The following is a 57,671-nucleotide window of genomic DNA, read 5'->3' as shown; positions in this document are numbered from 1 at the left end:
ATTAAACTTACCGTATTTTGCTGCAACAGCGTGGTATCACAATGTATTACCCGCAGAATTACAGCAAAAAGATTTATTAGATGTACTTCCTGAAGTCGAAAACTATGCCATTAACAACCTTATGCCTGCCATCGCAAAAGGTGGTTTTATTTCGGAAACTGAAAAACAAGAAGTCGCAAAAAAAGTAGCCTATTTTTCTGGATTAACAGAACAAGAGGTTTTACAATATAATTTAGATGTACCAAATAGTTATTTCTGGAAATCATTACTACGTGATGAAACCGGACAAACTATTGGGCGTTTAGATTCTAGATATTTAGGAATTGATAAAACAGATGCAGGAATTTCTCCAGATTATAATGCAGAAATTACGTCTTGGGCGCATTCCTTTACACCTGCTATTAACTATTATATAAGGGAAGAACTAAATTTTAAAACCGATGTAAAGTATAATATGTTTGGTGATGTAAATCCTTGGAACAAAGAAGGCAATAACGTAAGAGAGGGATTAAGACAAGCCATGGCAGAAAACCCATATTTAAAAGTACTTATACAATCTGGATATTATGATGGCGCCACTACTTATTTTGGAGCTAAATACACGATGTGGCAAGTAGACCCGAGTGGAAAAATGAACGACCGTTTTACCTTTAAAGGCTATAGAAGCGGACATATGATGTACTTGAGAAAAGACAATTTAATCTCTGCAAATGATGATATTCGTGAGTTTATAAAGAATGCTTCCAGTAACGGTAAAGCTGCAAAATATACGAAGAAATAAGACTTCCTATTTCTAATAAAAGAACACAATACGCTTGGTTGGCTTTAAGTTTAACCAATCGTTTTTTTATTTTGATTCAGTCGCGTCCTAAATAATATTATATGTTCATTTTTTTCATCGATAAAAAGATCCTTAAACTTCGCTCTGGATAAACCAAGCCAAAAAAATCTAGGCTTACGAACTTTTATCTAAATTTTTCGTTCACCATCTAAATTTAAAGAACTCGCTACTAAAATTCAACAAAATAGAGACATTCGTTTAACTCAAACAACTTTAAATTTTACGATACTTTCACTTCAAATTTTACGATAAATTTTCGATAGGCCAACCAAAAAAACAAAATGCAACTTATATAGAAAAAGTACCTCCCTCAGCACAACTAGTTCCATAAAGACAGCAGTGGCAAATCTTTTTAAAAAAAAGAGAGTAATCGTTTAAGACGTTATTGATTTTGATTATTAACTATTCTACTATGTTTATGTTTAACGAATTACATTCAACAATTTTTCATAAGCTTCCCTAGGCTGTCCTCTGAAATAGACTTTCCCACAATACATATAATTGAATTTTTCAAAGATGTTAAGCATCGCTAAATTATCAAAATTAGTATCTGCTTTTATGCTGTAAATCTTATTCTCCAGAGCATAATCTTCAATGTGTTCCATTATTATTTTAGCTAGACCTTTACCGACATAACGTTCTGAAACAGCTATGCGATGGAACACCACAAAATCTGAATGGCTTAACCAAGTGCCTTCAATGTTTTCATATTCAGGTTCATCATTAATTAAAATCGCAGTATATCCAACAATAGTTCCATGATCAGTTAAAACAAAACCAACGCGGTTCTCAATATCCTTTTTTATAACATCAAGGTTGGGATAACCATCTTGCCATTGATTACTTCCGTCTTGCTTTCTTCTTTCGATGGCGTGTTTTAAAATATCCCAAATCAACTGTTTCTCGGAGATTTCTGCTTTTCTAAATTGATAACTCATGGTTTATTATTGTGTTCTTTATATAATGAATGCTAACGCTTAGTTATAAGTATAATTGAAGATTTATATGTAAGGATTTTTCAAAAAAAATCAGGAATAAATTTTAAATTGATTTTACCACAGTACATTATTAGTTTTTCAATCTTGATGTTCGTAGCCTAGTTCTTCATTTTTATCCCAAAAAGACATAAACAATTCGGAAGGTGAACCTTTTTTAGAAACCCAATCAGCAACAATTTGGATTGCAATTTCTAAATCTTCCATATAAGCCATTCTTCCATCGCTACCTCTAATTCCTTTTTCATCTTTTTTAGCGCCTCTATTAATCAAAACATTTTTTTCATCATAGATTATTCTTCTTACTTGTTCGTTCTCTTTACCTTTTGGTAAACTATCCTTAAGAAGTTTTGTCAGACCGTGATAATAAAGTTGAAATTTCTCAACTGGGTCATCAATAGTTTGTCCAAGTAATTTTACAGCTTGATTTTCTATAGTTAATTCTGAATCTATATTAATTGTAAGCTGTTCTCCTTTTATTTCTTCAGACTTTTGAAGAATTTCTAATCTTTCTATATCTGCTTTTGATAGTTCTCTTTTTTTCTTTTCTATGTTTTTGTTCTCTTCTTTTTTCATATTATACTTCTAAAAGTTCTCTTATTTTATCTGCGGCGATTCCTAAAGATTCAGCATCCCAATTTGAAACATTTAAATTCTTAGTTGCTAAATTGATATCAGGAAAATATTCCTTATAATATCCCCAATAATTATTTCCTAATTCTGATTGTCTCCATTGGTATTGCGAATAAATTACACAAGGATGTATTTGACATTCTTTTGCAAATCTCTTCACAATTAATGGGTTATCTATTAATTTCTCTATATACCTCATTTTTTCTGAAGATAATAGATACTCTGAAGCAAATTCGTTTGCTTTATCTTCTTGTAAAAGGAATAAATCAGGTTCTCCTGATAAATGAAATTTTGTGTTTTCAATCGTTTCTAAATCGAATAGAACGTGATTTAACTCGTGTATAAGAGCGAACCATATAGTTGCATAATTTTTATTGAAATCAGTGATAACAATACAAGGTTTATTATTTATAAAAAACGTTGCTCCTCGAATTTGAGTTTTAGGTAAAGAAGGTTGAAATACTACTGTAACTCCTATATTAAATAATGCTTGAAAAATAGTTAATAATCCTTTTTCGACATTTTGAGTGTAAGGTTTTATTTTTGGAATTAAATCTATTAAATTTTCTCGCGAATATTCATTTGGATTATCTATTAATTCAAAATACTTGTATGAAGATTTAATCCAAAAGTCTTTCATTTTATCACTATACGACCTTTTTGTTCTACTATATAAAGCATCGTTTAGTTCTTTTTCATAATCATAGATTGAATCAAGTTCGAAAAATTTGCATATTCTTATTGTTAGGTTTTCTACTGAATCATCAATTTTAATAAAGCCTAGACTAGCCAAAGTTTTTAAATCAAAATTCTTATTAATATAAGTTATATCCATCGAGTTTTGCAATTCTTTTATTTCCTCTCTAGGTCTATCTTTAAAATGTAGAACTAATAAATCTTCTAGACTTAACTCTAAAAACTCTCCAAGTTTTAGTAAGTTTAATATATCAGTTTGTTTTGAAGATTTTTTTAATATAGCATCTAAGCTTTTTCTTTGAATTCCAGAAAGTCTTTCAAAATGAGTTTTGCTTAAGCCACTAGATTTAAGTTTGTCTTTTAGTAATTTTTCAAAGTCTTTATTTGCTGTAAAACTTTTATCTAATATTTCGCTAATCATATAATTGCGGTAAATTTACCTCAAATATAATTAAAATACCGAAACAAACAACGGTAAAAAGGTAAAATTACCTCGATTATTTTATTTTAGAAAACTTACTTATAACATAAATATACTAAACACATGCTCTATAAACTTTTTTCAAGCCAATTATAAATATCAAATCCATTCTCAAAGTTATATGAATGTCCGCTTTCTGTTATGATGTAGTGTTTTAATTAACTTAATGTCAAATCGAGCCGAGTCGAGATCGTATATAATGGTTTTCGACTCCGCTCTAACTGACAATAACAAGTATTATGTGTTAACAGACATATACCCTAATGGAATTATAACTGTTAAATCACAAGAGATAAACATAATAAAACAAAAAAATCCAGCTAAACAGCTGGATTTTTTATAATCTATAAAATGTAACTCTAAATATTACTTCGCAATATTTACAGCTCTTGTTTCTCTAATAACCGTCACTTTTACTTGACCTGGATAAGTCATATCCGTTTGAATTTTCTGTGAGATCGTAAATGATAAATCAGATGCATTTTGATCTGTTACTTTTTCACTTTCAACAATCACACGTAATTCTCTACCCGCTTGAATAGCATATGCTTTTTTAACACCTGGGAAACCGAATGCGATATCCTCAAGATCTTTTAAACGTTGGATATAACTATCTAAAACTTGACGTCTTGCTCCCGGTCTTGCTCCTGAAATAGCATCACAAACCTGAACGATTGGCGCTAATAACGATTTCATTTCGATTTCGTCGTGGTGAGCTCCAATAGCGTTTATAACATCGTCTTTCTCTCCAAATTTCTCAGCCCATTGCATACCTAAAATAGCGTGAGGTGTTTCCATATCTGCTTCTGCATCTGGCACCTTTCCGATATCGTGAAGTAATCCGGCACGTTTCGCTAATTTCGGATTCAATCCTAATTCTGCTGCCATAATTCCACAAAGCTTAGCTACTTCACGCGAGTGTTGTAGTAAGTTTTGACCGTAAGACGAACGGTATTTCATACGTCCTACCATTTTAATAAGCTCTGGATGTAAATTATGAATTCCAAGATCGATTACCGTACGTTTTCCAACTTCAATAATTTCTTGTTCAATTTGCTTTCTTGTCTTCTTAACAACTTCTTCGATACGTGCTGGGTGAATACGTCCGTCTGTTACTAATTTGTGTAACGATAAACGCGCGACTTCACGTCTTACAGAATCGAAACAAGATAAGATAATAGCTTCTGGCGTATCATCAACAATAATTTCTACACCTGTGGCAGCTTCAATAGCGCGAATATTTCGACCTTCACGACCAATAATTCTACCTTTAACATCATCACTTTCAATATTAAATACAGACACACAGTTATCTACCGCTTCTTCCGTACCAATACGCTGAATAGTATTTATAATAATTTTTCTTGCTTCTTGTTGTGCAGTAAGTTTTGCTTCTTCTAACGTGCTTTGAATGTAAGATAATGCATCATTTTTAGCTTCTCCTTTTAAAGATTCTACTAATTGTGATTTTGCTTCTTCTGCAGATAAACTAGAAATAACTTCTAATTGGTCAATCTGGCTTTTATGAAGACGTTCAATCTCATCTTCCTTTTTATCTAAAAAGTCTAGTTTATAGTTATAGTCTTTTACTTTAGCATCAATCTCAGAATTTAATTTTTTATTTTTAGAAAGCTCATTAGATAATTGAGACTCTTTATCTCTAGTACGTTTTTCGGCATCAGCCATTTTTTTGTCGCGACTTAAAATCACTTTTTCGTGCTCAGATTTAAGTTCTATAAACTTTTCTTTAGCTTGTAATATTTTATCTTTTTTAATAGATTCACCATCATTATTGGCGTCTTTTATAATTTTTTGAGCTTCCGATTTTGCATCAGAAACAACTTTCGATGCATTGCTTTTCTCTAAAGCTTTGGCTATTACAAAGCCGATTATTACGCCTAGTAGCGCTCCTCCTGCAATTAATATAATTGAGTTCTCCATGGGTTCAGTTAGTAGTATTATTTATATATAAAAAAAGCCTGTACCGGTTCTATAGTTTTGTATAAACTCCTTATATACAAGTTTAGGGTTAACAAGCTGATCAAGGATCTGCCCAAAAACCAAAAATAAATTTGGTGATAGCAGCATGCTTTTACAACTTAAACTCACCCTTTTTAAAGAATTAACGTTGAGTTTATCAAAAAAAATGACCAATACAGGCAGTAACTTTGTTTCTTTTAAAGACCGTTAAGAATTCAGTTGTTCGTTTAATAAGCGATTTAAAGCTGTTAACTTCTCCTCGACATGTTCACTAACCGATTCCGTATCTATTTGTTTTTGTTCTACTTGAGATGCAAATTGTAAAGCACACATGGCTAAAACATCTTGTTTATCTCTCACAGAATAACTTTGCTCAAATTGCGTAATCATAGCTTCAATTTGCTTTGCTGCCTTACGTAATCCTTCTTCTTGCTCTGGAGCAATAGTTAACGGATATACTCTATTAGCAATAGAAAGTTTAATTTTCAGCATTTCTGACATAAAATCAATTTATGATTTCATTATTCCGAGAGTTGTGAAATACAATAATCTATCTCTCTTACTAATGAATTTATTTTAAGCTTTGTTTCCTTTTTGTTATCGTCACTGCCAAGCATGCTTTTTGCAATTTTGAGTGCATCATATTTTTCAGCCCAAGCTTCAATTTCTTGTTTTTGGGATTGAAGGTTATGCTGAGATTGATTTAAATCCTCTTGTAGTTTGGCATTAGATTGCTGTAACGCATCAACTTTGCGCAGCATCTTGCCAATTTTATCTTCTAGAGCATCTACAATTTCTTCAATATTACTCATTTACAAATACCATACTTATCTCACAAAGTTAACATACCTAGGTAAAAATAACAATTGTTTTGCCTATAAAATTAAAAATACTTTGTTGTATCTCATTTTCAATATGATGAGAGGCTAATGTGAGATTATACTTTGCATATTGGCTTCAAATAATTACATTAGTGCCTCAATTTTAATATATGCGAATTCCTTTATTATTATTTCTTTTAATTCCTTTTGTACTTTTTTCACAAAACCCTTATCCTCAAGATTATTTTAGTAATCCGTTGGACATTCCTATTGTTTTGGCTGGAACTTTTGCCGAATTAAGATCGAATCATTTTCATTCAGGAATGGATATTAAAACACAACAGCGCGAAGGTTTAAAAGTTTTAGCTGCTGCTGATGGTTTTGTAAGCCGAATTAAAATTTCTCCTTTTGGTTATGGTAAAGCACTTTACATTACACATCCTAACGGTTATACCACCGTATATGCGCATTTATCTAAATTATCGCCAAAGATTGAAGCTTATTTAAAAGAACACCAATACGAAGCAGAATCTTATGCTATAGAATTGTTCCCTCCTATTAAAGCATTATTAGTTAATAAAGGCGAACTTATTGCATATAGCGGAAATACGGGAAGTTCTGGTGGACCGCATTTGCATTTTGAAATTCGCGATAAAAACGAGCATCCTATAAATCCTATGCTATTTGGAATTAATACGAAAGATTCTACTAGACCTGTAATTAGTAGTTTATACGCCTACCCTATTGGTGAAGATTCTCAGATAAATAAATCGGATAGTAAACAGAAAATTAGAATAACAAAACAGGCCGATGGTAATTTTATTGCAGAATCTATAGAAGCCGTTGGAAAAATAGGTTTCGGAATTGAAACTGTAGATCGTCAAGATTTAGCGCCTAATAATAATGGCGTGTATAACATACAAACGCAATTTAATGGCACCCCAAATTTTGAAATCGATTTTACCACATTCTCTTTTCTAGAAACTAACGATATTAACCGTCTTATAGATTACGATGTTTATAAAAATGAAAAAGACCGTATTCAGAAATTATTTATAGACACCAATAACGAATTAAGTTTATATAAAAACACTGTAGATTATGGTTATTTAACTATTGCAGATAGCACTTCGGGAGTTTATAAAATAAAAGTAAGCGATTTTGAAGGCAACGATACTTGGGTTACCGTTTCTATAGACGGCAAATACAATGCAGATATTTTAAAGAAATCGCCAGAAGTTACTCCATATTATATATACGAAAATCAAGCGGCTACTTTATCGGAAGAAAACGTAACTGTAAACATTTATAAAAACACCTTTTACGACGATTTCTTTATCGATTTTAAAGTCTCTAACGACATTTTGCAATTGCTTCCTATTGGTCATGCCGCACGCAAAAAATTCAGTATAACTTTCGACATTTCGAAATATAACGATGCCGATAAATCAAAATTATATATTGCAGAACTCGTGGGTTACAATAAATGGCCAAGCTATTCTACAACTACACGAAAGGACAATACTTTAACCACATTTACTAAATATTTAGGGTATTACACTTTGGTTTCCGATACTATAGCGCCAACCATAGTGCCTTTAAATTTTAAAGATGAACAGTGGATTAGTAGCTCAAAAACACTAAAAGTTAAAATTACAGATGACAAGTCTGGTATTTCGGATTACAGAGCAACTATTAACGGAAAATGGATTTTAATGGAATATGAGTATAAAACAAATTCCTTAACTTACGATTTTAACGACCAGATAAGCACAGAAGCTCACAACGATTTTAAACTAATAGTAACCGATAATGTAGGAAATAGTTCTACTTTTGAAGCTAGGTTTCACAGAAAATAATGAACATAACTATCAACCACAGGCGTTTCCTTTTAAACGTATTCTATTTTTTAATCCCTTTGTTTTCCTTTGCGCAAAATGGAACTTTACATGGTATTATATTAGACGAATTAAACCAACCTATTACTAACGTAAGTATTAAGGCTGGCAATCTCGGAACTCAGACTAATGCGAATGGTTTTTACGCTATTAAAATACCTGATAGTAAAAACATAACAGTAGTTTACTCACATATTTCTTTTAAATCTGTAACTGCGAATTTTAATTTAAAAGATGGCGAGACTTTCGAGTTTAATCCTGTAATGAATACTAATGTTGAACAAATTGAAACAGTAGTACTTTCAGGATCTACACGAAAAGATGTACGAGGAATTGTTACCATAAACCCTGCCGTTATTAGACAAATCCCAGGAGCAAATGCAGGAATAGAAAACTTATTAAAAACACTTCCAGGCGTAAGTAGTAATAATGAATTAAGTACCCAATATTCTGTGCGTGGTGGAAATTACGATGAAAACTTAGTATATGTAAACGGTATAGAAGTTTACCGTCCGTTTTTAGTCCGTTCTGGACAACAAGAAGGATTGAGTTTTGTTAATACTTATATGGTTCAGAATGTAGATTTCTCTGCTGGTGGTTTTCAAGCTAAATATGGCGACAAATTATCTTCGGTTTTAGATATTACATATCGCAAGCCTACACATTTTGCTATAAATGCCGATTTAAGCTTACTTGGCGGAAGTCTTACTATAGAAGGGGTTAGTAAAGATTCTAAATTAACGGGGCTTATTGGTATGCGTTACCGAGACAACAGTTTATTGGTAAATGCTAAAGAAACAGTTACCAATTACGATCCTAAATTTGCAGATATTCAGACGTATTTCACATATCAATTTACAGATAAATTTAGTGTAAACTTTTTAGGAACAGCTTCTATAAATAAGTACAATTACGAGCCTGAAACACGCCAAACTAATTTTGGTACGTTAAACGACCCTATGGCATTGTTGGTGTATTACGACGGAGAAGAAAAAGATGCATACAATATGCTTTTTGGTGCCTTACATGCCTCTTATAGCGTTAACGACGATTTAAATATAGATTTAATAGCCTCTACTTACCATACTACAGAAGAAGAATATTTCGATATTTCGGCTCAATATAGATTAGGTGAAGTAAATAGTAATATCGGAGATGAAGATTTAGGTGAAGTTGAATATAGTGAAGGTATTGGAGGACAACTTAACCACGGTAGAAACGATTTAGACGCCCTAATTTCAACAGTACAACTAAAAGGGAACTATGCACTTAATGAAAATAATTTCGATTTTTCTGCAAAATTCACCAACGAAAATATTCGTGACAGAATAGTTGAATGGGAAATTATAGATTCCGCAGGTTTTTCTATAAATCCACCAAAATTAAGAGACCCCAACAATCAGCCTTACGAACCTTATGAAGGTCCTTTGGTTGCTTTTCAAAATGTAAGAGCCACTAATAACACCACAATTAATAGATTCCAAGCCTATGGACAATGGAGTCGAAGATTTGATTTGGGTGATCATGAAATTTGGGCAAATGCCGGAGTACGTTCCCATACCTGGACCGTAAGTGGTGATGGTATAGAAAGTACAACACAAACGGTTGTGAGTCCACGTGCACAATTTGCTATAAAACCAGATTGGAAACACGATATGCTTTTTAGAGTGTCTGGAGGTTTATATTATCAGCCACCATTTTACAGAGAGTTAAGAGACTCTACAGGAACTGTAAATCCGAATGTGAAAGCTCAAAAATCGATTCAATTTGTATTAGGAAACGATTATAGTTTTGAAATTTGGGAACGTCCATTTAAATTAACAACAGAAGCTTATTATAAAAAAATGACGGATGTTAACGCCTATACCGTAGAAAACGTTCGTATTCGTTACCAAGCCGATAACAATGCTGAAGCGTATGCTTACGGATTAGATTTACGTATAAATGGTGAGTTTGTTCCAGGAACAGAATCTTGGTTTAGTTTCGGGTATTTAAAAACGGAAGAGAATATAGACGATCGTGGTTATATTGCAAGACCAACAGACCAACGATTAAAATTTGGAGCACTGTTTCAGGATTACGTTCCGAAGTTACCGGCTATGAAAATGTATTTAAATTTGGTATATAATACAGGTTTACCAGGAGGTTCGCCTAGCTATGCAGACCCTTACGATTACCAAAGCAGATTACCCGATTATAAACGTGTAGATTTAGGATTGCAATATGTGATTGTGGGTGAAGACAAAGTGTTTGATAATGGTTGGAAGAAGCCTTTTAAATATCTGTCTGTTGGTTTCGAGATTTTTAATGTCTTCGATGTTCAAAACTCTATAACCAATACTTGGGTTCGCGATGTATACAGTAAACGCCAATATGCAATCCCTAATTACTTAACTCCAAGAGTTTTTAATGTAAGAACGACCATGACGTTTTAAATTAAGCATTAGAATTCTGAATAATTACACCTCATATAAAACACCCTGTTTTATCTTATTAATAGAGGGTGTTTGGATGAAGGTACTTAAATTTTTAAGCTAGATTTACAATGTATATCCAAATATAACTGACAATGTTTTGTAGTCTGAGTACCATAAATCATAACTATTAAGAACATCTCTAGAGAATAAATATCGAACTTCTAAACTATATTTTTTATTGAATTTGTATCCTCCACCAAAAGCAAAATCATTAGTCGTATTTATTTCTAACTCTCTCCCTGAATCAAAATTAATGACGGAATTTCCGCTAAAATCGAAAACATAGGATACATTTACAAAAAGCTGTGAGTTTTCATTTAAATTAAAATAGTGTCTCACTCCTACTGGTAATTCAATTGATGAATAATCTACATCAACTTTATAGTCTTCTATTTCCATATCAGATTTAAAATATTGATAGGTCGGCTCCACAATTATTGCCCATTTATTTCGGTTCATTGGCAAAAAATTTTCTACTTCTACTCCAAATCGAAACGAAACCGTGTTACCAAAATCTGTATCTAGATATTCAAAACTATTATTTTGAATAGAAAGTGAAGAACTGTTAATTCCTGGTCTAATTGTAAAATTAAATATATCTTTTTTTTGTTTCTCTACGTAATTAACAAAGTCTTGATTTTCACACGTATTATATTTAACAAAAAACTTGACTAAATCCTCTCTCTCATACTCTACGTATTGCATTTTGTCTTTTTTAATTGTAGAACATTTTAAATTATCCCACAATTGTTGTCTATACATATTGTTTTCACCAAGTTTACTGTTTGGTAATTCATAATTCTTAAATACTAACTGTTCAATTTTAGAATCATTTAAGCTGTAAAAGTATCTTTTTAGCTTTCCGTCTTCAATATATTCATACAAAGTTGCATTACCCTTAACTAACACTCTTAATAATAAATATTCAGATTTAAAAGTAGGGTTCCTATCTGAAGTTAAATCTGTAAGACTTGATGTCGATCTATCAATATCTACAGTCTCCTTCTGATATTCTGAAACGTTATAAATTCCAAACTCTTGAATATCTTCAATGCTTATATCTTGAGTTTCGCCATGATCTGAAAGCATATATTTTATTTCAGTTGGATTGTTTAACCAATCTACATTTTTAATTAAACATTCCGTTTTCTGATTGGCGTTATTAATAAAATATCCTTTTTCGAAAGCGATTTGGGAAAAACAATTAATACTCAGGATTGTGGTAAAAAATAATAGTAAGTAGGTTTTCATTTGTTTAAGTTAATTTTTATTTTAAAGATACAAGTCTCTATAAACTTGATGAGTTAGGCTCTAAATATATATAATTTCCTACATTTTATTGTGATTTAAAAATAAAAGTCTGAATCTAAAAATCATAAAATCTTTTATTTATACATTTAAATTAACATATTAAACAGAATTACCATGAAAAGGTTTAGCCCTGATTGAAGCGGCATCCTTTTTTATTGTTTTATAAAAAAGATATAGTGTAAAGCAGGAAATAGCTCCTAAAAGCTTTCAAATACATGGCTGTTTAACCAATTAAAGGATAGAATTGAGGTTTTAAATTATAGTTTCATAATGTTCAACTGTAGGGAATGGCTCATAATAATGATGTAATAAGGCTTTCCATTTTAGATATTCTTCAGATGTTCTAAAACCAATGTTGTGGTCGTCTATAGATTCCCAATTTACAAGTAAAATGTATTTATTTTCTTGTTCAACACATTTTTTTAAGGTGTGATTTTTATACCCTTTTATTGCGCTAATATATTTACCAGCGTGTATAAAATCCGTTTCAAACTGCTGATTTTTTCCTTCTTTAATGTTTAAAATTGCGACTTCAAGTATCATAGTATTCAGGTTTAATACATTTTATTTGGGTTGGCTGATGTTTTTGGTATTTGTTGGATGGAATCCCAATGTTCCACAATTTTTCCATCAGTATCAAATCTAAAAAAATCCATGGTAACATATTCATCATTATCTGGCCAAGATTGAAATGTATGAAGCGCCACTAAATCGTGCTCTGAGATCACTCTTACAAACTCAATAGATTTATTTGGAAACTCCGTCTGCATACGTTCAAAGTATGTTATAAAACCTTCTGTTCCGTTTTCTACTGCTGGATTATGTTGTATATATTCGGAACCCACATATAATTCTATTGCCTTTCTGGGGTTACCTTCATATGCCATTTTATAGAATTCCTCGGCATTCTTTTTCATGTTTTCGTTCATAATAATATTTTCTACTTTACTTATTTATCCTTTAATTGCTAATCATAGTTTAGTTTAAATCGTATAACTTATTCCTAATTAATGACATATCTGATTTGGTTTTCGAAATGAGATTTTTACTGACTGTAATTTCAAAAAAAACTTTTATTGGATTTAATCTTTAGTTTCAATTTATTAGATAGTCCATTCCCTTTTACCCAATCTAAAATACAAATATAAATGGTAATCTATAATCGATTTAATTTCATTAATTATGATAAACCAGTTATTAATTATGTTTTTAGATAAATTATGTACGTAAATTTTAATCTTATATTTGAATATAAATTTCGCCTGTATTCATGAATAAAAAAACAACTATAACAAAAGCACCTTGGCCAACTAAAGCCGCCATGGAACAGGTTTACAACTTAAACCTTTGGGGACAAAACAAATCTGATTTTTATTCTGGTAATGGTTCTCATCAGCCAGAACTTGTAAATCCATATATTGAGGTCGTAACTTCATTTTTAAACACTTTTACGTCCCCATTAGTAGTTTGTGATTTAGGTTGTGGCGATTTTAATATTGGGAAAAATTTGATGCCATTTACCAAAAAATATATAGCTGTAGATATTGTAACAGATCTTATAACACGTAATAAAGACATATTTAAAAATGATAATTTAGAATTCTACTGTTTAGATCTTGCTAAAGATGATTTACCTGCTGGAGATTGTGCCATTTTAAGACAAGTACTGCAACACATCTCGAATGTTGAAATACAAAATATTCTGAATAAGTTAATCGACTATAAATATGTTATTATAACCGAACATTTACCTGTTGGCGATTTTATTCCTAATAAAGATATTATATCAGGACAAGGTATAAGACTAAAAAAACAAAGTGGTGTAAACGTATTGGCTCCACCTTTTAATTTTAAGATAAAAGCAGAAACACAATTATTATCTATAGTCTTAAATGATGGAAAAGGCGTTATTGTAACGACCTGTTATCAGCTAAATTAATATAATATTTAAAGAACTCAGAAAACTAATAAGTTTAATAATCGTTATTCTGTTTTAAACACGCTACTAATTGCTGTTTCTACTCTAACAATAAGTACAATCACGGATAGTATAATTAATATAGCGCATATAATTTTAGCCGTTATTATAGTTGGCTGATAAACAAATCCCATCAAACCCATCAGCGCTAAAACTAAACCTAATTTCATAAACTCTTTAGAAGAATACTGCTGTGCAAAATCCCATCTCGCTTGATTTTTCATAGAACTTCGTGTACGATAACCATAAAAGCTATTTATGTTACGAGGAGGAAATTTAAAGAGAATAAAGCCAACGACTAAAAAAATTAGACCTGTAGTAGTTGGAAGTAAAAACATTAAATTAGTAGACATATTTAATTCTATCAGTTAGAGTTATCATTCTAAAGATATTAAATTATTATTATCTAACGTGCAAGCTTTCACTTTAAAAGCCTATGCACTACATCTCCGCTGAAAACATAAATGTAGCCAAGGCCCATATTATCGCAGATAATATACCTCCTATAATTGCAAAATGACGGAAAGAATAAATACCCAACCCATAAATAATAGTATTGGTTTGGTAACCCATGGGTGTAAAGAAACTGAAATTAGCAGCAAATAAGATAGACAAAATAAAGAACTTGGGATCTAAGTTTAAACCTGCCGCAACAGATAGTGCTATTGGCATCATGATAATAGCAGTTGCATTATTAGAAATAACGCCACTAAAGAGCATGGTAATCCCAAACAATGAAGCGATGACTAGCATAGGACTTTCACCTTGAAGCAAACCAATTAAATTTTCTGACAGCCAAGCTTCTGCTCCAGTGTTTTTCATGGCAATACCTATGGGAATTAGGCCTGCAAGCAAGAAAATGACTTCCCAATTTACTTCCTTATAAACTGTATTTAATTTTAAGCAATTAAAAACCAGTAAGAGAAAAACGCCAACAATTGTACTTTTTACAATCGGAAATAAGCCGCTCGCTGCTAGTCCTATAGTAATAAGTAAAATAGCTAATGAGATATATTTTTTACGTGTATTAGGAAACGTACTGCTCGATAATTGCTGCATCACAACAACGTGATCGATACTTTCCAATTTATCTACTTCATCGTCGTTTATTTGAATTAGCAGTCTATCACTTACCTTTAGCCTAATTTTATCTTCACGCTTTCTTATTAATCGCTCTTTTGTATTACGGATATTAATACGCTTTTTAATAGCTAGCGGAATAGCCTCCATAATCATTGCTGGTTTTATATCGCCAAGGCGCTTGCCTAATAACTCAGAATTTGGTAAAATTAAAAGCTCTACAATATGAGTTTCTTTCTTTGAAGATTGTTTTACTTTTTCCTCATTATCTAGATTTTCTTCAATATCACTTTCCTCTGTTTTAGATTCATTAAATAAAGTGATTCCTTCTGTTTCCTTCGCTTTTAGAAGATTGTCCATGCTAGAATTAACAAGAAGAATATCCCCTTCTTTTAGGGTTATATATTTTCCAGGCGCATTCGTTGTCATACCATCACGCGTCATTTTAAGCAATTGAATATCAGGATTAGTAAATAAAAAAGTTTCCCCAATAGTCTTACCTATTAAAGTCGACTCCTTATTAATACAGAGTTTAGTAATAAAATCTTGAAGCTCCTTTTCGAATTCTTTAGTGTTCTTAGAATCGTAAGGCAGTAAAAATGACAATGCCGTAACTACCACTACTCCTACTCCAAGGAAAATAAGTCCGTAGTTTGTAAATTCGAAAAAAGATAGTTTAGAAACGCCACTTTGTTCTGCAATTGCATTTACAATCAAGTTGGTCGATGTGCCCATTAACGTACAACTCCCTCCTAAAATACCAGCAAAAGAGATAGGTAATAAAAGTTTCGATTGAGAAATCCCAAAGCGTTGATGCAGCTCGTTAGTAAGTTTCACAAAAACAATTACCACTGCGGTAGTACTAATAAATGCAGATATACTTGCCACAACAAGCATAATTACAGGAGTGAGTATCAAAAGAGGTAAACCCTTGAGTACAGTCATTGATTCGGACAACATATTAATTACTCCATTTTGCTCCATGGCCGTAGCAATAATCATGAGCATAAGAATGGTAATGGTGGCGGTATTACTAAAGCCTGTAAGTGCCTCTTCGGGAGATAGAAAACCACATATAAGAAGCGAAGCCAAAACGAAAATGGAAATTTTATCAATAGAGAAAAGCTCGAGCGCAAAAAAAACGAGGCTCAATCCCAATATACCAAATATGATAATGATCTCGGTGGTCATAAGTGCAATAGCATTTGTTTTAAAACTTAGCTAAAGAGTTCTTTTAAATTTATTTCTAAGCAGTTATGCTCCTATTTAGTAATTCAAAGTCAGTTTTTAATCAAGCCTTTTCTGTTTTTACTAAAATCTAAATTAAGAAAAATTCATGTACACAAATTAGTTTTTATTAACTCAAATGAGATTATTAATGGTCTAAACACAGTCCATTATACAATTTACTATACTTTATTTAGTACTAGTTGAAGTTCGGTTTGGATTTTATTCTTATTAGAAAATAAACCTAACACTTAATAAATTTAGTATTCTGTTTATTACTCATATAATCGGACTTAAAAGTTAAGGTTTCGTTTATTCCAAGTTTGACAACTAACTCCAATTGTAGCAACAGTCTAAAATGTTCTATAAACCCAAGTGTTAAATTGAAAAAGGAAGCTTGTAACACCTGGATAAAACCAAGAACTGAATATCATATTTTGCTTTTATTTATTATTAAAATTCAATTACAAAATCTCCCAGACCGTATTAAACAAATATATTATGGTTACGTTTAAACACCACCTTATGTTTCCTACATATAATTATAATCAGGCTTATTTTTATGCAAAAAAAACAATTTCCCTTCTCAGATAGTTTCTGTTTACAAGGTTTTCAAGTAGAGTTTTATCTTACTACCAATCTGTGAATCTCAATTAATTTCTTTACTCTTTTTCCAATTAAATACTTAAATAACCTACTTCTTGGGCAACATCACCTGCATATATTTCCTTCTAGTTTTAATCAGTTTATATCTAAAATCGTCAAAATACAGGCTTAAAATCAAAATAAGAGCTGCAAAAATTAAGGTATTCAGTTTTAAATTCAATTCAGAGTACAAGAATCCACCTATAAATCCACCAGTAAAAAAGAATAGAATAATAAAAACTCGTAATTTAATATTCGATTTTAATTTTTCTCTATTAGGATGTAGTTTAGGAAACAATAAATGAGACAAGTCTATACCTAAATCTGTAAATAGTCCTGTTAAGTGGGTTGTTCTTACTACAGCGTTCGAAATTTTTGTTACAAAAGAGTTTTGAAGTCCCATCGCAAAAAGCAATAAACAGATAATTAAATCTGGATATTTAATTTCAACAATATTACTGAACAGTCCGATAGATATTAGAATTATAGCTTCTATAAGTGATGGTAATACAAAAACATTAAGCTTTTTATTCTCTTTAAATTTATCGATTAAAAAACTAGACAGAAAGGAACCAAATAGGAAAGCGAAAATATAAAGAAAATATATGGTGCCTTTCCAAAAATCTAAATTGGCAACATCATATATAAACAACGCAAAATGCCCTGTTACGTTGGTTGTTAATTGTTTAAAAGCTAAAAAACCCGTTACATTTACAATTCCCGCCACAAAAGATAAGACCGTTGCTATACGTAGGTTATGTTTTAAAGTACGACTTTTGCCTTGATGTCTAAACATGTATTTTTGTTATGTTTAATTAGTATTGTGCTATAATTTTAGAGTAATTTTGAATTAAGAAACTAAGGTAATATAGTTGAAAATGTAATTTATTACACTTTAAGGATAATGCAAAAAAAAATCTCTATATGAGATTTTTTTTAAGTATTATAAAGCTTTGATAAGTAATTCTGCTGTTGCTGGATTTGTTGCTAATGGCACATCGTGCACATCGCAAATTCTCATAAGCATAAAAATATCTGGTTCGTGAGGATGCTTTTCTAGAGGATCTCTAAAAAACAATACCATATGACACAAGCCTTCTGCTACTCGAGCAGCGATTTGAGCATCTCCACCTAAAGGACCAGATAGATATGGAGTAACTTTAAAACCTGCTTTCTCAACTTTTTGACCTGTTGTTCCTGTAGAAATTAATGAGATATTTTTTTGATCTAAAACTTCACGATTCTCATTTAAAAACTGAACCATTTCAGCTTTCTTACCATCGTGAGCGATAATTGCAATTTCCATTATTCTATATCTTGAGTATGAAATTTCGCTAAACCTTCAATTGGACGTCTGGCAAAATTACCGACAGTAAAATTCATTTCTTTCGCAACTTCTAATATTTCAGCTTTAGCAAAATAAGCTATTGAACCTGCAAAATGAACTGGTACTGTTTTAATTTCTTCTTTAAATTGTAAAATTTGGTTGTTAGCAAACAATCTAATTCCATTTTTAATTAAATTCTGAATGTATTCTGAATCTTTATTTAAGAACATAAACTCAGCAAACGATGCTAAAAATGCATTAGGATTAGGTTGCTTATAAATATTATATTTAATATAATCTGCTTCCAAATTATATTTATCTGCCATAGCTACACGAATTGTTTCTGGCATATTATTAAAATAGTAATCGCGAATTAATTGTTTTCCAAAGTAATTCCCACTAGCGTCGTCCATTAAACTCCACCCTAAAGATTTTACACGTTGGTGTATTTTTGTACCATCGAAATAACTACAGTTAGAACCTGTACCTAAAATACAAACCACAGCGGCTTCTGTTGGTGTATTAATTGTAGAATACACAGCTGCCATAGTATCTTCATCGACAGTAACTTCTGCGTTTTCAAAAAAGCCTTCTAAAACATCTTTTAATTGTTGTTTAGGTTTATCTGTTCCACAACCTGCTCCGTAAAAAAACACATGAGTAACGTCTTTTTTGTACTCGCTTAAAACTTCACTTTTTTTAATAATTTTTTTTAATTTCTTTTCAGAAAGAATTGCAGGGTTTAGACCGTTTGTTCTTACTTTTTCGAGAAGTTGTTTCCCATTTTTATCTACAGCTATCCAATCAGATTTTGTAGAACCACTATCAACTATTAAAATCATAAGTTTAGGTATAAAAAAACTCCACAGAATACTGTGCTTAATACACAATAACTCTGTGGAGTTATTATTAATGAATATAAATTATTTTACTGATGCAATGTGTTGCGCTAAATCAATTAATTTAGTTGAGTAACCATATTCATTATCATACCAAGAAACTAATTTAATAAAGTTATCATTTAATGCCATACTTGCGTTAGCATCGAATGTACTTGTTTTTGGCTCAGATACGAAATCTTGAGATACTACACCTTCTTCAGTATAACCTAAAATACCTTTTAATTCATTTTCAGAAGCATCTTTTAAAGCAGCTTTAATTTCATCCCAAGAAGCACTCTTCTCGATACGACAAGTTAAATCTACAACAGATACATCAACAGTTGGTACTCTAAAAGCCATACCTGTTAATTTCCCATTTAATTCAGGAATTACTTTACCTACAGCTTTAGCAGCTCCAGTTGATGCAGGCACGATGTTGTTTAAAGACGCACGACCTAATCTGTAATCTTTTTTAGATGGACCATCTACTGTGAATTGTGTTGCAGTTGCAGCATGTACAGTTGTCATTAATCCTTCTACGATACCAAATTTATCGTTAATAACTTTAGCTAAAGGCGCTAAACAGTTAGTTGTACAAGATGCATTAGATACAATTGTATCAGTTGCTTTTACATCTTTATGGTTTACTCCCATTACAAACATTGGAGCATCTCCAGATGGTGCAGAAATAGCTACTTTTTTAGCTCCAGCAGTAATGTGCTTTTGTGCACCTTCTAATGAAGTAAAAATACCTGTACAATCTAAAACAACTTCAGCTTCTACAGCATCCCATTTTAAATCTTCTGGGTTACGTTCTGCAGTAATTCTAATTTCGTTACCGTTTACTACTAAATTTCCGTTTTTAGTTGAAATAGTTCCATCAAATTGCCCGTGTACAGAATCGTATTTTAATAAGTAAGCTAAATGATCTACATCTAACAAGTCATTAATACCTACTACTTGAATATCAGGTCTTGTTACTGCTACTCTAAAAGCAATTCTACCTATTCTACCAAATCCGTTAATTCCAATTTTTAATTTTGACATATTCTTAATTTAATGTTTAAGTGGTCATAATATCTGACACACGCAATAATTCTAAGTTAATTTTCGACTGACCTTTTATAGCTTGATCTAAAGGTGTTAAAGACATGACATCGTTTAATAAACCGACCATGTAATTTGTTTTTCCTTCTAACAAACTTTCTACTGCTTTTACTCCCATACGACTTGCCAATACACGGTCGAAGCACGATGGTGAACCTCCACGTTGCATATGTCCTAAAACAGAAACACGTACCTCATATTCCGACATGTGTTCATCTACATAGTCCTTTAATTCAAATACGTTTTTACCAATTTTATCGCCTTCTGCAACGACTACTATACTTGATGATTTTCCAGAGGCTTTACTTCTATGTAAAGATTCTAATAATCTATCTAATCCTAAATTTTCTTCTGGTATTAATACCTCTTCTGCTCCTCCAGCAACACCAACGTTTAGAGCAATATGCCCAACATCGCGTCCCATAACTTCTACAAAGAATAAACGGTCGTGAGAACTCGCGGTATCTCTAATCTTATCGATAACTTCTACCACTGTATTTAAAGCTGTATCGTATCCTAATGTATGAGTAGTTCCAAAAATGTCGTTATCAATTGTTCCTGGGATTCCCATTACTGGCATATCGAATTCTGAACTAAAAACCATAGCTCCAGTAAAACTTCCATCACCACCAATAACAACTAAAGCATCTACGCCTTCTTTTTTTAAGTTTTCGTAAGCTTGTTGTCGGCCTTCTTTGGTCATGAAGTCTTTAGATCTTGCAGTTTTTAAAATGGTACCACCTTTATTAATGATTCCTTTTACACTACGAGCATCCATATTAATGAATTCACCACGAATCATACCTTGATAACCTTGTACAATTCCTACACACTCTATATTATGAAAAGCACATGTTCTGACTACCGCACGAATTCCAGCATTCATTCCAGGAGAATCGCCTCCGGATGTTAAAACACCTATTTTTTTAATGGTTTTTGACATGTTGTATTGATTTATTAGCTAATCTACTAAAGATATTCAACATAAAAAACCACTTTTAAGACTTTTTAACAATGGGTATTAAACTATAACGTTTGAATTGGTAAAAAAGTTAAAAACTTATTTATTAATTAATTAAATGAGGAAATCTGACCCTATTTTTCGTCTGATTTTTCTGGTTTCATATTAATAGAATCGGGAATAACACTTTCAGAATTTGGAGTCTGATTTTCTGAGTTTTCGGAATCATTTTTGTTCTTTTCTCCTTTTAATATTTTATGAAGTAACTCTTTAAAAGTATCAAAATCGACATTATATGAAATTCCTACACCTTGAGTATAACCAATTTCTTCACCAAAATCTTGAATACTGTTTTCTCGGTTAAAAACACTTGCGGTTAATGTCCCTTCTTCGTTAAGTAAAAAGTTAACTTCTATATCTCCTGCAATTACAGTTTGGCTTACACCACCAACAGGTACATCTACATTTCCATTAATCATTACACGGTCGCTAATTTGAGTTTGTAGCGTTACTCCAAACCTATCATCGGTTTGATAATCTGGATTACTTTCCCCCAACTCGTAATTCAGTCCGATATTTAGTTTATTATCACCATCAGAAAACAATCCATTCACAATACCATTTAATCGCTCTGTTAAAGTACCATAAGGATTAATTCCTGATAAACCACTTGCAAAAGATCCTGTGGTTAATAAATACAAAGCTTGATTATCACGATCTTCTTTAGACTCTAATTTATAATTAAGTTCAGATTTTACAGTAGAATTCACATTTGGAAATTCGAAACCAAAATTAACTTCTGGTTTTTCTAACTGATTGGTTAACTCTATTTCTAAATTTATTGGTATACTTTTATTTATAGGATTATCTAAAAGAGGCGATGGATTTGCTTGTGTTTTATAAATCGCTTTAAGATCTATTCTTGCCGCTAACGGATCTCCATCCCAGGCGATAGTCCCTCCGGGTTGCACATTAAATTCTTTCTGAATTAATCCTCCATACATAAAATTGTACACACCTTGAAACACAGAAAAGTCACCATAAATTTTAAATTTTCCTGTTGTATTAATTTCAATTAGCAAGCCTCCTATTCCACGGCCTTTAATGGTACTTCCGGAATCGCGATCCATAACAATTTCGATTTGTGCATTGTTATTAACGTCCAAATCAAAATCTAATTCTAATCCTTTAATATCTTTAATAACAAGTTCTCTTCCTTCTAACTTTGCCTGTTTTTCTTCAGCAGTTAAAAAATGTATAAACGAATTATCTCCAAAAGATTCTGAATCATTCATTGGTATTTTAAAAACCGTACCTTCCTTAGTTTCTGCAACTACAGAGATAACTAACTCTTCTGTTGGACCAAAAATAGTAGCACTACCGCTAATAAAACCTGTTCCGTAATACAGGGCATCTTCAGAATCGTCTGTATTTAAAACCAGTAAGCGATCGGTTTTAATATCTAAACCCAATTCCCAATCGGAAAAATTATGATGTTTTATAAAACCTGCTAAAACCCCTTTGGTTTCGAAAACATTATCGGTTATTTTTATATCATCAAAAACAAATTCTTGATCTTTTAATAATACCCGAGATCCATCGGCAAAATTATAATTGGTATTTAATATAGGAACCTGCAAACCTGCTTCACGCAAATCTAAAACCCCTTCTATGGATGGTTTTTTTAAGTTCCCAATAAGTTTAGCGTCACCAGAAATATACCCTCTAATATCGTTAATAACATCTTTTCCTAACGGACTAAATGGTTTTAGATCGAAATCTTCAAATTTTAAATCGACATCTATATATGATTCATTATTTAAAGCATCTATATAACCAATGGCCAAAAACGAATTTTGTTCATCGTTCTTAATTTTAGCATTAACAAAATATCGCGTTAGATTCTCGTTTCCTGTAATATTCCCAGTAAACGATCCCAGCTTATAACCATTCACTTCTAAAAAATCTATGGATACATCTGAACTTGGTAAATAATGTCCGTTTTGCTGTAGAATATCAATCTTACCATTTAATATACCACCCAGGTTTAAACTATCAAATTGAGGCGTTACTTTCGCTAAATCTACCATATCGAAGGTGAGCAGTAAATCTTTTGCAACCGAATCTTTTAAGAATCCACCCAAAGTAATAACTTCATCGTCTAAAGACATGATTAATTTATGGATATTAATATTCTTTAAATCTTTTGAAAACTCTACTTTGTTTAAGGTATCTCGTTCTTCATTAATGTACCAAGTGCTATTTTTAAAAGTAACATCAGACTTTTTAAATCCTAGAACAGAATTATTCTTGGCATTAATAGTATGGTAAAAATTTAAATTATAAACATCGTCATTGCGTTTTCCTCCTTGGAATTCAGTACGCATAAACAGGGTGTCATTCAATGTTTTATTTACCAGATTAAACCTAGAGATATTATAAAATTTAGTTTTTATACTATCTATCTCTACATAGGTATTATACAAAGGATTTGTATTATTAATATCGATTTCTATATCACTAGCAAAATAATCGTACAGTCTAATTTCTGGAGATTTGAATTTAAAATTCACCGATTCCTGGTTACTTTGTACATGCCCTTTTACGAAGGTGTTTTTACCTAGCTTTATGTCGGGGTAGAACACTTCTACAATTTTATTATAAATTGTAAAATTAAAATCTAAGTATTGATTTTCTTTAATGAATTGAGCATCAAAATTACTGTAAATACTACCAATAGCATTTTCGAACATGATACCAATATCTCTAAATCTGAAAATCCCACTCATTTCTCCTTCAATAATATCAGGAGAATCGACTGTGACATGACGAATGGAATCTTCAAATACTGATGTTATATTAAAATCATCGAAAACATAATTATCGTGTTCATTAAGGTAGTTGGCATCAGAAATAGAAATAAGACCTTCAACATCGTTTATAGACGTTCCTGCAGCTTTCATTTCGACCAATCCTTTAAAGATAGAAACCGTATCGTTTTTCACGAAATTTAGTTGTATCAAGTCGGCATACTGTACATTAGCAACAAAATCTACTACTTTCGTTTTTTTAGAAAAATCGGCAATACCATTAAATTCCAATTTAAAATTTGGATCGTTACTCACTAAATTACCGTTATATACACTGCTTTTAAAATTTCCTGAAACGTCGATATTTTTATAGGAATAATCATTGAAATCCATATAAAATACTTTTCCTTTAACCTTGCTATTTACATTTATTTCTGTAAATCCGCTTCCATCTACATCTACGTCTAACGATGTTTTATTCAATTTTGGGTTATCTAAATACGTTCCTAAATCAAAATCGGTAACAATTATATTCCCTTTATAAGTAGCTTTATCTATGTTATCGATATTAGTTAAAACTAAATCCGGTTCTATTAAACCTAATGATGTTTGTATGTTTAAATCGGCATCGATTCTAGTTGTTGTTAATTCTGTGCTTCCTGTAATATTAAAATTCCCTAACTTATCGAAGCTTGAAGGAATAGTTTCTCCAAGAATATTTGGCAATAGGGTAACTAAATCTTTATATGTGGAGGACAATCTCGAGAAATTCCCTTTCATATAAAAGTTATTATCGGATCTGTTAAACAAGTTTTTAATGTTTAAATCTCCTACAATTTGAGAATTACGATTGGTTTTAAATTTTAATTCATCAAGATTTAAATCGTTTAAAGTTCCGGTTAATAATACAGAGAATTCTGCACGCTGATTCACTCCAAATTCATTAATAAAATAATTTAGGTCGTTTAACCCTAAATCGGCTGAAGTAATACTTGCATTCACACGAACCTTATCTGTAAAATACTGAAGATCTTCTCTATCGAAATCAAATCTAACATCTCCTTTTAAGGTCGATTCTGCAGTCCTTAAATCTAAATTAGCAAACGTAATATCGTTTAACGTATATGCAAAATTAGTACTCATATTATCTATATGGAGTCCTCTACTATCTGTAAACTCCAAAGTATTTATACGTGTAGACACTTTGGGTCCATGAATTAAAAAATTGGAAGCATTTATGGTAATATCATTAAAAACCATAACCTGTGGAGTTTCTAAATTTTCATTTACAAACGTAAACCTACCTTTATATATAGACACATCGCTAGACGACATCAAGAAATTATTTGGTGTATCGTCGTTAGGATCTTTATCAAATCGGGCTACAAAAATATCTAAATTGGTTTGCAGTTCGTCTTTATAGGTTTTTATATTAAAATCTAAATCGGTTAATGCAATTTCAGAAAACACTAATCTGCCATTATACAAATTCCTAAAATTAACAATATGTGTCTCTAAAAGTTTGGCGCTAATTAAGGTATCCTGCTTATAATCTTCTATATACACATTTTTAATCTGTACTTCCCCATTAAAATGAAGCCCAACAGCACCTATATTTATATGCGTGTTATAAGATTCGTTTAATCTTGACGTTGCATATTTTCCCAATCGTGTTTGCACTCCTGGAATCGCTAAAATCAGAATTAAAATAACAAAGAGCAGCAAAATGATAGCAGCTAGTTTGGATAGTATTTTTAAAAATTTTTTGATACGTTTTAAATTTATAACTTTGAACCAAAAATAACAATACTTCTAATACATTCTAATGCATTCAGAAAATATTTACATATTAGGAATTGAGTCCTCTTGCGACGATACTGCAGCTTCTGTAATACACAACGGAAAAATATTAAGTAATGTTGTTGCGAACCAAAGTATACACGAAGAATTTGGTGGTGTGGTTCCAGAACTTGCATCAAGAGCACATCAGCAAAATATAGTTCCTGTGGTACATCAAGCGCTTACAAAAGCTAATATTTCAAAAGATCAACTCAGTGCTATTGCCTTTACTCGTGGGCCTGGTTTAATGGGTTCTCTTTTGGTTGGAACATCTTTTGCTAAATCTCTAGCTTATGGATTAGATATTCCCTTAATTGATGTAAACCATATGCAAGGTCATATTCTGGCACATTTTATAGACGAAGATGGCTTTAACAAACCTCCTTTTCCTTTTTTAGCGATGACTATTTCTGGCGGACATACACAAATTGTAATCGTGAAGAGTCACTTTAACATGGAAGTTATTGGTGAAACTATAGATGATGCCGTTGGTGAAGCTTACGATAAAAGTGGAAAAATTTTAGGTTTAGGCTATCCTGCGGGCCCAGAAATTGACAAACGTGCACAATTAGGAAATCCGAAAGCTTTTAAATTTACCAAACCAAAAGTAGATGGTTTAAACTTTAGTTTTTCAGGATTAAAAACTGCTATTCTATATTTTATTCAGAGAGAAACAAAAGCAAATCCAAATTTTATAAGCGAAAACATAAACGATGTTTGCGCTTCAATTCAATATACAATTATTGGTATTTTAATTGACAAATTAAAACTTGCTAGTAAACAAACCGGCATTAACCATATTGCTATAGGCGGTGGCGTATCGGCTAATTCAGGGATTAGAAAAGCATTAAAAGATGGTGAACAAAAATTTGGCTGGACTACCTACGTTCCTAAATTTGAATTCACAACAGATAATGCAGCTATGATAGCAATTGTTGGCTATTTAAAATATTTAGAACACGATTTTTCAGAATCTAATATTACAGCTTCAGCACGTTTAAAAATCTAAAAAAAGCCCCTATATTTTAGTTAAAATTTAGTATAATTGTACTCCAAATACAAATTGAATTTAACCCCCATTATCAACCTACTTTATGTTAAAAAACCTACTTTTAACAGGCGCTCTAGTGAGCTCTGTATTATGTTATGCCCAAGATTCTTTTAATGGCTCAATAGAAGATATTACCACTTCTGAACAAGCCGAAATTTTTATTAAAAAAAACAAGAAACTTAAAGGAAAATATTTCGTTTTCAACAAAGAAAAGCACAATACAACCTTAGCCAAAGAGCTTTTCGAAACGCCAATCGGACGTACTAAAGTGTACGAAACCGAATATAATAAAACCACTTATAAGGTTATAGACAAACACGAAACTATGTATTATCGTGCAAGTTATATCTTTATAAATAGTGATGATTTAAACGAAAATGATTTAAAACGATTGAAACAAACCATATATTCAAAATATAACCAAGGGCAACGTTTTTACGATTTAGTTAAACGCTATTCTATGGATAAAAATGCGTCTCGTGGTGGAGACACAGGTTGGTTTATTGACGGAAAAATGCCTATTGAAGTTGAAAATGAATTGATTAAAAACAATAAAAACCACTATTTAAATACACTTTTTACTGTGGATATTCCAGATAGAAATTGGCATTACATAATTTTAAAGACTGAAGAACCAAAACCTATTGAAGAAATTATGGTTGTAAAAATAACCGAAGCCATTTAAACTATGCAATTATTCTACAACCCCGATATTACCGAAAGTAACACACAACTTGCATTTTCTAAGGAAGAAAGTAGACATATTGTAAAAGTGCTTAGAAAAAGTGCTGGTGATAAATTATACGTAACTAATGGTAAAGGATGGTTGTTTACTGCTGAATTAAATTTAGCCGATATTAAAAATTGTTTAGCTACAATTACAGAAAAAGCGTTTCAAACTCCACGAAATTATAACATTCATCTGGCAGTAGCTCCTACTAAAATGAACGATCGTTACGAATGGTTTTTAGAAAAAGCTACTGAGATTGGTATCAATAGCATTACCCCCATTATTTGCGACCATAGCGAACGTAAAATAGTAAAATTGGATAGATTTGAGAAAATCTTACAGTCAGCTATGAAACAATCTTTACATTATTATCTTCCAGTTTTAAACGAACCGATACCCTTTAAAACATTTATAAGTGAGCAACAAACAGGAACGTGTTTTATTGCACATTGTGAAGAAACCAATAAAAAATCTTTAAAGCAGTTAATTAAGCCCAACACAGATATTACTATTTTAATAGGTCCTGAAGGAGATTTTAGTCTAAAAGAAATTGAATTGGCTCTTAAATCCCATTTCATTCCTGTAACTTTGGGACACACTAGGTTGCGTACAGAAACAGCTGCTATTGTAGCTTGTCATACCGCAGCTTTAATTAACGAATAAGTAAATATGAAGTATTTTTGGGCCTTTACCTTATGTATAGTTACCACTTTTGTTTCTGCACAAGATGTTGCTATTTTACAATATAAAGGTGGTGGAGATTGGTACAGTAACCCAACATCGCTTCCTAACTTGGTAAAATACTGTAATGCCCACATAAATACTAGAATAAACCCTAGTGTTCAGAGTGTAGAAACGGCTAGTCCAGACTTATTTCAATACCCTTTTGTACATATGACGGGTCACGGAAATGTGTTTTTTGACGATGCTGATAAAATCAATTTAAAAAATTATTTAATTTCTGGAGGCTTTCTTCATATAGACGATAACTACGGATTAAAACCTTACATTACAAAAGCACTGAAGGATGTATTTCCTGAACAAGAATTAGTAGAATTACCTGCAACTCACGAGATTTTTCAGAAACCTAATCAATTTCCTGAAGGTTTACCTAAAATCCATGAACATGATGGAAATCGACCACAGGCCTCCGCTCTATTTTTTGAAGGACGTATGATTGTCCTTTTTACTACTGAAAGTGATTTAGGCGATGGTTGGGAAGATCCAGAAGTGCATAACGACCCAGAAGATGTTCGTGAAATAGCTCTTAAAATGGGTTCAAATATTATATATTACGTTTTTAATAATTAATGCTTAAATGGCTCAACTCAATCATTATAATACCCAATTCAGTAAAAAAACATTCCCCATAACATTAGTTTGCGACAATGTTACCAATGCACCTAATATTGGAAGTTTATTTAGAACTGCCGATGCTTTTGGAGTTGAAAAACTAATTCTTTGCGGACCTTATATTCCTTTAGGTCGAAAAATGACTAAGACGTCAAGAGCGACAGAAAAAGTTGTTCCTTTTGAAATGAAAGAGAATGTTTCAGAAGTTATTACAAAATTAAAAGCTGATGGCTACCTTATTATCGCCTTAGAAATCACAGATTCTAGCGTTTCAATTCGCGAGTCTAATTTTTCTACCTCTCAACCAATTGCATTACTTATTGGCGATGAAAATTTTGGAGTTTCAAACGCACTTTTAGAACAATCAGATTTAGTAGTACATATCGATATGTTTGGACTAAACAGTAGTATGAATGTTGTTCAGGCTACAAACATCATTTTATACGAAATAACCAAACAAAGTATTTAATTGTTTATTTATATATTTGCTTCATGAATTCAAAAACTCTAGCCAACGGCATTTTAAGAGCGATCTTCACTTTAATCGTAATTGCACTTATTTTATATCTTTTACATCAAATACAATCGGTGATTGTCTATATTATAATCTCGGCAGTAATTTCTATAACAGGCTCACCTCTTGTTCAATTTTTAAGAAACCGTTTTAAACTTAACGACTCCGTTTCTGTAATTTTAACCATGTTGCTAATTATTGGTTCGTTATTTGGATTAATTTTATTGTTTGTTCCGCTTGTTATGGAACAAGGACACAATTTGTCGCTCTTAAATATTGATAAGTTACAAGGAAATCTAGATAATATTTACATGCAAGTTTCTGATTATCTGCAAGGAAAACACATTTATTTAGAACATTCTTTAGAAGATTATCATTTATTATCTAAACTTAATTACTCCGCTATTCCTGAATTTTTAAACTCATTTCTAAGTGGGTTCGGAACTTTCAGTATTGCTTTTTTCTCTGTACTTTTCATCTCTTTTTTCCTACTTAAAGACAGAAAATTATTAGAAAACAGTTTTATGTTAGTTATTCCTGAGTCTAAAAAAATTCGTGTTAAAAAATCAGTATATGCAATAAAACATTTACTATCAAGATACTTTCTTGGACTACTTATTCAGATTTTCATCTTGTTTGTAATCTACTCTATAATACTTTCTATATTCGGAATTAACAATGCTATTGTTATTGCATTCTTATGTGCTCTACTAAATTTAATACCTTATATAGGACCACTAATTAGTGCCATTTTAATGATTGTTTTAACGCTTTCCAGCAACATGCAAAACGATTTTAGTGTTATGCTTCCAACCACAGTTTATGTATTTATAGGGTTCTGTATTGCGCAGTTAATAGACAATTTTCTTAGTCAGCCTATTATATTCTCAAGAAGTGTAAAATCTCACCCTTTAGAAATATTTTTAGTGATTATTATTGCAGGAATTCTTTTCGGAATTATTGGTATGGTTATCGCCGTTCCTGTTTATACCGCTATAAAGGTTATTCTGAAAGAGTTTTTATCGGATAACTTAATTGTTAAACACCTAACAAAGGGCTTATAATTTATACTTGAATACTGAAATTTTAAATACTGAAATTCAAAGGTTTATAAATGAAAATTTAAAATCTAACACCACTTCAATCCTATTAAAAGGGACTACTTTCGAAGGCGTAGAAACACGAGTAATCGTAGAGCAAATTGAAGCTAAAAACAGATGCTTTACTAAATTAGAAAGTTGGTACAACACACCAAACATTTATTACCCCAACAAATTAAATATAGAACAAACATCTTCCGAACGCACTGCAAACTATAAAACATCTTTACTTTCTGGAGATTCTATTTTAGATGTTACAGGTGGTTTTGGTGTAGATTGTTTCGCCTTTTCCAAGCGTTTTAAAAAGGTAATACACTGTGAAATTAATGCAGAATTAAGTGAAAAAGTTGCTCATAATTATCTGCAATTAAAAGTTGATAACATTGAAACCATTCCTGAAGATGGTATTAGCTATTTAAAAAACACAACTCAAATTTTCGATTGGATTTATGTAGATCCCTCTCGTCGTCACGACAGTAAAGGTAAAGTGTTTTTTCTAAATGATTGTTTGCCCAATGTTCCCGAGCATTTAGAATTATTGTTCAAACACGCCGAACATATTTTAGTTAAAACATCTCCATTACTAGATATTGCAATCGGGATTCAAGAATTAAAATTTGTAAAAGCATTACATATTGTTGCAGTAAATAACGATGTAAAAGAATTGTTATGGGTTTTAAAGAAGAATGCATCAACTTCCTTTTCTATTCACACGGCTAACTTAACAAAGACTTCCATTGAAAATTTCGATTTTCCGATGGATTTAGAAGGTTCTTTATACACAGAATATAGTACGCCTTTAAGTTTCCTTTACGAACCCAATTCGGCAATTTTAAAGGCTGGAGCATTTAATTCTGTAGCGCATCATCTGGATGTTTTTAAACTTCATAAACATTCTCATTTATATACTTCAGAAAAACAAATAGAATTTCCTGGTCGTACTTTTAAAATTGTAAAGACAATTCCTTTCAACAAAAAAGCGATTCAGAAAGAAGGTATAAAAAAAGCCAATATAACGACAAGAAACTTCCAGGATTCCGTTTCCGAATTAAGAAAAAAATTGAAGATTACGGACGGCGGTGATGTTTACCTGTTTTTTACTACAGATTTAAATTCCAATAAAATTGTTATTATCTGCAAAAAAGCATAACTCATTTTAAGGTGTTTTGTAAGCATACGATTTAACTTTCGACATTTAATTAAACCAACACTTTTAAAATGACATTTAAATATTTAACCATTTTACTTTTTGCACTATGTTTAGGAGGTTGTTCTTCTAGCGATGATTCTTCTTCAGATATTGATAGTATGGAACTAGAAGAAGTGGATGCTTCTCCCTTTTTAGGAACTTTCGTAGATGCTGCACATCCAACTTCTGGAATGGCAACAGTAAATACAGACAGAACAGAATTGCAACTTACCAATTTTAAATCGGATAGCGGACCGTTATTAGAATTGTATCTAACAAATAGCTTAGAGGTTAAAGAATATATATCTCTTGGTGTTTTACAAGGTTTAAAGGGAGATTACACGTATACATTACCTGATAACGTAGATATCGAAAAGTATAAATATGTTGTTGTTTGGTGTGTAGATTTTTCGGTTAATTTCGGGTACGCATTATTAGAATAAAAGCGTTCTAAAGTGCGTCTACATAAAACCAACACCCATTTTCTTTAAGGAAGCGAGAGTTTTCATGAATCATTTGTAATTCGCCATCTTCCTGAAAAATAGCTTTAAATTCTACTGTACCCTCAGTATCTTTTTCTAAACCTTTTGTTCTTTTTATAACATCCAGTTTAATCCAATCTACAGATTTTGCCCATTTTACAATTTCTTTTTTCTCTTTTATAGGACGTGTACTTTTATGATGACTTTGCATTAAATAATCCCCATTTGCAAATACAAAAGCTGAATATCTAGAACGCATTAATGCTTCTGCGGTTTTCACTTGCATGATGTCGGTATGCGCAATTTCACAACAGTCCTTATACAATTTTTCACTGCAACACGGACATTTCATAAGACTTAAATTTTAGATTGATCTTCTTGGTTAGATTGATCTTCTTGCGATTTCTTTACTATAGTATATAAGCGTTCCTTACGCATTTCTTTATCTGTGCGTAGCTTATTCTTTTTTCGAGTCATAAGCTTGGTATGCTTCGCTTTATTCTTCGTATTCTTTTCTTTACCCTTTTTAGCCATAATTTATAATTTCGATTCAAAATTACAATATTAAAAATGCGTAGATTCTATATTCATGATATTTAATTCAATTTATTTTTAATGATTTCTTATACTCTATGCTAAAATGCTTTTATATCTTAGCAAAAAAAATGTTATGCTAAAAGCAGTTTTATTCGATATGGATGGTGTAATTGTAAATACCGAACCATTACATTACAAAGCATATTACGATATGTTTAAGGCCGTTAATATTGAAGTTCCGCTTGAACATTACCAACGCTATACTGGCCGTTCTACAATTAGTACTTGCAGAGGTATTTGCGACCATTATAAGTTAGAAAACGACCCTGAAGAATTAGTGCAGATTAAACGAAAATCTTTTCAAAAACTTTTTAAAAACGATCCAGATTTAGACCTTTTGCCAGGCGTTCTCGATTTGATTAAGAATTATCACGAAAACGGAATCACTTTAGTTTTGGCTTCTTCGGCTTCACAGATTACTATTCACGATGTATTTACGCGATTCGATTTAGATAAATATTTTAAAGGTCGAATTTCTGGAGCAGATTTGAAAGCCTCTAAACCACATCCAGAAATTTTTGAACGTGCAGCAGAAATTGCTGGTTTTAAACCTTCAGAATGCATGGTAATTGAGGATTCTACAAGTGGAATAAAAGCATCTCATACTGCAGGCATTTATTGTGTTGCTTATAAGAGTCCGCATTCTAAAAATCAGAAATATGATTTAGCTAATAAATTAATTTCAGATTTTAGCGAGATAACTTATGAAAACATAAAAACAGAATTCGAAAACTAAAATTCTATTTCTTAAATCTATTTTATGCCTTTTTGGTTTAAGAACCCCGAGCGAATTATAAAAGAAGAAGTCCATTATCTACTTTATCAATAACATTTTTAAATCTGGATAGGTTCCTTTAAAAACATTTAAGTCTATAAACCCTTCCACTCCATTAATCTGACCGCGTTCTGTAAATTGCCAAATATTCCAGGGTTGTGTAAAAGGCTCAGTATAATTACCATAGTTTGCAATCCAAATGGGATATTTATCAAATTCAGGTGTATTTAAATGTTTACGATAAAAATGATCGCCAGTATAAATTATTGGAGTTACTCCATAATGAAGTTCGACATCGTCCAACCATTTTTTTATACCAATTTTTAAATTCTCGATAGATTGAATTGTAGATAAATTCTCGATATCTAAAATTGGTGGAAAATCTCCGGGTTTTAAATTTACATGTTCTTTAAATTGTTTTGACTGACTTAAAGAATGCTGGTTGGGTCTGTAATAATGGTAAGCACCACGAATTAACCCTTTATTTTTAATAGTTTCCCAATGTGTGATATATGCATTATCTAAACCATCAATGCCCATTGTAGCTCTAATAATTATAAATGCAATAGGAATACTATCGTTAATGTAATTTACTTGATCCCAGTCTATTTCACCCTGATAATGAGATAAATCTACACCATATAACGATCGCGGATAGCGTTTAAAAATGGATTGGTTCTTTGAGACCGCTGTTCTAGGCACTTGGTTTAATCTATAATATAAAATACTAAGGTCGATTCTATAGTAATATATAGCCAAAAGGAACACGCAACAACACGCTATAATTATAGATAAAATTACTTTTTTCCTCCCCATGAATACAAAGCTAATATATTAAATCTGGATAAAAAAAAGACACATGGAAATTCCATGTGCCTAATTTGTATTACCGCTTAGTAATACCCCCTAATTAACTAATAGCTACTACAAATGTAAACTATAGTAATTTAATAGACTTACGGTTTTTCCGTAATTATTGATTCTTTTCTCCAATGCTTTGGTTATCAAAAAGTTTGAATTGAAATAAAAGTAAATAATTTTTAAACACATCACAAAAAGCCATCGAAACACACCATATTGTCTAATTTATATTTAAAAAAATAAAAATTTACTATTATTTCATTAATTTTTTTGACAATTCACCTTGATATTTATTGATTTTAAGACTATACATTCCTGTAGATAATTCTTAAATATCTATAGTCATATTTAGAATAATCACCGTTTTCACTTCCGTTACTAAAACACTATAAAATTGAATTTTATTAATACAAATACTAGAATTATTTTGAACTTTTAAAAATATTCTGACTTACAGGATTTGGAAACAAACCAATCTTTTGAACTAAAATTTCAGGAATACTAAGTGTTTACTTCACCTCTACAGTGGTCATTTCTGCTATTAAAGCAAAATTTTCAATCTCTAAATAATAGGCTTCAGTCTAATAACTAGTAGACATCACTTTTTTTTTAAAAGTAAATTGTTTAAGCATGTAATTAAATACCTTAAATAAGGTATTTTTAACCTAAATAATATCTTCAAAAACTATTGGTATACCTTTTATCCACTTTCTATTTACTAATTTTACAACATGGAAAAGTCTAACAGAAAAATAACTATAAAAGTAATTATTGGCTACATTGTTTTAGCTGTGGTGGCTGTTACTACAACCCTACTCGTTTTTTCGGAAATTAAAAACTTCCTGAATTTAAAACGTGATGATGTAACAGATAGAAACAAAGTTATAAATGTTGGAAATTTAATTGCAGATATATACGAGAATGAAAGTTTTGCCAGAGCAGCAATTCAAAGTGGCTCTCAAGCTCAGTTTGATTTATATGTTACTAAAAACAGCCTTTTAAATACAGATATTGACAGTTTAAAAATTAAATTAGACAACGAACATCAAGTGCTTTTATTAGATAGTGTAAAACAATTAATCTTTGTGAAATTTGAAAATATTAAAGCGCTTAAACGTATTAAAGAAGATGACATCTCTGAAAAATCTATAGAAGTTGCTTTAAGAAAAATAAACACTATAGAAAGCTCTGTTGGCCGATTAACTATTCGAGATTTTGCAGAAGATCCAAATGCTCTAACTCCAGAACAAAAAACATCCTTAGAAGAATATGTTAGAATATTAAATAAATATCGCCCTAAAGAAGAAGACGATCGCAAAAGTGAAAAACGATTAGACTCTATTGTTGTTGCGGCAAGAGAAATGCTTAACCAAGTTAAAAAAGATGCCCTAACTCAAAAAAACAATTTATCAGACAGAGAAAATTCACTCTTAAAAAGTGATTTAAATGTCTCTCAAAGTTTAAGAAAATTACTCTTTAATCTGGAACATGAGATTTTAGAACATTCTAGAAAACTTAATGAACAGCGTGATTCTGCTCTAACACGAAGTACAAAGATTTTAATTTTCGCGACTATTATTGGGTTGGTTTTAATTATTTTATTCTCTTTTGTGATTCTAAATGATTTCTGGAAAAGTCAGAAATACAGAAAAGAGCTAGAAAAAGCAAATGCTTTTACCTCTTCCCTACTCCAAAGTCGTGAACAATTAATATCGATGGTGAGTCACGATTTACGTACACCTTTAAGCACCGTAACTGGCTATAGTGATTTACTAGCAAAAATAACAAACGATACTAAGTCTAAATATTATATAGATAGGATTTCTAAAGCATCTAAATACATGAAGAGTTTGGTAGATGATTTACTAGAATTTTCGAAATTAGAACGCGGAAATATCGCTATAGAAAATATTCCTTTTTTATTGAATCCTATTATAGAAGAAGTTATGATTAGTGTGAAATCTGTATATCCAGATAAAGACATTGAATTGACTGTAGAACACACCTCTAATATTGAAAAATCGATACTTGGAGATCCGTTTCGCATACGCCAGATACTTTATAACTTAGTAGGTAATGCTTATAAATTCACGGATTCTGGTGAAATTAAAATTGAGACCAAAACCTTTAAAAACGCTGAAAGAAAACCCATACTTCAAATACGTGTTTCCGATACAGGCATTGGTATTCCGCTTGAAAAGCAGTCTATAATTTTCGAAGAATTCACTCAAATTGAAGGCGAAAATGACAAGAAATATGAAGGATTTGGATTGGGATTAACCATATCTAAAAAGTTAGCAAATTTACTAAATGGCGAATTATCTTTTATTAGTGAAGAGCAAAAAGGAAGTACGTTTATTTTATCGCTTCCTATAGAATATAGCATAAAACCAGTTGCTAAATTAAAGCCAAAGAAGCGTGTTATCGCATCTCATTTAAATGTTATTGTGGTGGACGACGATGTCTCTTTAAGACAATTATTATCCGACATTCTACAAGACAACAACTTAAATGTTACTGCTTTCGAAACAGCAAAAGAAGCTTTAAAAGCCATGGAACATTTACCTTACGATTTAGTAATTACGGATATACAATTACCCATAATGAACGGATTTCATTTTATGGAAACATTAAAAGCCTCTAGTTTTTATAAAAATCAACCAATAATTGCTTCTACAGGAAGAAAAGATTTAAAAGGAAATGTTTATAAAGAAAGTGGTTTTGCCGATATCATTTTTAAACCTTATGGCGTAGACGAATTAATAAAAACGGTGAGTAAATGGTTGCCAAATGCAAATTTAAAAGCCGTTTCTCTTTCTAAAACTGACGATGTACAGCAGTTCGAATATTTTAATTTAACACCTATAAGCTCTTTTTTAAATAACGATATAGAATCTCTAAAAGACACCTTACAATTATTTTTAAATGAAACAGAAATCAATATAGAAACTCTTGAAACAGGTATTAAGAATAAAGACCTAGATAGCATTCACGCTACAAGTCATAAAATGCTGACTATGTTTAAGCAGTTGGAAATTAAAAGTGTAATTCCTCACTTAACATACTTCGATACTCTAAAAGATAGTAACGATAAAAACTTCTATACAACTTTTGAATTATTAAAAGAGCAGACTAATTTAACTGTCCTAGAAATGGAACGTTTTATAGATTAATATTGTATTCCTTTATTTTGTTATAAAGCGTTTTCCTGGTAACATTCAACAATTTTGCTGCATGTGTTTTGTTGTGATTTGCTTGTTCTAAGGCACGAATTATTAAATCTTTTTCGTTGTCTTTAGTAGAAAAACTTTTGGATTTTAGTGGCTCAGCATCAAGATTTGAACTTTGGGTTAACTCTGCTGGTAATACGTTACGTTCTATTAATTCGCCCGTAGTTAGCAAGGTTGCACGTTTAATAACATTTCCGAATTCTCTTAAATTTCCCGGCCATGGATAGTCATGAAATACTTTTAAAACGTCGTCTGTAAATCCTATTACGTTTTTATTTAATTGCACATTTGCTTTGCCTAAAAAGAAATCAGCAAAAATAATGAGATCATCTTTGCGTTCGTTTAAATTTGGAATTTTAATGGTAAATTCATTTAATCTGTGATACAAATCTTCTCGAAACAAACCTTTTTCTACAGCCTTTAACAAATCTTCGTTTGTAGCAGTAATTAATCTAATGTCTACCTCGATCTCCTCGCTACTTCCTATAGGCTTTATACGACGCTCCTGCAAAGCTCGAAGTAATTGAATTTGATTTTCGTAAGATAAATTCCCGACTTCATCTAAAAATAAAGTTCCGAAATTAGCCGATTCAAAATGACCTTTCTTGTCGTTTATAGCACCTGTAAACGATCCTTTTTTATGTCCAAAAAATTCACTTGCAGCAATTTCTTTTGGAATAGCACCACAATCTACCGCTATAAAAGGTTTATTTTTTCTTGAACTTGTTTTATGAATAGATTTCGCAACCACTTCCTTTCCCGTACCACTTTCGCCTGTAATTAAAACAGACATATCTGTTGGTCCAACTAACTGAACATACTCATTTAATTTTTTTGAAGTCGAACTTATTCCTGTAACAAATTCAGAGCTTGTATCGGTTACTTTCTTCTCGATTTCTTTTGGAGCACTTGATGCTTTAGATTCAGAATTTAAAGCATTACTTATTACATGTAACACTTCATCTTGATTAAAAGGTTTCGAAATATAATCGATTGCTCCTTGCTTCATTGCTTTTACAGCCGTTGAAACTTCTGCATAACCTGTCATTAAAATTACAGGTGTTTTATCTTTATGCTTTTTAACAATCTCTAATAATTCTAAACCATTTCCATCAGGCAATCTTAAATCTGTGAAGATTAAATCAAAATCCTCCTTTAAAATAATAGCTTTTGCATCCTCAAAACCATAGCTTATGGATACATCATAATTGTGTTTTTCTAAAAAGCGTTTAAGCATATTAGAAAAAGCAACATCATCTTCTATTAAAAGGATTGACTTCATATAATGATAAAAAATTGTAAAAATTTATGGTATAAAATTACGCAAAAAAAAGAGGGTGTTTTAATAAAACGCCCTCTTTTATAGATATGAGTATAAAAATTATTTAGTAATCCATTGTCCTGTTTCAGTTGCATAAGCGGTTTCAATTACGCCGTCTACACTTAACATTAATTTATATTCCTTAGCATCATTTATATATGCTTTAGAAATTGCTGCAGCTTTATAATCTTTTGCAACAGCTTCTGTAATTGCAGTAGGTAAATCGGATAGTTCTACTTGTGTATATTCACCCTGAATAGCTTTTACAATTTCCTTTTCACTATTTTCAGAATTTAGTACAGCTGCATAAAGTGAAATACTCCCTAAAACTAATGCTAATGCAATAATTATCTTTTTCATAATATCTTCTTTATTTGTATGTACTATATTGTTTGAAATAATAGTGAGTTGGTTTTATACTATTTATTAATCCATTTTCCGGCAGCATCTGTATACACAGTTTTTATTACGCCATCCATAGTAAGCTCTAATTTGTATTCCTTTAATTCGTTTACATATGCTTTAGAAATTGTTGCTTCAGAAAAATCTGCAGAAACGGCATCTGTTATTACTGTAGGCAATTCGCTAACCTTAATTTCTTTATACTCATCTTGTAAGACAAATATTCCATTTTCGAAAGCTACAACTGTAGGTGATGCTGCATAAAAAGACATATTACATATGACAACTGTTGCAACTGCTAGTGTTAAAAATAAATTTCTCATAATTTTAAGTTTTAATTTATATTCTGGTCACTCTTTATATTATTTATTTATCCAATGTCCGTTTTCATCGGTGTAAACAGTATTGGTTTTGCTATCTAAACTAAGGTCTAGTTTATATTCGTTTAATTCGTTTTTATAAACTTCAGAAATTTTTCCTTCTCCATAGTTTTTAACTACAGCTTCTATAATTGCTGTTGGTACAGCTTTAATTGAAATAGGAGTAAAATCTTCTTGAAAAACAATATCCATTATCCCATCGTGGAAAAACATGGTCTGTGTTGCTGTTGCATAGGTTGAAGCTCCTCCTAATGCTAATGCCGATGCTAATATTATATTTCTCATGTTGTTATGTTTTAAGCTTTTTAAAATTTGTTATTCTGATTAGTAATAAGAAATAAACATGCCATGCATAGTAAATATCCTCGCAAACGTTTTCAAGTCAACAAGGACAAAGGTTTCGAATAAAAAATAAAATTTGAGTAAAAATCATGAAGTGTGAAATGTGTGTAAAAAGATGTATCTCCTGTGAAAAAATTACACACTTTTTACACACTCTTTTTAATTATTAGTTGCTGACTTGCAATACAAGTGGGAATTCAAAAGTTCGAAATAACCAAAATCACCTATACTCGAACGTTTTTTATCCCTCATAAATATACTGTGCGAATAGTCAAGTAGTAATATTTCATAATTTCTATTTGAATAATTCAAATTCTTGCAGTCTCATTTAACTTATGGACAAGAATCCAAATACAAGTTTTTATATTGAATTTTTCATTACTGTTTTTGCTATTACAATTTTACGGACTTACCTTGCATACATCATTTAACTAATGCCATTGCTACAATACTAGAAATCAATCTAATGTAAGGACTAAAAAACTCAATAAAATTAATTCTAAAACAACTAATATATAATCACTAATTTAATTTTCAATACAATGAAAACATACATTTTATTCCTCTTCGCTTTATTTTCTATAATCAGTTGTAAAGAAAAAAACACAAGTTCGGAAACAGAGCAATCGAATACTAAAGAATCTACCCTGGGTGATCTTTATTATGGAACAGGAAATGTTACTCAAGGACTAGCAGAAACACAAATTGAAAGTCTGATTAATTGCAATGAGAAAGGAAGTAGAATTTCTGGTGTTGGTATAATAAAAGACACTTCCGGAAAAAGTTGGACCGTTCCTGGAACAAATCATTTTAACAAAGCGAGCAAAGCTTTCGATTTATACAATGAATGTAATAATATTACCCCCGAAAGCCTTTCTGAAGTAGATATAAATACCGTTCCTGTTTACGAAGTTGATGCCGATGGAGATATTATTACCGGTTATATTTTTGCCGATAATTATTTTGAACTATATATAAACGGTAAATTAATAGCTATCGACCCGGTTCCATTCACACCATTTAATTCAAACATTGTAAAGTTTAAAGTAAAAACACCTTACACTATTGCCGTAAAACTTATAGATTGGGAAGAACATTTAGGTTTAGGTTCGGAAAACAACAGAGGAAAAGATTTTCATCCAGGAGATGGTGGTTTTATCGCTAGTTTTAGTGATGGAACAGTTACCAGTTCGGCTTGGAAAGCACAAACATTTTATACCGCACCTATTAGCGATTTAAGTTGTTTGAGTGAAGACGGGGATAAAAGACTTTCTAAAAACTGTAATACGGATGGTGTTGACGATGGCACTTCATTTTATGGCATACATTGGGATATTCCTGAACACATTTTCGATAGTACATTCGATGATAGCCAATGGCCAAACGCTACGCCTTACACCGAAGACGAAATTGGTGTTAACAACAAAAAATCATATATGAATTTTATAGAAAAATTTAGTGGTGTAGGTGCCGAATTTATTTGGTCCACCAATGTTATTTTAGACAATGAAGTTATTGTACGTTACCAAGTAAAATAAACCCGCTTAAGAAACACAATCCATTCGCTTTGTTATTTTAAGTTATGCTTATAAGTTTCGTAATTGTAAAAATTAATTCTGAATATCAATTTTACATTATTATTTAACTATCAAATACTTACAATTTAAAAACATATAGGAAATTCGATATATTTGATTACATACGCTATACTAACGTATTAATATCTAAACTAAAACGAAGCAATATAAATGAAAAATCTATTTATAATACTGGTGTCAATCATCAGTATTTTTTCTTGTAAAGAAGAGAAATCGCAAAATATTACTACCGAATTTAAAACTGAATCTATTGAAATAGAAGACATATCTCCCAACACTTCAAAGTTTGAAGATGTTAATGGATGTAGTCAATATTCAAATCTCTACGCTGCTTTACCACATCTAGACAGCTACAAAAACATGTCGTTTTTAGATTTAGAGTGCATGTCTGAAGACCAAGAGAATAACGCCTTTTGGGCAAGTTTAAATACATCGTATTACGACTCAAAATCTGAAAATAAAATTGAAGTTAATTTATATGAAATTCGTGGTAAAATATCAGAAGCAAGAGATGTTCTTAGCATGGCAAAAACCATTTATAAGGACTTCACTCCGTTACAAAATTATTATAAAAGTAGTTTAACCTTTTTTGATAATGCTTCTGTTAATATTATGGAATCCAAAACTGAAGATGAATTTAGTAAAGCAACATATCTTGGTACTTACAAGGATAAATATGTTATTTTAATGAACATAGAAATGTTAGGACAGTTGAATATTGATAAAGTTGATGTATTTATTAAAGAATATCTGCAAGCTATAGTCTTAAACAAATTACAATAAAACTTAGATTATAAAATCTCGATATTAAGTATTTATTTCCCTCTGTTTTTTCATATAAAAATAACATTCCAAATCACAAGATGAAACTATTACAAAAGCAACAGTTATTTTAAACTGTTGTTTTTGTAATAATCAATTTATTACTCTTTTTTAGAGGAATTCTATTCTAGTTTATAGATTGTACAACTCATCCTTATAAAACAACAACTCGGTAATTCAAACTTCTAAAAAATTTAATAATATCTAATATTTGAATCGTTGAACTTAATTCGCATCAAATGGAAGCAACTATTAAAATATTAATTTACATTCACGCATTTTTTGGCGGATTGGGATTAATTACTGGAATTGGAAGTATTATAGTAAAAAAAGGAAGTGTCTTACATAAAAAAATGGGAAAACTATTTTCTATAGGAATGGTTACGAGTTCTCTTATTTCAATTCCAATTTCTTGGATGCCAAATCACGAAAATTTATTTTTATTTTTAATTGGATTATTCACAATATACCTTGTTATAGCAGGAAATAGAGCCTTAACTTTTAAAACAAGAGAAAAAGCCGATCCTATAGATAGAATCATTTCTGGCAGTATGCTGTTCTTTTCAGCGGCAATGATCTTAATCGGATTTTATGGCGTAATTAACTCTATTTCTATGAGTATATTATATCTATTTTTTGGAGGTTTTGGATTATTACTATCGATACAAGATTTTCGGTTTTACAATACCCTTTCAAGACCTAAAAACGCTTGGTTAATATCTCACATAGGAAAAATGATTGGCGCATTAATAGCCTCTGTTACAGCATTTATTATTGCTGGTTTATCCTTTACAAATATAATAGCTTGGACGCTACCTACTGTTCTTGGAACATTATATATTATGTATTGGAAAAGAAAAATGAGAGTAAAAACCATCACCTCTTAGGTGTTAATTTCAAAGTATTCTTGTATCATTTTATTGTAATTTCTACTTAAAAAAACGCATCAAAAATTTGAATATATATCTGTTAAGATTAGTTAAAAATGTTAAATCTGATACAAAACAAATTTTACGTATGCATAAAAATGTTTGATTTGTATTGAAATAATTAATAATCAAATATTATGAAAAAACTATTACTAGTCACCTTAATTTCTGTATTAGGGTTCACCAATGTTAACGCACAAGACATTCAATTTGGAGCCAAAGCAGGTCTTAATTTCGCATCTGTAGTTGGAGATTACAGTGACGATTTTGATACTGTAACAGCCTTTAATTTTGGTGTTATGGCAGAAATTCCTATATCGAGCACCTTCTCTTTTCAACCAGAATTAATATTTTCTGGCCAAGGTTATAGCATAGGAGATGATGTGGTTGCTTTAAATTATTTAAATGTGCCGTTAATGGCAAAATATTATGTAACCCAAGGTTTCAGTGTTCAAGCTGGCCCTCAAGTAGGTTTCTTACTAAATGTTAATGACGACGATTTAGGTATCGAAGATTCTTTTAATACCGTAGATTTTGGTATCAATTTAGGTCTAGGTTATAAACTAAAAAACGGTCTTAATTTTGACGCTCGATATAATATTGGTTTAACCAACATTAATGAAATTGATAGTATTAATAATAAAAATGGTGTTTTTCAAGTGTCTGTAGGATACTTCTTTTTCTAAAACATCTTACATTACATATATTAAAACCCAAGTTTAACTTGGGTTTTATTGTTTTAGCATATTTGGTATTGTAAAATAATAGTTCTATTCTTCAATAGATTACTCCTAAACGAGAAGAAAACATAGCTAGAAATTTACGAAAATAGTGTTACTATTGCATTTACTGTTTTAGCCATTTTCTGTCGTTTATAAAAACACAAAGTATGTGCCCTAAAAAATGAACTATTGAATGAATAGACAAACCAAAATTGTGATTTTATTCTTTTGTGTACTAAAGCTACTATTACATCTTATAGCAGACAGCCATTCCGGATTTCAGGGCGATGAGTTATTGCACATAGAAACAGGAAAACACCTTGCGTTTGGTTATATGGAATTCCCTCCATTAATTGCGGTTTTGGCATTCATCCAAAATCTATTGCATTCCAATTCCGTATTTATTCATCATCTATTCTCCCATCTTGCGGCATTGCTTATTATGATTTACGTAGCTAAGATAACACTCGAATTAGGTGGAAAAAATACAGCTGTTTTCCTAGCACTCTTGGCTAATATAATCGCTCCTGGATTTGGACGTTCGCAACAACTTTTTCAACCAGTGGTTTTTAGTCAGTTGTTTTGGGTTTTAGGCTTTTATCAATTGCTACGATTTGTAAAACACCTTGATAAAAAATCCTTATGGTACCTTACACTTTTTTGCATTCTTGGTTTTTCAACAAAATTCGATAGCATCTTTTTCATTTTCGGAATGTCATCATTATTTCTATTCAATAAAACAAGAACGGCATTAATCAAACATAAGTTTTGGATCCATATTATAGTATTTCTACTTTGTATTACACCAAACCTAATCTGGCAATATTTAAATGATTTCCCTTTATTACAAATGACAACTAAACTTTATGAAACCCAATTAAATAAAATAAGTCGAACTGAAAATATAATGAATTTATTAGTGGCGATTAACCCTATAGTCTCTTTGATGTTAATAACGCCTGCAATTATTTTAATCCTAAAAACAAAAGGCAATTTTGTAATTCGTATACTATCAATCTCTATTGGACTTTCATGTTTATTACTCCTATTTAAGAATGGCAAAAGTTATTATTTCTTTCCATTACTATTAACACTTATACCATTTGGAGCCCTATTCTGGGAACAAAAAGTAGTATCTAAAAGACACTGGGGAATTTATCCTATTACTGTAATAATGCTTTTTGGCACTTTACTCATTCCTTTCGGCATGCCAATTTATAGTTTTAATCACTATCTTAGAAACATATATCCTTACGAAGAAAATAAGATTCAAGGTGGTGAGTACGGTATAAAATATGATGAATATTACACACAGAACAAGTGGGAAATAACAATGCAAAACTTAAAATCGGTGTATGATAGTTTACCGAATAAGGAGAGACAGAATACTTTAATTTGGGGTAAACATTATGCACAGGCAGGAGCTGTAAGTCTATTGGGTGAATCTTATAATCTGCCAAAACCATTCTCTTATCATGGTAGTTTTTATAGTTGGTCTCCTACAGGAAAAATGCCTGAAACCGTTATTGCTTTAAGTTATCAGGTTGGAGATTTTTTTGAACCTTATTTCGAAAATGTAATTTTGGTTAAATCTATTTACAACCCTTATGCCGATAATGAAGAGGAACTTTATCAAAGGATTTATATTTGTAAATACCCCAAACAGAATTTCGATGCGATGAAGACAATATTCAAGAATAGAGTATTTGAATAAGAATCTGTTAGATTTCCCTACAAGAATAATTTCAGAACAAACTAGATTTTCGACCATTCAATTAATTATAAAATGAATAGAGCAGTCTATACTTTTAGATTTTTGGGATAAAAAATGCTTAAGAAGTGTACCTTTATTTCATTCTATAACAGACCAATTTCAATAACAAAACACATCAATTGTGGATTCAAAGCTATGTTATGCTTGAAAACTGACAGATTTTGTTCAACCATAACTTAGGTATTATATCTTTGCCTAAAAAAGAGCTTGCTAAATACAAATCGCTTAGCTAATTTAGTATTGAATAAAAAGGAGTATACTTGGACTTGTAATTTACAGATCATGATGGGATTTCGTAATCTATTTCCGTTACAGAAAGGCTAAAAACAACACAAACACCTTATAATTAACTACTTTAAAAAAACAAGATAAGATACATTTTCTGCTAGATAAAGTGATTTATCAGCATCTGAAACTTTAAAACAAGTATAAAGTCTAACTAATTTGTATTAAAAATAGAATAACAATGGTCTATTATCAAAGGGCTAAAAACATAAAAACATGACACAAGAAGAATTTTTAGAAAAAAATGTATTTACAGGTTTAAAAAATGATGATGAAAACACTAGTGATCGTTATTTTTCTGAGGAAGATTTTACAGAGGTTTTAAAACAATGCGAACACTACGGCATTGCAGTTTACGACATCTCAACCACGTTGGATGGTGAAGAGCACAAAACAATACAACATGAAGCCTTTAGAAAAAAAGCAACAGATGAAAACTGGTATAAAAAAGAGTTTAACAACTTAAAACGTGACCAAAAAGGTTTACAATTTTCTGCAACCTACAAAGTTTCTAAAAAATTATTGGCTAGATAATACCTAAACCTCATTCTAAACTTAATTTAGAATGAGGTTTAATCATAATAACAAATACGGTATATCAAGCATTAGCATAACTTCAATTTTAAGCTGCATTTAAATATTTCTGAAGGATTACATTATCTGTAAACATGTACTTTCCATATAAAACGGCTCTAGAATAATTCTCATTGTTCTTCAACATTAAAAGAGATAAAAACTCCAAAACCCTATTTTTCACTGTATACCAACTAAATATACCTTATTTAGGGTATTTCACATATAATATTAATTCGATACATTTCAAATATTTATAACCTGTCTAATAAATCTTTTAATAGGGTTTTTGAAAAACATGTATTTTTTATTATTCCTATTAAGCTTAGTTCAATTACATGGAAAAAACAGAAGTTATGTCTCAAAAGCAGGGATTAATTTAAAACTACTTGTTATTATGAAAAAATCAATTAAAATCCTTAATCAGCTGATATTATTGGTTCTGTTTTCAATATTGACTTTTACAATTCAAAGTTTTAATCAGAAAAAAAAAGAATAATACCTCCAATTTCTGAATTTGATTTAGCAACTGTCAAGCATGAAATTGAGCAAGCTAACATGAATTTTATAGCGTTGGTTGTTGCAGGCGATTCGGTAGCTATAGCAAATTCTTATACTAAAGATACCAAATTTATGCATCCAGTAGCTCCTGCCGTTGTGGGAAAAGCGAATATACAAACAGCCATGTCTAATATTGTACAATCGGGTATTAAAGGTATCCAAATTAAGCTCGAAAACGTTTATGGAACTGAAGATTTAATTGCAGAAGAAGGTGAATTAACACTTTTTTCAGGTGATGATACTGTTGCTTTAGAAAAGTATATTGTACTATGGAAAAAAGAAGATGGTAAGTAGAAATTATTTAGAGATATTTTTAATTCAAATTTACCAGCCAAATAGGTGCTTATTTGCATACTCCTACAACTGTAATCCTTTACCATTAACATTGTTAAAGCTACTACAAACTCATCTTAGTAAAAGAAAACCAATTCAATTATTATTCGAACTGATTTAAAAATTTAGTCTATAGTCCTTCTAGCGAGTAAGGTATTTACTTCCTCTAAACTATCATCATTATCTAATAAAATTACGAGTATATCGAGCGCCTCAATAATTGTAGATCCTCCAGGTCGGACAAATTTACCATTTCGCTTTATCATTACTATAAAAGCAGATTTCGGGAAATGTAAATCAATAATACGTTTATTTACTGCATAGCTATTTAACGGAATAGTTGTTTCTTCCATTGCAGATTTTGGCAAATCTAAAACATACCTTTCGTTTTCAGATATAACCTTTTTTTCTTCAGGCAAGCCAACATTTAGCCACTTTGCAACAACAGATAAAGTTGTGCCTTGAATTAAAATAGACGTTACAGAAATAAAGAATACAATATTGAAAATTATATTTGCTTTATCAATCCCTGCTAAAAGCGGATAAGTTGCAAATACAATAGGAACTGCGCCACGTAAACCAACCCACGATATGAAAAAACGTCTTCTCATTTTCATCTTAAAAAACATCGTACTTATAAGGACACTTACCGGTCTTGCAACTACAATTAGGAATAGAGAAATAAGCAGACCAATGCCCATATAAGGAATAATTTGAGATGGAAACACAAGTAAACCTAAAGTAAGGAACAGCACAATTTGCATAAGCCACGCCATACCATCAAACATTTTTAAGATGGTAGATTTATGAATTAGATCCTGATTTCCTAAGTAAACCGAGCAAATATAAATGGCAAGAAATCCATTTCCTCCTACAAAGTCTGTTGCAGAAAACGTAATAAACATTAAAGCAATCACTAAAACGGGATAAAGACCTTCAAAGTCCAATGTAATTCTGTTAATAATTAGTTTACTAAGCTTACCGAAACCAAAGCCAGCAATCCCTCCTACTATCATTTGCTGAAAAAACATTATAATGATTGTTGAAACATTTTGATCTTGATTTATTACTAAACTCAAGAATGCTAAAGTCAGCACATATGCCATCGGATCGTTACTCCCACTTTCTAATTCCAATGTAGGTCTTAGATTGGACCTCAATGCTAAATTCTTCGATCTTAATATTGAAAATACGGCAGCGGCATCTGTCGATGATACAATAGAGCCTAGCAACATACTTTCGAAAATAGTAAAATCGGTAACATACCAAACGAAAGTCCCCAGCGTAACGGCTGTAAGTAAAACACCAAGTGTTGATAAAACAAGTCCCTCTTTTAGGATTGGTTTTACCGAATTAAAATTTGTGTCTAAACCACCCGAAAACAGAATAAAGTTAAGAGAAACAATTCCTATAAACTGTGCGAGTTTAGGATCATCAAAACGGATACCTCCAATGCCATCAGAACCTGCCAACATTCCTATAGACAAGAAAAGGATTAATGTTGGAACTCCAAACTTATAGGAAGTCTTCCCCACAATTATACTTATAAAAAGTAATACTGAGCCAACTAAAAGTATATTTTCAATGGTTAAAATCATTCTTTGATATCTTAAATCTAAAAAAAACAAATTTACTTTTTTTTAGCAATAGACATAAGATAATACGCCCAACATTTCGAGAATGTTTAGCATATGCTATTGATTATGACATTATAACTCTCCATTTTCCTATTTTAGGATTTCGATGTCTTTTTTCATGTAATTATTAGGAAGAATTTATTTGAGGTAAAAATGAAAGTCTTTAAGTCAAACTACGTTTTCGAAAGTCTATATCTTAGTTTTCGAACAATAAAAACTACTATTATGAACGTACAAGCTTATTTTGCCTTTCAAGGTAACTGTCAAGAAGCACTTAACTTTTATAGAGACATTTTTAACGCTGAAATTTTAAATAAACAAACATATAAGGATAGTAAAGTTGATGTTCCATCGACATATCGAGAGAAATTACAGCACGCAGAATTAAAAGGAAAAGGCATACATATAATGGCTTACGATGCATCTCCAGACACTCCAATTAATCACGGTAATCAGATACATATGAGTGTAGATTTAAACTCTAAAGAAGATGCTGAAGCTCTTTTCGGAAAACTCTCAGATAACGGAAAAATACACCATGAATTTAGAGAACGAGAATGGGGATATTTTGGAAGATGCTCAGATCAATTTGGTATTAACTGGATGGTAAATAGTAAACAATAACATTAATTAAACAACTCACATTATGCAAATAATATTTGAATATCACGACGTAACAGCAAGCGATGCGCTTGAAGAAGTAACGAAGGAAAAGTTAGAAAAACTAGGAACAAAATTTAGCATGGTTATTCGTGCCGATGTGTTTTTTAAAACAGAAAACACAACATCAGACGAAACTGGAAAAATTTGTAATATAAGATTAAGCTTACCAGGACCTCGTTTGTTTGCAGAATCAAGTCATGATAATTTTACAGATTCGGTGTCGGAGTCTATAAACGACCTAGAACGACAACTACGAAAACGTAAAGACAAAATGAGTACATATTAAAAATAACAACTAAAATCTTAACATATGAAACCGACAGTTTTATTAGGAGCCGCTTCCGCATTAATGAGAAGCAAGAAATTAAAAATTGTATTTGTCGCACTACAATTAGGTTATTTAACCTACAAATTATTAGAAAAAAATCCTGAGGAGGAGCATGAAGAATTAGCACAATAAGTGCATACGCGAGAATATAAAGACTAAAAAAGGTCGTCTATAATATAAATAGACGACCTTTTTTTTGTTCACTATTATTAGACAATTTTAAAAGTAGAATTCTAATACGTTTTGAAATCGAATGAGCAAATAACAAAATCATTTGCATCATTCTGTATATGCATTGATTAGTAATTTTACTCAAAACAAATTGATAAATCGTTTGATGTATAATCAAACGTCTTAATTAAAAAAACAAAAATCATGAAAGCATTTAATGAAAAAACCGAAAGCAAAATTAATGATCTTATTGAAAAGACTTATGATGCTGAAAAAGGATTCAAGAAAGTATCAGATCATGTGGATAATCCAAGATTGAAAACCTTTTTCAATGAAAAGGCCAGAGAAAGAAGTGGATATATAAACGAATTAACCAATACACTTAGAAGTCAAGGTATGAATGTTACGGAAAACGATGGAAGTGTATCGGGCTCTCTTCATCGTGCCTGGATTGACACAAAAGCATTCTTCTCGTTCGATAACGACGAATCTATGTTAGAAGAAGTTAGAAATGGTGAAAAAGTAGCGGTTAATGATTACGAAGAAATTCTTAATAATTACGAATTAAATCTACCTTTAAGAGAAGTGCTTCTAAAGCAAAAAAATGCTATTGAAATGAATAGTAAAAAAGTAGATTATTTAGAAGATATCCACTAAAAAAAATCTTTAAAATCTCATATTAAATAGTAAAAAAAGAGTTTAGGTTGTTCGTTTAACAATCTAAACTCTTTTTACTTGGTATTAATATTACTCAAAATATGCAATCAAATACATTTTCTGAATTGAAAATTAACTATCCTTAAAAACAACGTTAATACCTAGTAATCAAAATCCTACTTGTTTTATTTGAGTTAATTTAAAAACGTATTGCATTATTCTCATACTGTAGATTTAATAATTTTATTTAAAATTTTATTAGCCATGAAAGACAACCAGAAACACCAAGAATCACAAAGTGAAAAAACAGAACAATTAAAATCTTTTGAAAAGGATAGTTTAGGAAAAGTTTTGACCACTAATCAAGGATTAAAAGTTAACGACACCAATAATTCTTTAAAATCTGGCGAACGCGGATCAACGCTTTTGGAAGATTTTTTACTCCGAGAAAAAATTACAAATTTCGATCATGAACGTATCCCAGAACGTATTGTACATGCTAGAGGAAGTGGTGCACATGGCTATTTTGAACTTTACAAAAATTTAGAAGAATTTACTAAAGCTGGTATTTTTACAGATACTAAAAGAAGAACACCTGTATTTGTAAGATTTTCTACTGTTGCGGGATCTAAAGGCTCTACAGATTTGGCACGAGATGTACGTGGTTTTGCCGTTAAATTTTATACTAAAGAGGGTACATGGGATTTAGTAGGAAACAATATGCCTATCTTTTTTATTCAAGATGCCATGAAATTCCCTGACCTTATTCATGCTGTAAAGCCAGAACCGAATAAGGAAATCCCACAAGCAGCTTCTGCTCACGACACCTTTTACGATTTTATTTCAAGAACTACAGAAACGCTTCATAACCAAATTTGGGTCATGAGTGATCGTGCAATTCCTAGAAGTCTTAGAATGATGGAAGGATTCGGAATACATACTTTTAGACTAATTAATAAAGAAGGAAAATCTCATTTTGTGAAATTCCATTGGAAACCACTTTTAGGAATTCATTCGGTGACTTGGGATGAAGCAGTGAAAATTAGCGGTGCAGATTCCGATTTCCACAGAAGAGATTTATGGGATGCTATTGAATCGGGACAATTTCCTGAATGGGAATTAGGCTTACAAATTATACCTGAAGAGGATGAACATAAATTCGATTTCGATTTATTAGACCCTACTAAATTGGTACCAGAAGAAATGGTACCTGTAAAAATTGTAGGTAAAATGACATTAAATAAAAATCCTGAAAATTTCTTTGCAGAAACAGAGCAAGTTGCTTTTTTACCTGGACACATCGTTCCCGGTTTAGATTTTACTAACGATCCGTTATTACAAGGCCGATTATTCTCGTATAGAGACACACAATTATCACGTTTAGGAGGTCCAAACTTTAATCAAATACCAATTAACAGACCTATTGTAGAAACACACAATAATCAGCGTGACGGATTAATGCAAACTGAGATTCCTAAAGGACAAACAGCATATTTTCCTAATTCATTAGGTGGTGGTTGTCCACACTTAGCAAAAATGGCAGAAGGCGGTTTTCATTCTTACGAAGAACGTATAGATGCTAAAAAGATAAGAACTCGAAGCGCTAGTTTTAGCGATCACTTCTCTCAACCTGCTTTATTTTACAGAAGTTTAGAACCTTGGGAACAAAAACACGTATTAGAAGCTTACAGTTTCGAACTTGGTAAATGTACGCAAGCGCCTATTCAAGAACGTATGCTTTGGATTATCGATCAAATTGATAATGATTTGGCACATAAAGTTGCAGAAAACTTAGGTTTAAAAGTACCTAAAAACATTGAGAAACCAATTAATCAAGCCATTGGTGCAGACGCAGACACTTCTAAACACGAACCTTCAAGAAAAAATGTTTATTTAGAAAAATCGCCAGCTTTAAGCCAGACCAAATCCAAATATAATACAATTGCCACAAGACAAATTGCAGTTTTAGCAGCAGAAGGTTTTAATGAAAAGCAATACAAAACCATTGCCGATTCTTTTGAAAAAGAAGGTGCTGTTTTAAAGATTATTGCACCACATGGCGGAAGTATAAAAAGTGATGCTGAAAAAACACATAAAGTACATGAATCTATTATGACGACAGAAAGTGTGTTATACGATGCGGTATATATTCCGGGTGGTAAAAAATCTATTGAATGGTTAAAGAATTCTTCAAAATATATAAAATTTATAAATGAGGCCTTTAAGCATTGTAAAGCGATTGCTGTAGATGATGAAGGTGAAACATTATTGGATTTATCATTTGTAAAGGATTATAAAGAGGATGCTGCTGTTTTTATTAACGGTACAGAAGCAGATTTTAAATCGGCCATAGCAAAACATAGAAATTGGGACCGTTTACCTGTTGTGGATAGCATTCCTGTTTAAACACATTTTATAAACATAATGGAAGTTAGTGAAATAATTATTTAATTTTTTTTGCACAGCAATCTTAAAATCATTGCCGTAATACCCTGATTAATTAGAGTATAACAGATAAAAAAGTTAAAGATTTATCTTCCATTATGTTTATTATTTTAATTACAGATTCCTTTTCTTTGACTGTTTTCAAATGTGATAACTAATTTAAATTTAGATGTAATTTATAAATTTTGAAGATGTTCTCGATTAAATAGTAATATGTAAACATCCTTAAAATAGGGAAGCTTAAAATACCACTTGAATAATTTTGTTATATATATATATATATTGGTTTTCAAATATCTATAATATACTTAAATTTTTGTTCTGTTTCTGTACATTACAATTTTCAAGATTCATAATTTCTACTAACCGTTAGCCCATACCATGCTATATATACAAAGCATATCATTGGTAATATAAATGAAAAATTCACTTCTGAAACTCCTAAAATTTTGGTGTCAGAAACACCGTTTCCTCCAATATCAATAATTAAAGCTTGTAATTTCGGCATCAAAGCTCCTCCTACAATTGACATGATTAGACCTGCAGATCCCACTTTAGATTGCTCTTCTGTTAAATCCCCCAACGCTATTCCATAAATTGTTGGAAACATTAACGACATAAAAAAAGACACTCCTACTAAGCTATACAGTCCAAAAACACCTTGAATAAATATGGTCATTAGTACAAAAACAATACCTCCCAAAGCGAAGTACATTAGTAATTTTCCTGAACTAATAGATCTTAATAAGTATGTTCCAAGAGCACGACCTATTGTAAAAAGCACAAAAGCTGCCATTTGGTAATATCCTGCTGTAACACTATCTATTCCTATTGCCTCTGCATACTGATAAATATATGTCCAACACATTATCAAACACCCTGTATGAAAAATTTGGGCAATTACTCCTAATACGTATTTTCTATTTTTACTTAAAGTTTTAAAGGTTTCACCAATATTCGGCATTTCACCTTCGGCCTTAGATTGAGGCATTTTCTTTACCAAAAACAAAACGAAAACTACTAAAATTACCAATCCTAAAATAACATAAGGATCACGAATAACCATCAAATCCGATGTCTTTATTAATGTTTTAGACACTTCATCTAATGAACTATAGTTTTCTATATCATCCGACTTTAAGTTTTTTAAGACAAATTGTTGTGCAACAAATAGACCAACGATTAACCCAATTGGATTAAATGCCTGAGCCAAATTTAAACGCTGGGTAGCTGTTTCTTTTGCTCCCATTGCAAGAGCGTATGGATTTGCTGCGGTTTCAAGAAATGCCAATCCAAATGTTAGAATGTATAATCCTAAACAAAAAAACCAAAACTGCTCTGTAATAGCAGCAGGATAAAAAAGCAAGGCACCACAAGCATATAAACCTAACCCTATTAGAATACCCACCTTATAAGAGTATTTACGCATAAACATTGCTGCAGGTAATGCCATACAAAAATATCCACCGTAGAAAGCCATTTGCACCCAAGCTGCTTCGGAGTTAGAAAGTTCCAAAACTTTTTTAAAAGCCTGAACCATGGGATCGGTTACTGCGTTTGCGAATCCCCATAAAGCAAACAATGAGGTGATTAATATAAAGGGGATTAAAAACTTCTTCTCTACTACAGGTTTGTTTTTTATATTTTTCATTATTAGTTCTTATTGTTTAATACTAGTATATCACTATTTAAAATTCATAAACCAACATAATTTTCTTGTTTAAATTTTAATGATTCACTCAATGATATACTTCATGAAAACCCGTAAAAAATAATGTATTAAATGAAATTATATTTCAAATTAACTATCTTCTTTTCTACATTTAATTTAGTTAAAACGACACTCTCAATATCAACATATCTCAAATGCCTTTTTAAATATTTACTTAATTGTTTAGAAAGCATAATAGCCAAGCATAGCGTGTGAACTTTATAAATTAAAGCATATGATTGTTCTTTAGATTGCTTTATTTAAAGTTAATCTTACAATCCAAATAGTCTTGGTAAAAACATTGAAATACTCGGAATATAAAGCACCATTAACAATACGATTACCATGATAATCAAAAATGGAATCAATGGTTTTATAACTTCAGAAACCGATATATTAGCCACTCCACTACCAACAAATAAAATGGTTCCCACTGGTGGGGTACACAAACCAATACATAAATTAAGGACCATAACAATTCCAAAATGCACAGGATCCATACCCAATTCCATCACTACAGGTAAGAAAATAGGTGTAAAAATTAATACCGCTGGTGTAATATCCATAAATGTTCCTACTATTAGTAAAATGATATTTATAATCAAGAATATCACAAACGGGTTGCTAAACTGATTTAATAAAAAGTCACTCATTAATGCCGGAATACTTTCAAAAGAAAATAACCAAGACATCGCCATAGATGTACAAATTAAAAACATTACAACGGCTGTCGTTTTCGCACTCGTTAATAAAATATCTGGAAAATCTTTTACACTAACATCTTTATAAATAAGTGCTAGAACTGCTGCATATAATACCGCAATTACAGAAGCTTCGGTGGCTGTAAAAATACCCGCGACTATTCCGCCTACCACAATAACTAATAATAATAAACTAAAAAAGGCCTTCTTAAAATAAGTCCAAATCATTCTTAAAGGTGCACGTTCACCTTTTTTAAATTTTTTCTTAATTGCAACATACGCAATGTACCCCATAAGTGCTAAACCTAATAGTATTCCTGGAATATAACCTGCGATGAATAAAGCTGCTACAGATGCCGAGCCTCCACTCGCTAGTGCGTACACTATTAAAATATTACTGGGTGGTATTAATAATCCTGTGGTAGAGGATGTAATATTCACCGAAGCACTAAATGCTCTTGGGTAACCTTCTTCTTCCATTCTATCGGTCATAATACTACCAATTGCAGACGTTGCTGCAATTGCAGATCCTGAAATTGCACCAAATAACATCGATGCCAAAACGTTTACATATGCTAACCCTCCGGGCAAACTCGCTACAATAGATTTTGCGAAATTTATAAGCCTATTGGCTATACCTCCGCGCTTCATAATTTCTCCGGCTAATACAAAAAAGGGAATGGCTAATAGTGCAAAACTATCTATACCCGTAATCATACGCTGTGAAATGGTTGTTATACCCGGTAAATTTTCGATATTTAAAAGTAAACTCAAGGTGGTAGAGATACCAATACTATACGCTACGGGTACTTTTAATAGTAGTAAAATGAAAAAACTTACAAACAGAACAAGGATACTTATAACTTCTATACTCATCTTTAATCTCTAATTTTATTAGTTAATATTCCTGAAATGTGATAGACTGAAAACATCATAATAATTAAACCACTAATAGGCATAATCATATAAATATAGCCTAGCGGAATTCGTAATGTTCCTGATAATTGATTAAGATGAAGCGTGATATACACTAAGTTAAATCCACCAACAACCATAACCACCCCAGCAAATATGAAGATTAAAACTTCAATAGCTATTGAGGCTTTTTTCTGAGTCTTTGCAGACCATTTTCTGTATAAGAAATCCATTGATAAATGTTCGCGTTTGGCATTTAAATAGGCTGCTCCTAAGATGGATAACCATATTAATGAGAACCTAGCAAACTCTTCCGTAAAGGAAAATGACATTTTTAAGACGTAGCGAGAAAACACTTGCCACAATACGTCTAAAACTAGCAATCCAAAAATAATGACAAGAAGTTTTGCCATCACTGTTTCCATCCGATTAAAAAAAGTATCTATTTTCATATTATTTAACGGCTTTTATACGATTAACAAGTGGCGCAAGTGCGGGGTATTCTTCAACAAAAGTTTCCATAACAGGTAC

Annotated in this window: 54 protein-coding genes and 1 other RNA gene (1 of these 55 running past the window's edge); 26 read left to right on the top strand and 29 right to left on the bottom strand. The window is 31.3% G+C overall.

What is annotated here, in order from left to right; all coding sequences use genetic code 11:
• Positions 1-781: the 3' portion of a S10 family peptidase gene (locus tag R6X41_RS05945; RefSeq protein ID WP_318498364.1), read on the top strand. The gene continues 716 nt to the left of window position 1, outside the view; the window shows 781 of its 1,497 coding nt (coding positions 717-1,497); its start codon lies off the left edge, out of view; the stop codon is at positions 779-781.
• A gap of 482 nt (positions 782-1,263) precedes the next feature.
• On the opposite strand, the gene R6X41_RS05940 is transcribed toward R6X41_RS05945, so the two are convergent.
• From R6X41_RS05940 to R6X41_RS05910, 7 genes are all read right to left on the bottom strand, one after another.
• On the bottom strand, positions 1,264-1,779 hold the full coding sequence (locus R6X41_RS05940) for a GNAT family N-acetyltransferase (RefSeq protein ID WP_318498362.1): 516 nt from the start codon (positions 1,777-1,779) through the stop codon (positions 1,264-1,266).
• A 138-nt stretch (positions 1,780-1,917) separates the two neighbouring features.
• Positions 1,918-2,412: a hypothetical protein gene (locus R6X41_RS05935; protein WP_318498360.1), complete on the bottom strand. Its 495-nt coding sequence runs from the start codon at positions 2,410-2,412 to the stop codon at positions 1,918-1,920.
• 1 nt (position 2,413) lies between these two features.
• Positions 2,414-3,586 carry an ImmA/IrrE family metallo-endopeptidase gene (locus tag R6X41_RS05930; protein ID WP_318498358.1) on the bottom strand — a complete coding sequence of 391 codons (1,173 nt, stop codon included), beginning with the start codon at positions 3,584-3,586 and terminating at the stop codon, positions 2,414-2,416.
• Between the two features lie 426 nt (positions 3,587-4,012).
• Positions 4,013-5,587: a ribonuclease Y gene (rny, locus tag R6X41_RS05925; RefSeq protein ID WP_318498357.1), complete on the bottom strand. Its 1,575-nt coding sequence runs from the start codon at positions 5,585-5,587 to the stop codon at positions 4,013-4,015.
• A gap of 63 nt (positions 5,588-5,650) precedes the next feature.
• Positions 5,651-5,780: non-coding RNA, 6S RNA (gene ssrS, locus R6X41_RS05920), on the bottom strand.
• Positions 5,781-5,833: 53 nt separating this feature from the next.
• Positions 5,834-6,127, bottom strand: coding sequence for a cell division protein ZapA (locus tag R6X41_RS05915; RefSeq protein WP_318498355.1), 294 nt, complete (start codon positions 6,125-6,127; stop codon positions 5,834-5,836).
• A 20-nt stretch (positions 6,128-6,147) separates the two neighbouring features.
• Entirely contained in the window at positions 6,148-6,438 is a 291-nt protein-coding gene (locus R6X41_RS05910) for a hypothetical protein (RefSeq protein ID WP_318498354.1), read from the bottom strand.
• 179 nt (positions 6,439-6,617) lie between these two features.
• Between R6X41_RS05910 and R6X41_RS05905 the strand changes: the two genes are divergently transcribed.
• Positions 6,618-8,306 (top strand): M23 family metallopeptidase, encoded by a 1,689-nt coding sequence (locus R6X41_RS05905; protein WP_318498352.1) that lies wholly within the window; start codon positions 6,618-6,620, stop codon positions 8,304-8,306.
• On the top strand, positions 8,306-10,780 hold the full coding sequence (locus R6X41_RS05900; RefSeq protein ID WP_318498350.1) for a TonB-dependent receptor: 2,475 nt from the start codon (positions 8,306-8,308) through the stop codon (positions 10,778-10,780). The genes R6X41_RS05905 and R6X41_RS05900 overlap by 1 nt, the downstream gene beginning before the upstream one ends.
• Before the next feature lie 105 nt (positions 10,781-10,885).
• Here the strand turns inward: R6X41_RS05900 and R6X41_RS05895 are convergent, their stop codons facing one another.
• From R6X41_RS05895 to R6X41_RS05885, 3 genes are all read right to left on the bottom strand, one after another.
• Positions 10,886-12,073 carry a porin family protein gene (locus tag R6X41_RS05895; RefSeq protein ID WP_318498349.1) on the bottom strand — a complete coding sequence of 396 codons (1,188 nt, stop codon included), beginning with the start codon at positions 12,071-12,073 and terminating at the stop codon, positions 10,886-10,888.
• 312 nt (positions 12,074-12,385) lie between these two features.
• Positions 12,386-12,676: an antibiotic biosynthesis monooxygenase family protein gene (locus R6X41_RS05890; protein ID WP_318498347.1), complete on the bottom strand. Its 291-nt coding sequence runs from the start codon at positions 12,674-12,676 to the stop codon at positions 12,386-12,388.
• Positions 12,677-12,687: 11 nt separating this feature from the next.
• Positions 12,688-13,062, bottom strand: coding sequence for a nuclear transport factor 2 family protein (locus tag R6X41_RS05885; protein ID WP_318498345.1), 375 nt, complete (start codon positions 13,060-13,062; stop codon positions 12,688-12,690).
• A 341-nt stretch (positions 13,063-13,403) separates the two neighbouring features.
• On the opposite strand from R6X41_RS05885, the gene R6X41_RS05880 reads away from it, so the two are divergent.
• Positions 13,404-14,072, top strand: a complete 669-nt coding sequence (locus R6X41_RS05880; protein ID WP_318498343.1) for a class I SAM-dependent methyltransferase — start codon at positions 13,404-13,406, stop codon at positions 14,070-14,072.
• A gap of 44 nt (positions 14,073-14,116) precedes the next feature.
• On the opposite strand, the gene R6X41_RS05875 is transcribed toward R6X41_RS05880, so the two are convergent.
• The 8 genes from R6X41_RS05875 to R6X41_RS05840 all read right to left on the bottom strand — a co-directional run bounded on the left by R6X41_RS05875 (position 14,117) and on the right by R6X41_RS05840 (position 25,874).
• The gene (locus tag R6X41_RS05875; RefSeq protein WP_318498341.1) at positions 14,117-14,464 is read right to left on the bottom strand and encodes an SdpI family protein; all 348 of its coding nucleotides are present in this window, start codon (positions 14,462-14,464) and stop codon (positions 14,117-14,119) included.
• Positions 14,465-14,552: 88 nt separating this feature from the next.
• Entirely contained in the window at positions 14,553-16,382 is a 1,830-nt protein-coding gene (locus R6X41_RS05870) for a sodium:proton antiporter (RefSeq protein ID WP_318498339.1), read from the bottom strand.
• 730 nt (positions 16,383-17,112) lie between these two features.
• Positions 17,113-17,859 (bottom strand): YoaK family protein, encoded by a 747-nt coding sequence (locus tag R6X41_RS05865; RefSeq protein ID WP_318498337.1) that lies wholly within the window; start codon positions 17,857-17,859, stop codon positions 17,113-17,115.
• A 147-nt stretch (positions 17,860-18,006) separates the two neighbouring features.
• Entirely contained in the window at positions 18,007-18,369 is a 363-nt protein-coding gene (locus R6X41_RS05860) for a methylglyoxal synthase (protein WP_318498335.1), read from the bottom strand.
• Positions 18,369-19,232, bottom strand: coding sequence for a BadF/BadG/BcrA/BcrD ATPase family protein (locus R6X41_RS05855; protein ID WP_318498333.1), 864 nt, complete (start codon positions 19,230-19,232; stop codon positions 18,369-18,371). Before R6X41_RS05855 ends, R6X41_RS05860 begins: the two co-directional genes overlap by 1 nt.
• Positions 19,233-19,313: 81 nt before the next feature.
• On the bottom strand, positions 19,314-20,318 hold the full coding sequence (gene gap, locus R6X41_RS05850; RefSeq protein WP_318498331.1) for a type I glyceraldehyde-3-phosphate dehydrogenase: 1,005 nt from the start codon (positions 20,316-20,318) through the stop codon (positions 19,314-19,316).
• 16 nt (positions 20,319-20,334) lie between these two features.
• Positions 20,335-21,321, bottom strand: coding sequence for a 6-phosphofructokinase (gene pfkA / locus R6X41_RS05845; RefSeq protein ID WP_318498330.1), 987 nt, complete (start codon positions 21,319-21,321; stop codon positions 20,335-20,337).
• Positions 21,322-21,473: 152 nt separating this feature from the next.
• Entirely contained in the window at positions 21,474-25,874 is a 4,401-nt protein-coding gene (locus tag R6X41_RS05840; RefSeq protein WP_318498328.1) for a translocation/assembly module TamB domain-containing protein, read from the bottom strand.
• Between the two features lie 100 nt (positions 25,875-25,974).
• On the opposite strand from R6X41_RS05840, the gene tsaD reads away from it, so the two are divergent.
• From tsaD to R6X41_RS05800, 8 genes are all read left to right on the top strand, one after another.
• Positions 25,975-26,997, top strand: coding sequence for a tRNA (adenosine(37)-N6)-threonylcarbamoyltransferase complex transferase subunit TsaD (tsaD, locus tag R6X41_RS05835; RefSeq protein WP_318498326.1), 1,023 nt, complete (start codon positions 25,975-25,977; stop codon positions 26,995-26,997).
• A gap of 85 nt (positions 26,998-27,082) precedes the next feature.
• Positions 27,083-27,724, top strand: a complete 642-nt coding sequence (locus tag R6X41_RS05830) for a peptidylprolyl isomerase (protein WP_318498325.1) — start codon at positions 27,083-27,085, stop codon at positions 27,722-27,724.
• A gap of 3 nt (positions 27,725-27,727) precedes the next feature.
• The gene (locus tag R6X41_RS05825) at positions 27,728-28,432 is read left to right on the top strand and encodes a 16S rRNA (uracil(1498)-N(3))-methyltransferase (RefSeq protein ID WP_318498323.1); all 705 of its coding nucleotides are present in this window, start codon (positions 27,728-27,730) and stop codon (positions 28,430-28,432) included.
• A 6-nt stretch (positions 28,433-28,438) separates the two neighbouring features.
• A complete protein-coding gene (locus R6X41_RS05820) occupies positions 28,439-29,080 on the top strand; it encodes a DUF4159 domain-containing protein (protein WP_318498322.1) in 642 nt (213 codons plus the stop codon).
• Positions 29,081-29,087: 7 nt separating this feature from the next.
• Positions 29,088-29,591, top strand: coding sequence for a TrmH family RNA methyltransferase (locus R6X41_RS05815; protein WP_318498320.1), 504 nt, complete (start codon positions 29,088-29,090; stop codon positions 29,589-29,591).
• 23 nt (positions 29,592-29,614) lie between these two features.
• The gene (locus tag R6X41_RS05810; RefSeq protein ID WP_318498319.1) at positions 29,615-30,700 is read left to right on the top strand and encodes an AI-2E family transporter; all 1,086 of its coding nucleotides are present in this window, start codon (positions 29,615-29,617) and stop codon (positions 30,698-30,700) included.
• Between the two features lie 7 nt (positions 30,701-30,707).
• Positions 30,708-31,886: a class I SAM-dependent methyltransferase gene (locus R6X41_RS05805; RefSeq protein WP_318498317.1), complete on the top strand. Its 1,179-nt coding sequence runs from the start codon at positions 30,708-30,710 to the stop codon at positions 31,884-31,886.
• Between the two features lie 68 nt (positions 31,887-31,954).
• Positions 31,955-32,368: a DM13 domain-containing protein gene (locus R6X41_RS05800; RefSeq protein ID WP_318498315.1), complete on the top strand. Its 414-nt coding sequence runs from the start codon at positions 31,955-31,957 to the stop codon at positions 32,366-32,368.
• A 7-nt stretch (positions 32,369-32,375) separates the two neighbouring features.
• Here the strand turns inward: R6X41_RS05800 and R6X41_RS05795 are convergent, their stop codons facing one another.
• Together R6X41_RS05795 and R6X41_RS05790 are read right to left on the bottom strand one after the other, a co-directional pair.
• Positions 32,376-32,759, bottom strand: a complete 384-nt coding sequence (locus R6X41_RS05795) for a YchJ family protein (protein ID WP_318498313.1) — start codon at positions 32,757-32,759, stop codon at positions 32,376-32,378.
• Between the two features lie 5 nt (positions 32,760-32,764).
• A complete protein-coding gene (locus R6X41_RS05790; protein ID WP_318498311.1) occupies positions 32,765-32,941 on the bottom strand; it encodes a hypothetical protein in 177 nt (58 codons plus the stop codon).
• A gap of 136 nt (positions 32,942-33,077) precedes the next feature.
• Between R6X41_RS05790 and R6X41_RS05785 the strand changes: the two genes are divergently transcribed.
• Positions 33,078-33,740 (top strand): HAD family hydrolase, encoded by a 663-nt coding sequence (locus R6X41_RS05785; protein ID WP_318498309.1) that lies wholly within the window; start codon positions 33,078-33,080, stop codon positions 33,738-33,740.
• Positions 33,741-33,818: 78 nt separating this feature from the next.
• Here the strand turns inward: R6X41_RS05785 and R6X41_RS05780 are convergent, their stop codons facing one another.
• On the bottom strand, positions 33,819-34,481 hold the full coding sequence (locus R6X41_RS05780; protein ID WP_318498307.1) for a GH25 family lysozyme: 663 nt from the start codon (positions 34,479-34,481) through the stop codon (positions 33,819-33,821).
• 890 nt (positions 34,482-35,371) lie between these two features.
• Here R6X41_RS05780 and R6X41_RS05775 point away from each other — a divergent pair.
• On the top strand, positions 35,372-37,813 hold the full coding sequence (locus R6X41_RS05775) for an ATP-binding protein (RefSeq protein WP_318498305.1): 2,442 nt from the start codon (positions 35,372-35,374) through the stop codon (positions 37,811-37,813).
• Here the strand turns inward: R6X41_RS05775 and R6X41_RS05770 are convergent.
• The 4 genes from R6X41_RS05770 to R6X41_RS05755 all read right to left on the bottom strand — a co-directional run bounded on the left by R6X41_RS05770 (position 37,803) and on the right by R6X41_RS05755 (position 40,258).
• Complete coding sequence (locus tag R6X41_RS05770) at positions 37,803-39,152, bottom strand: sigma-54-dependent transcriptional regulator (protein WP_318498303.1); 1,350 nt, start codon at positions 39,150-39,152, stop codon at positions 37,803-37,805. The genes R6X41_RS05775 and R6X41_RS05770 overlap by 11 nt on opposite strands.
• A gap of 99 nt (positions 39,153-39,251) precedes the next feature.
• Positions 39,252-39,551 (bottom strand): hypothetical protein, encoded by a 300-nt coding sequence (locus tag R6X41_RS05765; protein WP_318498301.1) that lies wholly within the window; start codon positions 39,549-39,551, stop codon positions 39,252-39,254.
• Positions 39,552-39,610: 59 nt separating this feature from the next.
• Positions 39,611-39,916: a hypothetical protein gene (locus R6X41_RS05760; RefSeq protein ID WP_318498300.1), complete on the bottom strand. Its 306-nt coding sequence runs from the start codon at positions 39,914-39,916 to the stop codon at positions 39,611-39,613.
• A 39-nt stretch (positions 39,917-39,955) separates the two neighbouring features.
• Positions 39,956-40,258: a hypothetical protein gene (locus tag R6X41_RS05755; protein WP_318498298.1), complete on the bottom strand. Its 303-nt coding sequence runs from the start codon at positions 40,256-40,258 to the stop codon at positions 39,956-39,958.
• A gap of 599 nt (positions 40,259-40,857) precedes the next feature.
• Here R6X41_RS05755 and R6X41_RS05750 point away from each other — a divergent pair.
• The 7 genes from R6X41_RS05750 to R6X41_RS05720 all read left to right on the top strand — a co-directional run bounded on the left by R6X41_RS05750 (position 40,858) and on the right by R6X41_RS05720 (position 47,873).
• Positions 40,858-41,853, top strand: coding sequence for a hypothetical protein (locus R6X41_RS05750; RefSeq protein ID WP_318498296.1), 996 nt, complete (start codon positions 40,858-40,860; stop codon positions 41,851-41,853).
• 210 nt (positions 41,854-42,063) lie between these two features.
• Positions 42,064-42,696, top strand: coding sequence for a hypothetical protein (locus R6X41_RS05745; RefSeq protein ID WP_318498294.1), 633 nt, complete (start codon positions 42,064-42,066; stop codon positions 42,694-42,696).
• A gap of 278 nt (positions 42,697-42,974) precedes the next feature.
• Positions 42,975-43,622 carry a hypothetical protein gene (locus R6X41_RS05740; protein ID WP_318498293.1) on the top strand — a complete coding sequence of 216 codons (648 nt, stop codon included), beginning with the start codon at positions 42,975-42,977 and terminating at the stop codon, positions 43,620-43,622.
• A 179-nt stretch (positions 43,623-43,801) separates the two neighbouring features.
• Positions 43,802-44,350: a porin family protein gene (locus R6X41_RS05735; protein ID WP_318498291.1), complete on the top strand. Its 549-nt coding sequence runs from the start codon at positions 43,802-43,804 to the stop codon at positions 44,348-44,350.
• Positions 44,351-44,579: 229 nt separating this feature from the next.
• Positions 44,580-46,100 (top strand): glycosyltransferase family 39 protein, encoded by a 1,521-nt coding sequence (locus R6X41_RS05730; RefSeq protein ID WP_318498289.1) that lies wholly within the window; start codon positions 44,580-44,582, stop codon positions 46,098-46,100.
• 561 nt (positions 46,101-46,661) lie between these two features.
• Positions 46,662-46,979, top strand: a complete 318-nt coding sequence (locus tag R6X41_RS05725; protein ID WP_318498288.1) for a hypothetical protein — start codon at positions 46,662-46,664, stop codon at positions 46,977-46,979.
• 597 nt (positions 46,980-47,576) lie between these two features.
• A complete protein-coding gene (locus tag R6X41_RS05720; RefSeq protein ID WP_318498286.1) occupies positions 47,577-47,873 on the top strand; it encodes a nuclear transport factor 2 family protein in 297 nt (98 codons plus the stop codon).
• Between the two features lie 164 nt (positions 47,874-48,037).
• Here R6X41_RS05720 and R6X41_RS05715 read toward each other — a convergent pair whose 3' ends face one another.
• Positions 48,038-49,510, bottom strand: coding sequence for a potassium/proton antiporter (locus tag R6X41_RS05715; RefSeq protein WP_318498283.1), 1,473 nt, complete (start codon positions 49,508-49,510; stop codon positions 48,038-48,040).
• A gap of 264 nt (positions 49,511-49,774) precedes the next feature.
• Between R6X41_RS05715 and R6X41_RS05710 the strand changes: the two genes are divergently transcribed.
• The 5 genes from R6X41_RS05710 to R6X41_RS05690 all read left to right on the top strand — a co-directional run bounded on the left by R6X41_RS05710 (position 49,775) and on the right by R6X41_RS05690 (position 53,774).
• The gene (locus R6X41_RS05710; RefSeq protein ID WP_318498281.1) at positions 49,775-50,173 is read left to right on the top strand and encodes a VOC family protein; all 399 of its coding nucleotides are present in this window, start codon (positions 49,775-49,777) and stop codon (positions 50,171-50,173) included.
• Positions 50,174-50,195: 22 nt separating this feature from the next.
• Complete coding sequence (hpf, locus tag R6X41_RS05705) at positions 50,196-50,498, top strand: ribosome hibernation-promoting factor, HPF/YfiA family (RefSeq protein ID WP_318498280.1); 303 nt, start codon at positions 50,196-50,198, stop codon at positions 50,496-50,498.
• 24 nt (positions 50,499-50,522) lie between these two features.
• Entirely contained in the window at positions 50,523-50,672 is a 150-nt protein-coding gene (locus tag R6X41_RS05700) for a hypothetical protein (RefSeq protein WP_318498278.1), read from the top strand.
• 243 nt (positions 50,673-50,915) lie between these two features.
• A complete protein-coding gene (locus tag R6X41_RS05695; RefSeq protein WP_318498277.1) occupies positions 50,916-51,368 on the top strand; it encodes a ferritin-like domain-containing protein in 453 nt (150 codons plus the stop codon).
• Positions 51,369-51,632: 264 nt separating this feature from the next.
• The gene (locus R6X41_RS05690; RefSeq protein ID WP_318498275.1) at positions 51,633-53,774 is read left to right on the top strand and encodes a catalase; all 2,142 of its coding nucleotides are present in this window, start codon (positions 51,633-51,635) and stop codon (positions 53,772-53,774) included.
• 382 nt (positions 53,775-54,156) lie between these two features.
• Here the strand turns inward: R6X41_RS05690 and fucP are convergent, their stop codons facing one another.
• The 3 genes from fucP to R6X41_RS05675 all read right to left on the bottom strand — a co-directional run bounded on the left by fucP (position 54,157) and on the right by R6X41_RS05675 (position 57,553).
• Positions 54,157-55,464, bottom strand: coding sequence for an L-fucose:H+ symporter permease (gene fucP, locus R6X41_RS05685; RefSeq protein ID WP_318498273.1), 1,308 nt, complete (start codon positions 55,462-55,464; stop codon positions 54,157-54,159).
• 332 nt (positions 55,465-55,796) lie between these two features.
• Positions 55,797-57,101: a TRAP transporter large permease gene (locus R6X41_RS05680; protein WP_318498271.1), complete on the bottom strand. Its 1,305-nt coding sequence runs from the start codon at positions 57,099-57,101 to the stop codon at positions 55,797-55,799.
• 2 nt (positions 57,102-57,103) lie between these two features.
• Positions 57,104-57,553, bottom strand: coding sequence for a TRAP transporter small permease (locus R6X41_RS05675; protein ID WP_318498270.1), 450 nt, complete (start codon positions 57,551-57,553; stop codon positions 57,104-57,106).
• Positions 57,554-57,671 lie beyond the last annotated feature (118 nt).

Source organism: Formosa sejongensis (assembly GCF_033447105.1).
Taxonomy (GTDB): domain Bacteria; phylum Bacteroidota; class Bacteroidia; order Flavobacteriales; family Flavobacteriaceae; genus Formosa.
Note: the sequence above shows the minus strand (reverse complement) of the source record. Positions and strands in the feature narration are given on the sequence as shown.

What these genes read in the sequence shown, in the direction of transcription:
- R6X41_RS05930 (WP_318498358.1), bottom strand. Translation starts at nt 3,586, where the DNA reads ATGATTAGCGAAATATTAGATAAAAGTTTTACAGCAAATAAAGACTTT.
- R6X41_RS05895 (WP_318498349.1), bottom strand. Translation starts at nt 12,073, where the DNA reads ATGAAAACCTACTTACTATTATTTTTTACCACAATCCTGAGTATTAAT.
- pfkA (WP_318498330.1), bottom strand. Translation starts at nt 21,321, where the DNA reads ATGTCAAAAACCATTAAAAAAATAGGTGTTTTAACATCCGGAGGCGAT.
- R6X41_RS05750 (WP_318498296.1), top strand. Translation starts at nt 40,858, where the DNA reads ATGAAAACATACATTTTATTCCTCTTCGCTTTATTTTCTATAATCAGT.
- R6X41_RS05790 (WP_318498311.1), bottom strand. Translation starts at nt 32,941, where the DNA reads ATGGCTAAAAAGGGTAAAGAAAAGAATACGAAGAATAAAGCGAAGCAT.
- R6X41_RS05940 (WP_318498362.1), bottom strand. Translation starts at nt 1,779, where the DNA reads ATGAGTTATCAATTTAGAAAAGCAGAAATCTCCGAGAAACAGTTGATT.
- R6X41_RS05695 (WP_318498277.1), top strand. Translation starts at nt 50,916, where the DNA reads ATGAAAGCATTTAATGAAAAAACCGAAAGCAAAATTAATGATCTTATT.
- R6X41_RS05825 (WP_318498323.1), top strand. Translation starts at nt 27,728, where the DNA reads ATGCAATTATTCTACAACCCCGATATTACCGAAAGTAACACACAACTT.
- R6X41_RS05725 (WP_318498288.1), top strand. Translation starts at nt 46,662, where the DNA reads ATGACACAAGAAGAATTTTTAGAAAAAAATGTATTTACAGGTTTAAAA.
- R6X41_RS05740 (WP_318498293.1), top strand. Translation starts at nt 42,975, where the DNA reads ATGGAAGCAACTATTAAAATATTAATTTACATTCACGCATTTTTTGGC.
- R6X41_RS05795 (WP_318498313.1), bottom strand. Translation starts at nt 32,759, where the DNA reads ATGAAATGTCCGTGTTGCAGTGAAAAATTGTATAAGGACTGTTGTGAA.
- R6X41_RS05915 (WP_318498355.1), bottom strand. Translation starts at nt 6,127, where the DNA reads ATGTCAGAAATGCTGAAAATTAAACTTTCTATTGCTAATAGAGTATAT.
- R6X41_RS05905 (WP_318498352.1), top strand. Translation starts at nt 6,618, where the DNA reads ATGCGAATTCCTTTATTATTATTTCTTTTAATTCCTTTTGTACTTTTT.
- rny (WP_318498357.1), bottom strand. Translation starts at nt 5,587, where the DNA reads ATGGAGAACTCAATTATATTAATTGCAGGAGGAGCGCTACTAGGCGTA.
- R6X41_RS05935 (WP_318498360.1), bottom strand. Translation starts at nt 2,412, where the DNA reads ATGAAAAAAGAAGAGAACAAAAACATAGAAAAGAAAAAAAGAGAACTA.
- R6X41_RS05900 (WP_318498350.1), top strand. Translation starts at nt 8,306, where the DNA reads ATGAACATAACTATCAACCACAGGCGTTTCCTTTTAAACGTATTCTAT.
- R6X41_RS05870 (WP_318498339.1), bottom strand. Translation starts at nt 16,382, where the DNA reads ATGACCACCGAGATCATTATCATATTTGGTATATTGGGATTGAGCCTC.
- R6X41_RS05735 (WP_318498291.1), top strand. Translation starts at nt 43,802, where the DNA reads ATGAAAAAACTATTACTAGTCACCTTAATTTCTGTATTAGGGTTCACC.
- R6X41_RS05710 (WP_318498281.1), top strand. Translation starts at nt 49,775, where the DNA reads ATGAACGTACAAGCTTATTTTGCCTTTCAAGGTAACTGTCAAGAAGCA.
- R6X41_RS05875 (WP_318498341.1), bottom strand. Translation starts at nt 14,464, where the DNA reads ATGTCTACTAATTTAATGTTTTTACTTCCAACTACTACAGGTCTAATT.
- R6X41_RS05755 (WP_318498298.1), bottom strand. Translation starts at nt 40,258, where the DNA reads ATGAGAAATATAATATTAGCATCGGCATTAGCATTAGGAGGAGCTTCA.
- R6X41_RS05910 (WP_318498354.1), bottom strand. Translation starts at nt 6,438, where the DNA reads ATGAGTAATATTGAAGAAATTGTAGATGCTCTAGAAGATAAAATTGGC.
- R6X41_RS05745 (WP_318498294.1), top strand. Translation starts at nt 42,064, where the DNA reads ATGAAAAATCTATTTATAATACTGGTGTCAATCATCAGTATTTTTTCT.
- R6X41_RS05890 (WP_318498347.1), bottom strand. Translation starts at nt 12,676, where the DNA reads ATGATACTTGAAGTCGCAATTTTAAACATTAAAGAAGGAAAAAATCAG.
- R6X41_RS05760 (WP_318498300.1), bottom strand. Translation starts at nt 39,916, where the DNA reads ATGAGAAATTTATTTTTAACACTAGCAGTTGCAACAGTTGTCATATGT.
- tsaD (WP_318498326.1), top strand. Translation starts at nt 25,975, where the DNA reads ATGCATTCAGAAAATATTTACATATTAGGAATTGAGTCCTCTTGCGAC.
- fucP (WP_318498273.1), bottom strand. Translation starts at nt 55,464, where the DNA reads ATGAAAAATATAAAAAACAAACCTGTAGTAGAGAAGAAGTTTTTAATC.
- R6X41_RS05675 (WP_318498270.1), bottom strand. Translation starts at nt 57,553, where the DNA reads ATGGCAAAACTTCTTGTCATTATTTTTGGATTGCTAGTTTTAGACGTA.
- R6X41_RS05820 (WP_318498322.1), top strand. Translation starts at nt 28,439, where the DNA reads ATGAAGTATTTTTGGGCCTTTACCTTATGTATAGTTACCACTTTTGTT.
- R6X41_RS05830 (WP_318498325.1), top strand. Translation starts at nt 27,083, where the DNA reads ATGTTAAAAAACCTACTTTTAACAGGCGCTCTAGTGAGCTCTGTATTA.
- R6X41_RS05715 (WP_318498283.1), bottom strand. Translation starts at nt 49,510, where the DNA reads ATGATTTTAACCATTGAAAATATACTTTTAGTTGGCTCAGTATTACTT.
- R6X41_RS05885 (WP_318498345.1), bottom strand. Translation starts at nt 13,062, where the DNA reads ATGAACGAAAACATGAAAAAGAATGCCGAGGAATTCTATAAAATGGCA.
- gap (WP_318498331.1), bottom strand. Translation starts at nt 20,318, where the DNA reads ATGTCAAAATTAAAAATTGGAATTAACGGATTTGGTAGAATAGGTAGA.
- R6X41_RS05785 (WP_318498309.1), top strand. Translation starts at nt 33,078, where the DNA reads ATGCTAAAAGCAGTTTTATTCGATATGGATGGTGTAATTGTAAATACC.
- R6X41_RS05860 (WP_318498335.1), bottom strand. Translation starts at nt 18,369, where the DNA reads ATGGAAATTGCAATTATCGCTCACGATGGTAAGAAAGCTGAAATGGTT.
- R6X41_RS05855 (WP_318498333.1), bottom strand. Translation starts at nt 19,232, where the DNA reads ATGATTTTAATAGTTGATAGTGGTTCTACAAAATCTGATTGGATAGCT.
- R6X41_RS05680 (WP_318498271.1), bottom strand. Translation starts at nt 57,101, where the DNA reads ATGAGTATAGAAGTTATAAGTATCCTTGTTCTGTTTGTAAGTTTTTTC.
- R6X41_RS05800 (WP_318498315.1), top strand. Translation starts at nt 31,955, where the DNA reads ATGACATTTAAATATTTAACCATTTTACTTTTTGCACTATGTTTAGGA.
- R6X41_RS05765 (WP_318498301.1), bottom strand. Translation starts at nt 39,551, where the DNA reads ATGAAAAAGATAATTATTGCATTAGCATTAGTTTTAGGGAGTATTTCA.
- R6X41_RS05815 (WP_318498320.1), top strand. Translation starts at nt 29,088, where the DNA reads ATGGCTCAACTCAATCATTATAATACCCAATTCAGTAAAAAAACATTC.
- R6X41_RS05700 (WP_318498278.1), top strand. Translation starts at nt 50,523, where the DNA reads ATGAAACCGACAGTTTTATTAGGAGCCGCTTCCGCATTAATGAGAAGC.
- hpf (WP_318498280.1), top strand. Translation starts at nt 50,196, where the DNA reads ATGCAAATAATATTTGAATATCACGACGTAACAGCAAGCGATGCGCTT.
- R6X41_RS05730 (WP_318498289.1), top strand. Translation starts at nt 44,580, where the DNA reads ATGAATAGACAAACCAAAATTGTGATTTTATTCTTTTGTGTACTAAAG.
- R6X41_RS05775 (WP_318498305.1), top strand. Translation starts at nt 35,372, where the DNA reads ATGGAAAAGTCTAACAGAAAAATAACTATAAAAGTAATTATTGGCTAC.
- R6X41_RS05880 (WP_318498343.1), top strand. Translation starts at nt 13,404, where the DNA reads ATGAATAAAAAAACAACTATAACAAAAGCACCTTGGCCAACTAAAGCC.
- R6X41_RS05770 (WP_318498303.1), bottom strand. Translation starts at nt 39,152, where the DNA reads ATGAAGTCAATCCTTTTAATAGAAGATGATGTTGCTTTTTCTAATATG.
- R6X41_RS05690 (WP_318498275.1), top strand. Translation starts at nt 51,633, where the DNA reads ATGAAAGACAACCAGAAACACCAAGAATCACAAAGTGAAAAAACAGAA.
- R6X41_RS05810 (WP_318498319.1), top strand. Translation starts at nt 29,615, where the DNA reads ATGAATTCAAAAACTCTAGCCAACGGCATTTTAAGAGCGATCTTCACT.
- R6X41_RS05865 (WP_318498337.1), bottom strand. Translation starts at nt 17,859, where the DNA reads ATGTTTAGACATCAAGGCAAAAGTCGTACTTTAAAACATAACCTACGT.
- R6X41_RS05720 (WP_318498286.1), top strand. Translation starts at nt 47,577, where the DNA reads ATGAATTTTATAGCGTTGGTTGTTGCAGGCGATTCGGTAGCTATAGCA.